The organism is Caulobacter sp. GW821-FHT09H08, from assembly GCF_059415885.1.
Genome location: NZ_JBWKOC010000006.1, coordinates 388,562 through 443,474 on the forward strand (window position 1 = coordinate 388,562; position 54,913 = coordinate 443,474).

The 54,913-nt window shown below is 68.2% G+C and carries 54 protein-coding genes and 3 pseudogenes (2 of these 57 cut by a window edge); 28 read left to right on the plus strand and 29 right to left on the minus strand.

Annotated elements, in window-relative coordinates:
• Window positions 1-520: the 3' portion of a methyltransferase domain-containing protein gene (locus AC07NN_RS21940; protein WP_494645772.1), read on the plus strand. The gene continues 254 nt to the left of window position 1, outside the view; 520 of the gene's 774 nt are visible here — the last part of the coding sequence; its start codon lies off the left edge, out of view; the stop codon is at window positions 518-520.
• Here AC07NN_RS21940 and AC07NN_RS21945 read toward each other — a convergent pair.
• The gene (locus AC07NN_RS21945) at window positions 498-2,273 is read right to left on the minus strand and encodes a patatin-like phospholipase family protein (RefSeq protein WP_494645774.1); all 1,776 of its coding nucleotides are present in this window, start codon (window positions 2,271-2,273) and stop codon (window positions 498-500) included. The genes AC07NN_RS21940 and AC07NN_RS21945 overlap by 23 nt on opposite strands.
• Before the next feature lie 169 nt (window positions 2,274-2,442).
• Between AC07NN_RS21945 and AC07NN_RS21950 the strand changes: the two genes are divergently transcribed.
• From AC07NN_RS21950 to AC07NN_RS21965, 4 genes are read left to right on the plus strand one after another with little or no spacing between them, the layout of a single operon-like run.
• Entirely contained in the window at window positions 2,443-4,035 is a 1,593-nt protein-coding gene (locus AC07NN_RS21950; RefSeq protein WP_494645776.1) for a carboxyl transferase domain-containing protein, read from the plus strand.
• Between the two features lie 29 nt (window positions 4,036-4,064).
• Window positions 4,065-4,904 (plus strand): enoyl-CoA hydratase-related protein, encoded by an 840-nt coding sequence (locus AC07NN_RS21955; RefSeq protein WP_494645778.1) that lies wholly within the window; start codon window positions 4,065-4,067, stop codon window positions 4,902-4,904.
• Window positions 4,905-4,934: 30 nt separating this feature from the next.
• On the plus strand, window positions 4,935-6,248 hold the full coding sequence (locus AC07NN_RS21960) for a DUF3667 domain-containing protein (protein ID WP_494645780.1): 1,314 nt from the start codon (window positions 4,935-4,937) through the stop codon (window positions 6,246-6,248).
• A 7-nt stretch (window positions 6,249-6,255) separates the two neighbouring features.
• The gene (locus tag AC07NN_RS21965) at window positions 6,256-8,223 is read left to right on the plus strand and encodes an acetyl/propionyl/methylcrotonyl-CoA carboxylase subunit alpha (RefSeq protein ID WP_494645782.1); all 1,968 of its coding nucleotides are present in this window, start codon (window positions 6,256-6,258) and stop codon (window positions 8,221-8,223) included.
• A gap of 168 nt (window positions 8,224-8,391) precedes the next feature.
• Here the strand turns inward: AC07NN_RS21965 and AC07NN_RS21970 are convergent.
• A pseudogene (locus AC07NN_RS21970) lies at window positions 8,392-8,656 on the minus strand (hypothetical protein).
• 786 nt (window positions 8,657-9,442) lie between these two features.
• Between AC07NN_RS21970 and AC07NN_RS21975 the strand changes: the two are divergent.
• Together AC07NN_RS21975 and AC07NN_RS21980 are read left to right on the plus strand one after the other, a co-directional pair.
• Window positions 9,443-10,591 carry an acyltransferase family protein gene (locus tag AC07NN_RS21975; protein WP_494645784.1) on the plus strand — a complete coding sequence of 383 codons (1,149 nt, stop codon included), beginning with the start codon at window positions 9,443-9,445 and terminating at the stop codon, window positions 10,589-10,591.
• Between the two features lie 196 nt (window positions 10,592-10,787).
• Window positions 10,788-11,189 (plus strand): DUF1489 family protein, encoded by a 402-nt coding sequence (locus AC07NN_RS21980; RefSeq protein WP_494645786.1) that lies wholly within the window; start codon window positions 10,788-10,790, stop codon window positions 11,187-11,189.
• 172 nt (window positions 11,190-11,361) lie between these two features.
• Here the strand turns inward: AC07NN_RS21980 and panC are convergent, their stop codons facing one another.
• Window positions 11,362-12,219, minus strand: a complete 858-nt coding sequence (gene panC, locus AC07NN_RS21985) for a pantoate--beta-alanine ligase (protein WP_494645788.1) — start codon at window positions 12,217-12,219, stop codon at window positions 11,362-11,364.
• Window positions 12,220-12,430: 211 nt separating this feature from the next.
• Between panC and mipZ the strand changes: the two genes are divergently transcribed.
• The 5 genes and pseudogenes from mipZ to AC07NN_RS22010 form a co-directional block, all read left to right on the plus strand.
• Window positions 12,431-13,267: a division plane-positioning ATPase MipZ gene (gene mipZ / locus AC07NN_RS21990; RefSeq protein ID WP_494645790.1), complete on the plus strand. Its 837-nt coding sequence runs from the start codon at window positions 12,431-12,433 to the stop codon at window positions 13,265-13,267.
• 70 nt (window positions 13,268-13,337) lie between these two features.
• The gene (locus AC07NN_RS21995) at window positions 13,338-13,772 is read left to right on the plus strand and encodes a J domain-containing protein (RefSeq protein ID WP_494645792.1); all 435 of its coding nucleotides are present in this window, start codon (window positions 13,338-13,340) and stop codon (window positions 13,770-13,772) included.
• Between the two features lie 14 nt (window positions 13,773-13,786).
• The gene (locus AC07NN_RS22000) at window positions 13,787-13,846 is read left to right on the plus strand and encodes a hypothetical protein (RefSeq protein ID WP_024265769.1); all 60 of its coding nucleotides are present in this window, start codon (window positions 13,787-13,789) and stop codon (window positions 13,844-13,846) included.
• Window positions 13,847-13,879: 33 nt separating this feature from the next.
• A complete protein-coding gene (locus AC07NN_RS22005) occupies window positions 13,880-15,172 on the plus strand; it encodes an aminotransferase-like domain-containing protein (RefSeq protein ID WP_494645794.1) in 1,293 nt (430 codons plus the stop codon).
• A 34-nt stretch (window positions 15,173-15,206) separates the two neighbouring features.
• Window positions 15,207-15,344 (plus strand): annotated as a pseudogene (locus tag AC07NN_RS22010) (hypothetical protein); the annotation flags it as partial.
• 127 nt (window positions 15,345-15,471) lie between these two features.
• Here the strand turns inward: AC07NN_RS22010 and AC07NN_RS22015 are convergent.
• Window positions 15,472-16,785, minus strand: a complete 1,314-nt coding sequence (locus AC07NN_RS22015; RefSeq protein WP_494645796.1) for a D-alanyl-D-alanine carboxypeptidase — start codon at window positions 16,783-16,785, stop codon at window positions 15,472-15,474.
• A 308-nt stretch (window positions 16,786-17,093) separates the two neighbouring features.
• Here AC07NN_RS22015 and AC07NN_RS22020 point away from each other — a divergent pair, with 308 nt between their 5' ends.
• The 4 genes from AC07NN_RS22020 to AC07NN_RS22035 all read left to right on the plus strand — a co-directional run bounded on the left by AC07NN_RS22020 (window position 17,094) and on the right by AC07NN_RS22035 (window position 20,065).
• Window positions 17,094-17,528: a phasin family protein gene (locus AC07NN_RS22020; protein ID WP_494645798.1), complete on the plus strand. Its 435-nt coding sequence runs from the start codon at window positions 17,094-17,096 to the stop codon at window positions 17,526-17,528.
• 145 nt (window positions 17,529-17,673) lie between these two features.
• Window positions 17,674-18,135 (plus strand): RidA family protein, encoded by a 462-nt coding sequence (locus tag AC07NN_RS22025; protein ID WP_494645800.1) that lies wholly within the window; start codon window positions 17,674-17,676, stop codon window positions 18,133-18,135.
• Window positions 18,135-18,908, plus strand: coding sequence for a glycerophosphodiester phosphodiesterase (locus AC07NN_RS22030; protein ID WP_494645801.1), 774 nt, complete (start codon window positions 18,135-18,137; stop codon window positions 18,906-18,908). The genes AC07NN_RS22025 and AC07NN_RS22030 overlap by 1 nt, the downstream gene beginning before the upstream one ends.
• Window positions 18,872-20,065 carry a GNAT family N-acetyltransferase gene (locus AC07NN_RS22035; RefSeq protein ID WP_494645803.1) on the plus strand — a complete coding sequence of 398 codons (1,194 nt, stop codon included), beginning with the start codon at window positions 18,872-18,874 and terminating at the stop codon, window positions 20,063-20,065. The genes AC07NN_RS22030 and AC07NN_RS22035 overlap by 37 nt, the downstream gene beginning before the upstream one ends.
• A gap of 140 nt (window positions 20,066-20,205) precedes the next feature.
• Here the strand turns inward: AC07NN_RS22035 and AC07NN_RS22040 are convergent, their stop codons facing one another.
• From AC07NN_RS22040 to AC07NN_RS22050, 3 genes are read right to left on the minus strand one after another with little or no spacing between them, the layout of a single operon-like run.
• Window positions 20,206-20,694, minus strand: a complete 489-nt coding sequence (locus AC07NN_RS22040; RefSeq protein WP_494645805.1) for a pyridoxamine 5'-phosphate oxidase family protein — start codon at window positions 20,692-20,694, stop codon at window positions 20,206-20,208.
• Between the two features lie 60 nt (window positions 20,695-20,754).
• Window positions 20,755-21,327 (minus strand): DUF4287 domain-containing protein, encoded by a 573-nt coding sequence (locus AC07NN_RS22045; RefSeq protein WP_494645807.1) that lies wholly within the window; start codon window positions 21,325-21,327, stop codon window positions 20,755-20,757.
• Window positions 21,324-22,403: an alpha/beta fold hydrolase gene (locus AC07NN_RS22050; RefSeq protein WP_494645809.1), complete on the minus strand. Its 1,080-nt coding sequence runs from the start codon at window positions 22,401-22,403 to the stop codon at window positions 21,324-21,326. The genes AC07NN_RS22045 and AC07NN_RS22050 overlap by 4 nt, the downstream gene beginning before the upstream one ends.
• Window positions 22,404-22,454: 51 nt before the next feature.
• On the opposite strand from AC07NN_RS22050, the gene AC07NN_RS22055 reads away from it, so the two are divergent.
• The 3 genes from AC07NN_RS22055 to AC07NN_RS22065 all read left to right on the plus strand — a co-directional run bounded on the left by AC07NN_RS22055 (window position 22,455) and on the right by AC07NN_RS22065 (window position 23,584).
• Window positions 22,455-22,886, plus strand: coding sequence for an HIT family protein (locus AC07NN_RS22055; protein ID WP_494645811.1), 432 nt, complete (start codon window positions 22,455-22,457; stop codon window positions 22,884-22,886).
• Window positions 22,887-22,951: 65 nt separating this feature from the next.
• Entirely contained in the window at window positions 22,952-23,239 is a 288-nt protein-coding gene (locus AC07NN_RS22060) for a hypothetical protein (RefSeq protein ID WP_494645813.1), read from the plus strand.
• 3 nt (window positions 23,240-23,242) lie between these two features.
• The gene (locus AC07NN_RS22065) at window positions 23,243-23,584 is read left to right on the plus strand and encodes a hypothetical protein (RefSeq protein WP_494645815.1); all 342 of its coding nucleotides are present in this window, start codon (window positions 23,243-23,245) and stop codon (window positions 23,582-23,584) included.
• A gap of 116 nt (window positions 23,585-23,700) precedes the next feature.
• Here the strand turns inward: AC07NN_RS22065 and clpA are convergent, their stop codons facing one another.
• The 7 genes from clpA to AC07NN_RS22100 all read right to left on the minus strand — a co-directional run bounded on the left by clpA (window position 23,701) and on the right by AC07NN_RS22100 (window position 30,119).
• Window positions 23,701-26,031 carry an ATP-dependent Clp protease ATP-binding subunit ClpA gene (clpA, locus tag AC07NN_RS22070; RefSeq protein WP_494645817.1) on the minus strand — a complete coding sequence of 777 codons (2,331 nt, stop codon included), beginning with the start codon at window positions 26,029-26,031 and terminating at the stop codon, window positions 23,701-23,703.
• 13 nt (window positions 26,032-26,044) lie between these two features.
• Window positions 26,045-26,374, minus strand: coding sequence for an ATP-dependent Clp protease adapter ClpS (gene clpS / locus AC07NN_RS22075; RefSeq protein WP_099576690.1), 330 nt, complete (start codon window positions 26,372-26,374; stop codon window positions 26,045-26,047).
• Window positions 26,375-26,400: 26 nt separating this feature from the next.
• Window positions 26,401-26,592, minus strand: a complete 192-nt coding sequence (locus tag AC07NN_RS22080) for a hypothetical protein (protein ID WP_494645947.1) — start codon at window positions 26,590-26,592, stop codon at window positions 26,401-26,403.
• Between the two features lie 190 nt (window positions 26,593-26,782).
• On the minus strand, window positions 26,783-27,250 hold the full coding sequence (locus AC07NN_RS22085) for a DUF3224 domain-containing protein (RefSeq protein WP_494645819.1): 468 nt from the start codon (window positions 27,248-27,250) through the stop codon (window positions 26,783-26,785).
• 67 nt (window positions 27,251-27,317) lie between these two features.
• Window positions 27,318-28,574 carry a DNA polymerase IV gene (locus AC07NN_RS22090; RefSeq protein ID WP_494645821.1) on the minus strand — a complete coding sequence of 419 codons (1,257 nt, stop codon included), beginning with the start codon at window positions 28,572-28,574 and terminating at the stop codon, window positions 27,318-27,320.
• Between the two features lie 10 nt (window positions 28,575-28,584).
• Window positions 28,585-29,475 (minus strand): ROK family protein, encoded by an 891-nt coding sequence (locus AC07NN_RS22095; RefSeq protein ID WP_494645823.1) that lies wholly within the window; start codon window positions 29,473-29,475, stop codon window positions 28,585-28,587.
• The gene (locus tag AC07NN_RS22100) at window positions 29,472-30,119 is read right to left on the minus strand and encodes a hypothetical protein (protein ID WP_494645825.1); all 648 of its coding nucleotides are present in this window, start codon (window positions 30,117-30,119) and stop codon (window positions 29,472-29,474) included. Before AC07NN_RS22100 ends, AC07NN_RS22095 begins: the two co-directional genes overlap by 4 nt.
• Before the next feature lie 121 nt (window positions 30,120-30,240).
• Between AC07NN_RS22100 and divK the strand changes: the two genes are divergently transcribed.
• The 3 genes from divK to AC07NN_RS22115 all read left to right on the plus strand — a co-directional run bounded on the left by divK (window position 30,241) and on the right by AC07NN_RS22115 (window position 33,577).
• Window positions 30,241-30,621, plus strand: coding sequence for a cell-cycle response regulator DivK (divK, locus tag AC07NN_RS22105; protein WP_494615784.1), 381 nt, complete (start codon window positions 30,241-30,243; stop codon window positions 30,619-30,621).
• Window positions 30,618-31,982 carry a PleD family two-component system response regulator gene (locus tag AC07NN_RS22110; protein WP_494645827.1) on the plus strand — a complete coding sequence of 455 codons (1,365 nt, stop codon included), beginning with the start codon at window positions 30,618-30,620 and terminating at the stop codon, window positions 31,980-31,982. The genes divK and AC07NN_RS22110 overlap by 4 nt, the downstream gene beginning before the upstream one ends.
• 209 nt (window positions 31,983-32,191) lie before the next feature.
• Window positions 32,192-33,577, plus strand: coding sequence for a glycoside hydrolase family 28 protein (locus AC07NN_RS22115; protein ID WP_494645829.1), 1,386 nt, complete (start codon window positions 32,192-32,194; stop codon window positions 33,575-33,577).
• Between the two features lie 12 nt (window positions 33,578-33,589).
• Here the strand turns inward: AC07NN_RS22115 and AC07NN_RS22120 are convergent.
• Window positions 33,590-33,682: pseudogene (locus tag AC07NN_RS22120) on the minus strand (hypothetical protein); the annotation flags it as partial.
• 130 nt (window positions 33,683-33,812) lie between these two features.
• On the opposite strand from AC07NN_RS22120, the gene phoY reads away from it, so the two are divergent.
• Together phoY and AC07NN_RS22130 are read left to right on the plus strand one after the other, a co-directional pair.
• Complete coding sequence (gene phoY / locus AC07NN_RS22125) at window positions 33,813-35,492, plus strand: alkaline phosphatase PhoY (RefSeq protein WP_494645949.1); 1,680 nt, start codon at window positions 33,813-33,815, stop codon at window positions 35,490-35,492.
• 83 nt (window positions 35,493-35,575) lie between these two features.
• Window positions 35,576-35,806 carry a hypothetical protein gene (locus tag AC07NN_RS22130; protein WP_494645831.1) on the plus strand — a complete coding sequence of 77 codons (231 nt, stop codon included), beginning with the start codon at window positions 35,576-35,578 and terminating at the stop codon, window positions 35,804-35,806.
• A gap of 83 nt (window positions 35,807-35,889) precedes the next feature.
• Here AC07NN_RS22130 and rpmG read toward each other — a convergent pair whose 3' ends face one another.
• From rpmG to AC07NN_RS22145, 3 genes are all read right to left on the minus strand, one after another.
• A complete protein-coding gene (rpmG, locus tag AC07NN_RS22135) occupies window positions 35,890-36,057 on the minus strand; it encodes a 50S ribosomal protein L33 (protein WP_010920317.1) in 168 nt (55 codons plus the stop codon).
• Window positions 36,058-36,151: 94 nt separating this feature from the next.
• Window positions 36,152-36,607, minus strand: coding sequence for a DUF6265 family protein (locus AC07NN_RS22140; protein ID WP_494645833.1), 456 nt, complete (start codon window positions 36,605-36,607; stop codon window positions 36,152-36,154).
• A 113-nt stretch (window positions 36,608-36,720) separates the two neighbouring features.
• Window positions 36,721-37,449, minus strand: a complete 729-nt coding sequence (locus AC07NN_RS22145) for an NUDIX hydrolase (protein ID WP_494645835.1) — start codon at window positions 37,447-37,449, stop codon at window positions 36,721-36,723.
• Window positions 37,450-37,569: 120 nt separating this feature from the next.
• Between AC07NN_RS22145 and AC07NN_RS22150 the strand changes: the two genes are divergently transcribed.
• Window positions 37,570-38,868: an amidohydrolase gene (locus AC07NN_RS22150; RefSeq protein WP_494645837.1), complete on the plus strand. Its 1,299-nt coding sequence runs from the start codon at window positions 37,570-37,572 to the stop codon at window positions 38,866-38,868.
• 84 nt (window positions 38,869-38,952) lie between these two features.
• On the opposite strand, the gene AC07NN_RS22155 is transcribed toward AC07NN_RS22150, so the two are convergent.
• Entirely contained in the window at window positions 38,953-40,119 is a 1,167-nt protein-coding gene (locus tag AC07NN_RS22155) for a pyridoxal phosphate-dependent aminotransferase (RefSeq protein WP_494645839.1), read from the minus strand.
• A 54-nt stretch (window positions 40,120-40,173) separates the two neighbouring features.
• Here AC07NN_RS22155 and AC07NN_RS22160 point away from each other — a divergent pair, with 54 nt between their 5' ends.
• Entirely contained in the window at window positions 40,174-41,202 is a 1,029-nt protein-coding gene (locus AC07NN_RS22160; protein WP_494645841.1) for an SGNH/GDSL hydrolase family protein, read from the plus strand.
• Between the two features lie 151 nt (window positions 41,203-41,353).
• Here the strand turns inward: AC07NN_RS22160 and rnr are convergent, their stop codons facing one another.
• From rnr to topA, 3 genes are all read right to left on the minus strand, one after another.
• Window positions 41,354-43,636 (minus strand): ribonuclease R, encoded by a 2,283-nt coding sequence (gene rnr, locus AC07NN_RS22165; RefSeq protein ID WP_494645843.1) that lies wholly within the window; start codon window positions 43,634-43,636, stop codon window positions 41,354-41,356.
• 201 nt (window positions 43,637-43,837) lie between these two features.
• On the minus strand, window positions 43,838-44,215 hold the full coding sequence (locus AC07NN_RS22170; protein ID WP_494645845.1) for a hypothetical protein: 378 nt from the start codon (window positions 44,213-44,215) through the stop codon (window positions 43,838-43,840).
• A gap of 39 nt (window positions 44,216-44,254) precedes the next feature.
• Complete coding sequence (gene topA, locus AC07NN_RS22175) at window positions 44,255-46,963, minus strand: type I DNA topoisomerase (RefSeq protein ID WP_494645849.1); 2,709 nt, start codon at window positions 46,961-46,963, stop codon at window positions 44,255-44,257.
• A gap of 179 nt (window positions 46,964-47,142) precedes the next feature.
• Between topA and AC07NN_RS22180 the strand changes: the two genes are divergently transcribed.
• On the plus strand, window positions 47,143-47,313 hold the full coding sequence (locus AC07NN_RS22180) for a hypothetical protein (protein WP_494645852.1): 171 nt from the start codon (window positions 47,143-47,145) through the stop codon (window positions 47,311-47,313).
• A gap of 101 nt (window positions 47,314-47,414) precedes the next feature.
• On the plus strand, window positions 47,415-48,200 hold the full coding sequence (locus tag AC07NN_RS22185; RefSeq protein WP_494645855.1) for a hypothetical protein: 786 nt from the start codon (window positions 47,415-47,417) through the stop codon (window positions 48,198-48,200).
• Here AC07NN_RS22185 and AC07NN_RS22190 read toward each other — a convergent pair.
• From AC07NN_RS22190 to ruvX, 7 genes are all read right to left on the minus strand, one after another.
• Window positions 48,197-49,390 (minus strand): class I SAM-dependent DNA methyltransferase, encoded by a 1,194-nt coding sequence (locus AC07NN_RS22190; RefSeq protein ID WP_494645858.1) that lies wholly within the window; start codon window positions 49,388-49,390, stop codon window positions 48,197-48,199. The genes AC07NN_RS22185 and AC07NN_RS22190 overlap by 4 nt on opposite strands.
• A gap of 90 nt (window positions 49,391-49,480) precedes the next feature.
• A complete protein-coding gene (locus tag AC07NN_RS22195) occupies window positions 49,481-50,113 on the minus strand; it encodes a hypothetical protein (RefSeq protein WP_494645862.1) in 633 nt (210 codons plus the stop codon).
• Window positions 50,114-51,211 (minus strand): DNA-processing protein DprA, encoded by a 1,098-nt coding sequence (dprA, locus tag AC07NN_RS22200; RefSeq protein WP_494645864.1) that lies wholly within the window; start codon window positions 51,209-51,211, stop codon window positions 50,114-50,116.
• Window positions 51,208-51,864 (minus strand): glycerol-3-phosphate 1-O-acyltransferase PlsY, encoded by a 657-nt coding sequence (plsY, locus tag AC07NN_RS22205; RefSeq protein ID WP_494645868.1) that lies wholly within the window; start codon window positions 51,862-51,864, stop codon window positions 51,208-51,210. Before plsY ends, dprA begins: the two co-directional genes overlap by 4 nt.
• 233 nt (window positions 51,865-52,097) lie before the next feature.
• Entirely contained in the window at window positions 52,098-53,399 is a 1,302-nt protein-coding gene (gene pyrC, locus AC07NN_RS22210) for a dihydroorotase (protein WP_494645870.1), read from the minus strand.
• Window positions 53,396-54,394 (minus strand): aspartate carbamoyltransferase catalytic subunit, encoded by a 999-nt coding sequence (locus AC07NN_RS22215; protein WP_494645873.1) that lies wholly within the window; start codon window positions 54,392-54,394, stop codon window positions 53,396-53,398. The genes pyrC and AC07NN_RS22215 overlap by 4 nt, the downstream gene beginning before the upstream one ends.
• A gap of 104 nt (window positions 54,395-54,498) precedes the next feature.
• A protein-coding gene (gene ruvX, locus AC07NN_RS22220; RefSeq protein WP_494645875.1) for a Holliday junction resolvase RuvX crosses the window boundary here: on the minus strand, window positions 54,499-54,913 show its 3' portion. It continues 56 nt past the right edge of the window; 415 of the gene's 471 nt are visible here — the last part of the coding sequence; the start codon falls outside the window, past its right edge; the stop codon is at window positions 54,499-54,501.

The following is a 54,913-nucleotide window of genomic DNA, read 5'->3' on the forward strand; positions in this document are numbered from 1 at the left end:
CCTGGGGAGCTTCACACCCGACGTCCCGGCGGACCTGATCTTCACCAACGCCGCCCTGCAATGGGTCGATGATCACGCCAGCCTGATCCCGCGTCTGGCCGAAAACCTCGCGCCCGGCGGCGTGCTGGCCGCGCAGATGCCGGTGGTCGAGGGCTTGGGCTGGCGCGCCACACTGGCGGCGATCGCCGCGGACGGCCCCTGGGCGTCGCGCTTCAGCGGCGTCGAGGGCGTGCGCCATGCCAACGACGCGAGCGACTACTACGCCTGGCTGGCGCCGTTCTGCCCCGAGATCGACATCTGGACCACGACCTACCTGCACGCCCTGCACGGCCAGGACCCGATCGTCGACTGGACCATGGGAACCACCTTGCGGCCCTATCTCGACGCCCTGCCGAACGACGAGAAAAAGCCGTTCCTGGACGCCTGGCGCGCCCGGCTGGCGCAGGACTATCCGCGCCGCGAGGACGGCGTGACGCTGTTCCCGTTCAAGCGGCTGTTTATCGTCGCCCGAAAGGCGTGAGCCCGGCCCGCTTTTCCGCCAGGCTCGGGCGCCGCCTCAGTTCGGTGACCGGAAGGTGCAGTCCCTCCAGGGCGAAGGTCGCTGCCAAGTAGCCGGCCTTCACCGCCGGGTCGAAGGCCCGCCAGTCGCGGATGTCGATGCCTTCCAGCTTCGGCGTGATCAGGACGTCGGTGGCCTCGCGGGCGGCGGCCAGGTCGCGCCCCGTCGTCACGGTCGCGGCGCGCATCAGCAAGGCCACGATGGGCGGACCCTTGCGCCACTCACCCGAGAAGATCCAGCTCCACAGCGACGGCGGGCGCTCGACATCGTCTGCCGTGATGCTGCGGCCGCGGGTGACGTCGACGCCGACGATCGGGCCCAGTTGGAACGACCGCATCACATCGGCGGGGAAGTTCTTCATCACCGCCCCGTCGACCAGCACCGCACCGTTCTCGGTGGCGGGCGGCAGCACGCCCGGCAGCGAGATCGAGGCCCGCAGGGCGTTCTGCAGGTCGCCGGTGCGATGCAGCTGGTAGGCGCCCGAGGTCAGGTTCGACGAGACGCAGAAGAATGGCAGCCACAGGTCGGCGATGTCGACCGTGCCGAAGTGCTCGTCCAGCCGCGCCTTGACCTTCTCGCCCCGGGTCATGGCGATCAGGGGGAAGGCGATGTCGTCCAGCGGGCTGGTGTCGACGAAGGCCTTCTTGATGCGGGCCTCCAACTCGCCATCGTCCCAGCCCATGGCGATGCCGGCCGCGACGATCGCGCCCATCGAGGCGCCGCCGACGAAGTCGATGGGAATGCCGCGTTCGCGCATGGCCTGGATCGCGCCGATATGGGCGTAGGCCCGCGCCCCGCCGCCGGAGAGCACCAGGCCCACCGACTGCCCGGTCAGCACCCGCGCCAGCCGCTGCATGTCGGCCAGGCCGTTCTCGCGCAGATGGAACAGGCGCGCGGCCTGGGTGGCCTCCAGCCAGGCGACCGAGCCGCTCGGGCGGTCCAGATTGGCCGATTGCAGCAGGATCAGGTCGACCAGGCGCTGGGTCTGCAGCGGGCCCGAGGCGTAGCTGGGAATGCTTGCCGGCGGCGTCCGTTCGCCGCGTCCGACGCGGAACAGGCGGTCCACCTGGCGACCGACGACGTGCTTCCAGGCGGTCTCGTCGGCCTCGGCGACATAGAGGACGAAGTCGTGCTCGCGCTCGACGTTGCTGAACCACTCGGTGGGGGCCAGCAGGGACTCGCCGCCCTCGACCGTGACCGAGTAGCCGAGGTTCTCGATGCAGCGGGCCAGCCGCTCGATGATCGGCCGGATCGCCGCGCCCGGCTCGACGGCGATGAAGCCGAACACCGATGGGTCGCCGATCGCCGCATGGGTCTGGGCCTGGCGGGCGCGACGGATCATCAGCCGCGACAGCTCCAGCATCACGGTCGGATCGCCCTCGGCCGCCTCGAAGAAATCCTCGCGGGGCAGGGACAGCACCTCGCTGTCGCGCAACGCAACCATGTTGGCGGAGTGGGCGGTGCCGCCGACCAGGGCCATCTCGCCGGCGGGTTCGCCAGGGCGGATCACGCCCAGGAACTGCGGCTCCTGGCCCTCTTCCCGACGGAAGGCGCCGAGGCGGCCGGTCTTCAGGAAATAGAGGTTGTCGGCTTCCTCGCCGGGCTCGAACAGGGTCGCGCCGCCGGGGAGGGAAAACCACGCCGCCGCGCCGGATCGCCGCTCGCGGGCGAACAGGCGGGCCAGGGCCGAGTCATCGGGCAGGGGCGTTTCCACGCCCGAACGCTAGCGCTTTCGGGCAGGCTTGACCACAAGGCCACCTTCGGGCGCAACTGTTGATCGCGAAAGCAAAATGGTCGAGAACGGTTTTGGCTCGGAATCTTTCTGTTCGGGGTCCAAAAAACTACGACTTCCGGGATAGGGTGGAAGAGGCTAAGCGTCGGTCATGCCGAAGTTGAACTCCGTTATCGACGCGTCCGGTGACGCTTTCGCCCGTAACGCGGCCCATAACCGCGCCCTGGCCGACGAACTGCGCGCAAGAGTCGCGGAAGCGGCGCTGGGCGGTCCGGAGAGCTCGCGCGAGCGCCACGCTTCGCGCGGCAAGCTCTTGCCCCGCCAGCGCGTCGAGCGCCTGCTGGATCCCGGCTCGCCCTTCCTGGAGATCGGCCAGCTGGCCGCCTGCGACCTGTACGATGGCGAGGCCCCTGGCGCCGGCATGATCTGCGGCATTGGCCGGGTGTCGGGCCGCGAAGTGATGATCGTGGCCAACGACGCCACGGTGAAGGGCGGCGCCTACTTCCCGATGACGGTGAAGAAGCACCTGCGCGCCCAGGAGATCGCCGCGCAGAACCGCCTGCCGTGCGTCTATCTGGTCGACAGCGGCGGCGCGAACCTGCCGCACCAGGCCGAGGTCTTCCCCGACCGCGAGCACTTCGGCCGCATCTTCTTCAACCAGGCGCGGATGAGCGCGGCGAGCATCCCGCAGATCGCCTGCGTCATGGGCTCGTGCACCGCCGGCGGCGCCTATGTCCCGGCGATGAGCGACGAGACGGTCATCGTCCGCAACCAGGGCACCATCTTCCTGGCCGGCCCGCCGCTGGTGAAGGCCGCCACGGGCGAGGTCATCTCGGCCGAGGAACTGGGCGGGGCCGAGACCCACGGCCGCCGCTCCGGCGTCGTCGACCACGTGGCCGAGAACGACGAGCACGCGCTGGAGATCGTGCGCTCGATCGTCGCCAACCTGAACACCACCAAGCCCGACCAGCTGGTCCTCACCGATCCCGAGCCGCCACTGTACGATCCGGAAGAGATCTACGGCATCGTCCCGACCGACGTCCGTGCCCCCTACGATGTCCGCGAGGTCATCGCCCGCATCGTCGACGGCAGCCAATTCGACGAGTTCAAGGCGCTGTACGGCACGACCCTGGTCTGCGGCTTCGCCCGCATCTGGGGGCAGCCGGTGGCGATCCTGGCCAATAACGGTGTACTGTTCAGCGAGAGCGCCCTGAAGGGCGCGCACTTCATCGAGCTGGCCTGCAAGCGCAAGATTCCGCTGATTTTCCTGCAGAACATCTCGGGCTTCATGGTCGGCGGCAAGTACGAGGCCGGCGGCATCGCCAAGGACGGCGCCAAGCTGGTCACGGCGGTCGCCTCGGCCGAGGTGCCCAAGTTCACCGTCCTGATCGGCGGCAGCTTCGGGGCCGGCAACTACGGCATGTGCGGCCGCGCCTATTCCCCGCGCTTCCTCTTCACCTGGCCCAATTCGCGGATTTCGGTGATGGGCGGCGAGCAGGCCGCCAGCGTGCTGGCCACCGTCCACCGCGACGCCGCCAAATGGTCGCCCGAGGAGGCCGAGGCCTTCAAGGCGCCGATCCGCCAGCGCTACGAGGACGAGGGCAATCCGTACCACGCGACGGCGCGGCTCTGGGACGACGGGATCATTGATCCGGCTCAAACTCGCGACGTGCTGGGCCTTGCAATCTCGGCGTCGCTGAATGCGCCGATCCCGGAGACCACCTTCGGCGTTTTCCGAATGTAGCGCTCCAAGAAAAAGGGAACGAGCTCGCCATGACCAATCCGATCGCCGACCCCATCGTCGAAGTCCCCGACACCGACGCGATGAGCCCGCTCGTTCACATGGATTCGACGCCCGAGGGCGCGGTCACCGTGTGGATCAACCGCCCGGACAAGAAAAACGCCTTCGACGCCGAAACCATCGCAGCCCTGCGCCAGACCTTCGAGACCCTGCACGGGGCCGAGGGCGTACGGATCGTGTTCCTGCGCGGGGTGGGCGGGGCGTTCAGCGCCGGCGCCGACCTGACCTGGATGGGCGCGGCCGTCGACTGGGACGAGGACGACAATCGCAAGGACGCTCTCGAGCTGGCGCACATGCTCAAGGCCCTGCATGACATCCCGGCCCTGACGGTGGCGCTGGTCGAAGGCCCGGCCTTCGGCGGCGGCGCCGGCCTGGTGGCCGCCTGCGACCATGCCCTAGCCCTGGTCGACGCCAAGTTCGCCTTCTCCGAAGTGAAGCTGGGCCTGACCCCGGCGACCATCAGCCCCTACGTGATCCAGGCCCTGGGGCCGCGCACCGCCAAGCTGCTGTTCGCGACTGGCCGGGTCTTCGACGCGGATGACGCCTGGGGCTTTGGCCTGGTCGACGAGGTGTTCGAGGACGTCGCCAGCCTGGAAGTCGCTCGCGACGCCATGATCGAGGAGATGGCCCCCTGCGCCCCCGGCGCGATCGGCGACGCCAAGGCCCTGGTCAACGACTTTGCTGGCCAGAAAATCGACAAGGGCCTGATCGAAGAGAGCGCCAAGCGCATTGCGCGTCGTCGTGTCTCCGAAGAGGGCCAAGAAGGGGTGCGCGCCTTCCTCGCCCGTCGTAAACCGTCCTGGGCTGAATAGACTCAACTTCAGGAATATGGGGCGTAGGGCGTGATCACGGGCGCGGAACTGGAAGCGGCGGCGGCGGACTCGGCATCGAGCTACGCGCGGCCCAAGAAAAAGCCGTTCAACCACAAGGGCGAACCCTGCAAGAACTGCGGCACGCCGCTGGAGGGCTGGTTCTGCCATACGTGCGGCCAGAGCGCCGACACGCATCACCGCTCGATCCTGCACCTGATCTGGGAAGCCATCGAGGGGATGTTCCACCTCGATGGTCGCCTGGCCAACACCCTGCCGCTGCTGTTCTTCCGGCCGGGCAAGCTGGCCAAGGACTACATGGAAGGCCGGATCGTGCGGCACGTGCCGCCCTTCCGCACCTTCCTGGTCGCGCTGCTGCTGTTCATCTTCGCGGCCGAACACGCCATCCACGGCATCCGCCACAAGCAGGAGCTCAAGGACGAGGCGGAAGCGCACGCGCTGATGACGCCCGAGGGCCGCAAGGCCAAGGCCGACGAGATCCGCAAGGACGCAACCGCGGATCGCAAGGAACGGCTGGACGGCGCCATCGCCGAGCGCGACGGGGACCTGAAGGGCGAGAATCCCGACAAGGCCGCGATCGCGGCGGAGTATGCCGACGACGTCAAGAAGGCCGAGGACCGCTACGCCCGCAAGATGGCCCAGGCCCAGGCGCTGCAGGACAATCCCAACGCTGGCGCCGAGGCCCTGGCCAAGATCAAGAACAAGGGCATGCAGGCGGCCGAACAGATCCGTGGCCTGGACTTCCAGGACCCGACCAAGCTCGAAGCCGGCGCCAACAAGATCGCCGAGGCCCAGGTCGGCGGCCAGCACTACAACGTCGTCGTGCCGGACGCGAAAGCTCAGGCCGAGGCGAAGGCCAAGGCCGACAGGAACGGGACGACGGCCAAGGACGGGGTCAAGAACTGGTTTAAGGAAGGCCTGGCCAAGGCCGTCGCCAACCCGGACTACTATCTGCTGGTGATGTTCGGCTGGGCGCACCGCCTGGCGGTGCTGCTGCTGCCGATTATCGGCCTTAGCCTGGCGGTGGTCTATGTGAACCGTCGCCAGTACTTCATCTACGACCACCTGCTGGTGGCCACGAACCTGCTGTCGTTCTCGTTCCTGACCAACGCGCTGGGCATGGTGCTGCCCGCGCCGCTGATCGGGCCGTGGTTTGCGATCCTGTCGATCTGGACGCCGATCAACCTCTTCCAGACCCTGCGCGGCGGCTACGGTTCGACCATCATCGGCGCGCTCTTCAAAACGACCATCGTCTGGTTCAGCAGCGTGATCTCCTTCGCCCTGCTGCTCTCCGGGCTCATGCTCTTCACCCTAGCCCAGATGTAGGCCGCCCTTGATCTCCTCCGTCCTGATCGCCAACCGAGGCGAGATCGCCCGTCGCATCATCCGCACCGCCCGTGAGCTGGGCGTGCGGACGATCGCCGTCTATTCCGAAGCGGACGCCAACGCGCCCTTCGTGATGGAGGCCGACGCCGCGATCCTGATCGGCCCGGCGCCGGCCAAGGAGAGCTATCTGGATCCGCGCAAGATCCTGGCGGCGGCCAAGCAGATGGGGGCCGAGGCCATCCACCCCGGCTACGGCTTTCTCTCGGAGAACGCCGACTTCGCCCAATCGGTGACCGACGCAGGCCTGGTCTGGATCGGTCCGCCGCCCTCGGCGATCCGGGCGATGGGCCTGAAGGACGCGGCGAAAAAGGTGATGATCGACGCCGGCGTGCCGACCACGCCGGGCTATCTGGGCGAGGACCAGTCGGTCGAGCGCCTGACGACGGAAGCCGGCAAGATCGGCTTCCCGGTGCTGATCAAGGCCGTGGCCGGCGGCGGCGGCAAGGGCATGCGCAAGGTCGACCGCGCGGAGGACTTCGAGGCCGCCCTGGGCTCGTGCCGTCGCGAGGCCGCCGCCAGCTTCGGCGACGACCGGGTGCTGCTGGAAAAGTACGTCACCCGTCCGCGCCACATCGAAGTGCAGGTGTTCGGCGACAGCCACGGCAATGTCGTCCACCTGTTCGAGCGCGACTGCTCTCTGCAACGCCGCCACCAGAAGGTCATCGAGGAGGCTCCGGCCCCCGGCATGGACGAGGCCACCCGTGAGGCGGTCTGCGCCGCCGCGGTCAAGGCCGCCCAGGCGGTGGGCTATGTCGGGGCCGGCACGGTCGAGTTCATCGCCGACGCTTCGGAAGGCCTGCGCGCCGACCGCATCTGGTTCATGGAGATGAACACCCGTCTCCAGGTCGAGCACCCGGTCACCGAGATGGTCACCGGCCAGGACCTGGTCGAGTGGCAACTGCTGGTCGCCTCGGGCGAACCGCTGCCGCTGGAGCAGGACGAGATCACCCTGGACGGCTGGGCCATGGAGGCGCGCCTCTATGCCGAGAACCCGGCGACCGGCTTCCTGCCCTCGACCGGCAAGCTGAAGCATTTCCGCCTGCCGGAAGGCGACGTCCGTGTCGACAGCGCGGTGGAGGAGGGCGGCGAGGTCACGCCCTTCTACGACCCGATGATCGCCAAGCTGATCGCCCACGGCGCCGACCGCGAGGACGCCGCCGCCCGCTTGGCCGAGGCCTGCGCCCTGGTCGAGGTCTGGCCGGTCAAGACCAACGCCGCCTTCCTGGCCAAGTGCGCCAGCCATCCGGACTTCGTCGACGGCGCCGTCGACACCGGCTTCATCGAGGCGCGGCTGGACGAGCTGGTCGAGCGCAGCTTCAGCGACGAGCCGGCCATGGCCGCGATCGGCTGGCGGCTCGACAGCTTCCTGGAAGCCGAGGCCCTCCGCGATCCGTGGGAGAGTGCGCCGTCCAAGCTGCTGGGCTTCCGCATGAACGCCGCCCGCGCCCCGATGCGCCTGCCGATGTCGGCCGACGGCAAGGCCATGCCGCTGCGTGTCGCCCTGATCGGCGGCGGTTCCGAGGACTGGTCCTGGGATATCCGCCACGAGAGCGGCGAAACCTTCGACGAGGTCACCCGCCTGCCGACCACCCATGGCAAGGGTCCGATCCAGGTGTTCGAGGGCGGCGACGTCGTGGAATTCGACTTCGCCGCCAAGGTCGGCGGAGCGGGCGAGGGCGCGGCTTCCGACGGCGCGATCCTGTCGCCGATGCCGGGCAAGATCGTCTCCGTCGCCGTGGCCGCCGGCCAGACCGTCACCAAGGGCCAGACCCTGCTGACCCTGGAAGCCATGAAGATGGAACACGCCCTGGCCGCGCCGTTCGACGGCGTGGTGGCCGAGCTCTCGGCCGTCGCCGGCGGTCAGGTCAGTGAAGGCGTGGTTCTGGCGAAGCTGGAAGCCAAGGCTGCCGCCTAGGCGGACACGCGGTCTCGGCTTCACGCGGCCAGCCGCTGAAGTCGTGGAAAGGGTCGCGGAGCGCCGGACGACGTCCGGAGGTTGTTAGAGAAATACCGTTTCGACGAAGCCAGATGCTCCGCGCGACCGTTATCCGCCAGCGTCCCGTCGGGTGGCCCTGTTAAGGCCTTACCGGGACCCGGGCCCTTCCGTTTCCGGAAGTTCCCAGCGGTCGAAGAGGGCGGGCCACTCCAGGCCAGGACATACCCTTTTGCCTTCAACCACGCCGACGGCGGGCGGGCCTGGCCAGCAACCAGGTCCCCGGACCGTCCGAGTATCCCCCTCGGACCCAGTCCCGCTCGATCACCCCCCGCCGCCGCAACGGTCGCTGGCCATGCGCCCTTTCCTCGCGACGAGGTGGGAGAACTGTACGGGAAGTTTTGGAGCCGGGGATAAGTTGGCGCGAACGCTCATCCAATCCCCGTAGCGTCACGCTGGCGAGCGGGGTCGGCTTTCGACCCATGGCGGACTCCGGCCTCTCAGTAGCTCTCAGCGCGCAGCGGCTCGTTCGAAGTCGCGCAGCGCGAACTGAGGTCTGGCGCAGGAGCTTGTGGACAGCTCGCTGCCCTGCGTGCGGGCAAGTACGAGAATGTCGCGTGATTGAACGAAGTCTATACCGCAGGTCGCCCACCAAGCACCGGGCGCGTGCGCGATCCGCCGAACAGCGCCGTGCCCCCCCTTCAGTGTGCGGGAGACAATGAACTCAGTTACCACGTATCCTTCGCGCCCCTTTGCCGAGTCAGGCACGGTCGATACCGCGCGTCCAACGAACGCGACATCTGCAAAGCCGAGTTGGTCCGAGGCACTTCTCCAAGTTGGACAGGAGCATGCCCACGCCACTCCGGCGATTAGCCCCCAGGCGGTTACACAGATCAGCGTGGCAATGATGCGCATGACGGTACGTTAGCAAGGGGGCATCGTTTACCAAAGTCTGCTAACCACCCGGAGGAGATGCTAGGCCGTTCTGCTCCCCCGCTGGGGGAGCTGTCGCGGAGCGACTGAGGGGGCTAGCTGGATCGAGGCCGAGTTGCCCCCTCCGGCCCTCCGGGCCTCCTCCCCCAGCGGGGGAGGAGATGTCTGCCCATCACTCGTTCCCGCCTTGGCAGACAAACCCGCTTGCGATCCGGCCCCAAACCCCACAACCCTGCGGCGCGCCCGGAATCGGCGCCATGGGGGGAAGATGACGACGCCAGCAGCCGCCACCGCGACCGACGCCACCGCGCCGGCGAAGAGCCATTACGTTGTCCTCGACGGGCTGCGGGGCGTCGCCGCCCTGATGGTGGTGCTGTTCCACCTGTTCGAGGCCTGGGCTGGCGGCGATCCGCAGAAGCAGATCGTCAATCACGGCTATCTGGCGGTGGATTTCTTCTTCCTGCTGTCGGGTTTCGTGGTCGCCTACGCCTATGACGACCGCTGGGGCGGCATGAGCCAGTGGGACTTCTACAAGCGTCGCCTGGTGCGCCTGCAGCCGATGATCATCGTCGGCGGCCTGATCGGCGCGGCCCTGCTGGGCCTGCAGCACTCCTCGCTGTTTCCCAAGCTGGAGAGCGTCACGGCCCTGCAGGTCGCGGGCGTGCTGCTGATGAGCTTCGTGATGATCCCGCTGCGGCCGTCGGCCGAGATCCGGGGCTGGGGCGAGATCTATCCGTTGAACGGTCCGCAGTGGTCGTTGTTCTACGAGTACATCGCCAACATCCTCTACGCCGTCGGCCTGCGGAAGCTGTCGAACCGCTGGCTGGGCGTGCTGGTCGGCGTGGCGGCCCTGGCGCTGGTCGGGCTGCTGGTCCTGGGGCCGCGCGGCGACGTCATCGGCGGCTGGGCGCTGGACGCCAATGGCGTGCAGATCGGCCTGACCCGGGTGATGTTCCCGTTCTTCGCCGGCGTGCTGCTGATGCGGCTGGGCAAGCGGATCAAGGTTCGCAACGGCTTCATGGTGTGCAGCCTGCTGCTGGTCGTGGCCATGTCCCTGCCGCGCTTCGGCGTCGGCGAGCAGCGCTGGATCAACGGCCTCTATGAGGCGGCCTGCGTGATCCTGCTGTTCCCGCTGATCGTGGCCATTGGCGCGGGCGAGAAGGACGTCGACGGACCGTCCGTGCGGGTAGCCCGCTTCTTCGGCGACCTGTCGTACCCGCTGTACATCACCCACTATCCGCTGATCTACGCCTACACGGCCTGGGTCATCGACAAGAAACCCTCGGTGGCGCAGGGCGCGCTGGTCGGGGCGGGAGTGCTCGTGACGGCGCTTGCGATCGCCTATGCCTGCCTCAAGCTCTACGACCTGCCGGTCCGGCGCTGGCTGGCGGGGAAGCTGCTGGTCCGGAAGGCCTAGCCGCAAACGAAAACCGCCGCTGCGGACGGCCCCCCACAAGGCGTCCGGAACGGCGGTGTGGGGCCTCTCGGGCCCGGATCGAGCCCGAGAGCGCGATGGGGCCACTCGATAACGTTGTCATGCGGACGTCGACGGCTTTCTCCCGCAGGGCGAGCGGAAATGTTGCCTTGCTCCGAAGTGGCGCTATCTAGCGCTCATGGCGTTGCACATCATCAAGCTGGTCGTCGGTTGCGAGACCATCGACGATCTCCTGGCCTGGCATCAGGACAAGTCCCAGCCGTGGGTCATGCACACCCGCATGACGCCCAAGCGGATCGACGAGGTGCTGGACGGCGGCTCGCTGTACCGGGTGTTCAAGGGCCAGATCCTGTGTCGCCAGAAGATCCTGGCCATCGACACGGTGGGGGAGGGGGCGGCCTCGCGCTGCGAGGTCACGGTCGATCCGCCGATCATCCGCGTCGCGCCCCAGCCGCGCCGGGCGTTCCAGGGCTGGCGCTATCTCAAGCCCGAGGATGCGCCGCCGGACCTGACCGAGGCCGAAGCCGCCGACATGCCGGCCGATCTCGCTCGGCAGTTGCGCGAACTGGGCGCTTGGTGATCCTTTTCCGCGACCTGTTAGGCAAATAGCAACCGAGGCGGGTGTCACTTCGTCGCAGGGATAGCGAGGGAGCGACGACGATGAGGGCCGCCTATGCCGCGATTGGGGTCGGGGTGCTGTTCGTGGGCCTGATCGTGGGGCTGTTCTTCGCCCTCAAGCCCATCGGCTAGGCTCAGCCTACCGCCATGTTGTCGATCAGGCGCGTCTTGCCCAGCCAGGCGGCGACCAGGATGCGACCTTGCGCGTCGCCGATAGAGCCGGGACCCAGGCGCGAGAGATCGCTGGCCTCGCGCACCTCCACATAGTCCACCTGACCGAAGCCGGCCGCCTTCAGGGCGGCCGTCGCGGCTTGCTCGGCCTCGTCGATACGCCCGCCGGCCGCCACGGCCGTGGCGGCGGCCTTCATGGCCGTGGGCAGGGCGACGGCGGCCGCGCGCTCTTCCGCCGACAGGTAGGCATTGCGCGAGGAGAGGGCCAGGCCGTCCTCGGCGCGGGCGGTCGGGGCGCCGATGATCTTGATCGGGATATCCAGGTCGCGGGCCATGCGCTTGATGACCTGCAGCTGCTGGTAGTCCTTCTCGCCGAACACGGCGACGTCGGCCTGGCTCTGGATAAAGAGCTTGGAGACCACCGTGGCGACGCCGGCGAAGAACTGCGGCCGGGCCGCGCCTTCCAGCGGTTCGGAGACGCCCGACACCGACACCGTGGTCGAGAAGCCCGGCGCGTACATCTCGGCCGCGTTGGGCGCGAACATCAGGTCGCAGCCGACCGAGGCCAGTTTCTCGGCGTCGATCGCCTCGCCGCGCGGATAGGCGTCGAAGTCCTCGTGCGGGGCGAACTGCTTGGGATTGACGAAGACGGTGGCGATCACGCGGTCGGCGTGCGCTTGCGCGATCTTGATCAAGGACAGGTGGCCCTCGTGCAGGGCCCCCATGGTCGGGACCAGGGCCACGCGCTGGCCGGCGGCCTTCCAGGCGCGCACGTGCTCGCGCATCTCGGCGACGGTGCGGACGATGGTCGGGCTGGTCATATGAGGGCCTCTAAGCGGACAGGCCGCGCTTATGACCTCCTAGATAGGGAAGGTCCACCGCGACGCACGGGAAGCCTGCCGGACGGGCAACTTCCGGGTGCGACAATTAAGCCTGTGGATTGAGCCGGTTGACCCGCTGGGGTGTCGGTAACATCGTGTTAACCTTCAGTCCAAGGTCGCGCGAGTCGCGACGCATCGAGGATCGAGATCCATGGCCGAAACGCGCGTCATCGTCGTCGGCAACGAAAAGGGTGGAGCGGGCAAGTCCACAATCGCCGTGCACCTGGCGACCGCGCTGCTGTACGGCGGCGCCAAGGTGGCGGTGCTGGACCTTGACCTGCGCCAGCGCACCTCGGGCCGGTTCTTCGAGAATCGCACGGCCTGGACGGCCAGCAAGAAGCTGGACCTGCCCATGCCGCTGTCCCTGACCCTCAGCGACAACGACATCGCCCTGGCCGAGAAGTCGGAAGAAGAGCAGGTCGCGGGCTTCGAGGCGGCGTTCGCGCGCGCCTTGGCCGAATGCGACTTCGTGCTGATCGACACCCCCGGCGGCGACAGCGCCATCACCCGCATGGCCCACGGCCGCGCGGACCTCGTGGTCACGCCGATGAACGATAGCTTCGTCGACTTCGACATGCTGGGCACCGTCGATCCGGTGACCATGGAGCTGACCAAGCCGAGCCTCTATTCGCTGACCGTCTGGGAAGGCCGCAAGCAGCGCGCCCTGTCGGGCCAGCGCCAGGCCATGGACTGGGTGGTGCTGCGCAACCGCCTGGCCACCACCGAGGCTCGTAACCGCAAGCGTCTGGAGGACCGCCTGACGGCCCTGGCCAAGCGGGTCGGCTTCCGCATCGGCCCCGGCCTGCGCGACCGCGTCATCTATCGCGAGCTGTTCCCGTTCGGCCTGACCATCGCCGACCTGTCGCCGCAGGTGCGTCCGGTGCCGGTGTCGCTGCAGCACCTGGCCGCGCGCCAGGAACTGCGGGCTCTGATGCACAGCCTGGGCCTGGCCGCCTATTCGGGCGAGACCCTGCTGGCGGCGCAATAGACGCTCGACTAAGTTCAAGGAGCGGGCGGCTGGGGCGACCCTGCCGCCCGTTTTCGTATCCGGAGTCCTGATGCTCTACCTGCTGCTCGGCGCGGCCATCCTGGTGTTTCTGCTCTGGCCGAAGGGGCGGAGGTTCCTGAACGGCGATGGCTGGCGGGTCGGGGCGGGGGCGGCCTCGATCGCCGCCTTCGCGGCGGCCGCCTACGCCACGATCCGAGGCTCCTGGGGCACGGGGATCGTCCTGGGCGTCATCGGCCTGTGGAGCGTCACGGAGGCTCGCCGCAGGCCTGTCATCCGCCGCGAGATGGTCCATCCGCCGAAGCCGGAACTGAGCCTGTCCGAGGCCCGCTCGATCCTGGGCGTGAGCTCCGAAGCGACCCTGGCCGAGGTCAAGGCGGCCTATACCCGCCTGATCCAGATGGCCCACCCGGATAAGGGCGGCACCGAGGGGCTGGCGGCCCAGCTCAACGCCGCCCGAGACCGTTTGATCAAGCGGCGCAGCTGAGTTAGGACAGGGACATGATCAATCGCGAACGCTTCTGGCGCCGCCGCTCGTCGGGCCAAACCTGCTCGGTATGACGCTCTGAACCCTGTTCAGACGAGCCATGGCTCATGGCTCCAGATGTCATTCTTCAAGTTTCGGACTTTGATCACCCCATGACGACCCAGACCTCGAACGGCGCCCAAGACTGGGCCGCGCGTTACAGCGACCGTATGAGCCGCGTCCGCGCCAGCGAGATCCGCGAGCTCCTCAAGCTGCTGGACCAGCCCGACATCCTGTCGTTCGCCGGCGGCATTCCCGACCCGGGCCTGTTCCCAGCCGAGAATATCCAGGCCGGCTACGACGCCATCCTGGCCGACCCGGTGCTGTCGCGTCAGGCGCTGCAGTATTCGGTCAGCGAGGGCTATCTGCCGCTGCGCCAGTGGATCGCCGAGCGCATGACCCGCGACGGCATGCCGTGCGAGCCCAGCAACATCATGCTGACCGCCGGCTCGCAGCAGGCGCTGGACCTGATCGGCAAGCTGTTCCTGACCAAGGGCGACACGGTGATGGTGGCCCGCCCGACCTATCTGGGCGCGCTGCAGGCCTTCAACGGCTACGAGCCGGCCTATCTCGACCTGCCGGAGACGGCGCTGAGCCAGGGCGTCGACGAGGAGGCCCTGATGTCCGGCCGCGCGCCGCGTCCGCTGGGCTATTTCGTGCCCGACTTCGCCAACCCGACCGGCGTCAGCCTGACCCTGGCCGAGCGCGAGGCGCTGCTGGGCCTGGCCGATCGCCTGGACATGACCCTGGTCGAGGATGCGGCCTATCGCGAGCTGCGCTTCGACGGCGAGTCGACGCCGACTTTGCTGGGCCTGGACATCGCCCGCTCGGGCGGCATCGACAACGCCCGGACCATGTTCCTGGGCACGCTGTCCAAGACCCTGTCGCCGGCCCTGCGCATCGGCTGGGTCTGCGGGCCCAAGCCGGTGATCGAGAAGCTCGTCCTGCTCAAGCAGGGCGCCGACCTGCACGTCTCGACGATCAACCAGATGGTCGCCCACCGCGCCGTCTCGGAAGGCTACGACCAGCACCTGCACCGCCTGCGCGGCGCCTATGGCGGCAAGGGGCGGGTGATGCTGGCGGCGCTGGAGCGGACCATGCCGAAGGGCGTGACGTGGCACGTTCCGCAGGGCGGCATGTTCGTCTGGATCGACCTGCCGGAAGGTGTCGACGGCGCGGCGCTGCTGGCGCGGGCCATCGAGGAGGAGCGCGTGGCCTTTGTGCCCGGCGCGCCGTTCTTCGCCGAGGTTCCGAGGGCGAATGCGATCCGGCTGAGCTACTCGCTGCCGACCGATGAGCAGATCGAGGAGGGCGTTGGGCGGATCGCCCGGCTGATCACGAAGGTGATGGCCGAAGCCTAATCCAACTGACGAGCGGTCTTACCGGCCAAAGCACATAACCACCGTCATTCCGCCCTTGTGGCGGGAACCCCTCTGTCGGCCACAGGTGCGGTAGGGGTGGATCGCTGGTGATCCGCTTGGTTCTCAGGTGTCAGCTGAACCAGGGGTTCCCGCCACAAGGGCGGGAATGACGGTGGAGTTTGAAATGATCGATTGAACGTCGATCGTCAGCCGTGAATGCGAAAGGGCGCCGAACTTAGCCGTTCGGCGCCCTTGGTTCGTCTGAGCCCCGGCATTGGCCGGGGAGATCGGAAGGTGGGTTACGGCTGCAGCACCATGCAGGGCACGCGCTTGGCCTTCAGGGCCGAGCAGGCGTTGCGGGCGGCGTCCGAGGTCAGGCCTTGGAACTGGGCGCGGAACGTACCGCCGGCGCCTTCAACAGCGGCTTCGGCGTCGGCGACGACCTTGGCGAAGCGGCCGCGCACCAGCTTCAGCTGATCATTGGCCAGCGACTTGGACTTGAAGGCGCCGACCTGCACGCCCCATTCCCCTTTGGCCTTCTTGGCGACCGGCTTGGTCGGCGCGGCGGCCTGGGCGGCCTTGAGGGTGGGAGAGACCTTCACCGGGCCGGGATTGCGCGGGTTCTCGGTCAGGACGATGCGGAGACCGGCCTGGTCGCCGTCGCCTTGTTCGACCGACGGACGCTCGACCGGGCCCGAGGGCTCTTCTTCGTAGATGTTGGCGGCGATGGTGGTGCGCTCGCCGCGCGAGCGGCGCTTCATCACGTCGAAGCCGGTCAGCAGCAGGTCTTCCATGTTGTTGTCGCGCCAGGCGGTCGAGGGGCCGCCCAGGACCACGGCGATCAGGCGGCGACCGTCGCGCACGGCCGAGCCGGCGAGGTTGAAGCCCGAGGCATTGGTGTAGCCGGTCTTCAGGCCGTCGAACCCTTCCATGCTGTCCAGCAGGCGGTTGTGGCCCTTCACGTAATTGCCCCGGAAGTAGAAGCCCTTCACCGAGAAGTAGCTGTAGTACTGCGGGAAGTCGCGCATCGTGGCGCGCGAGAGAATGGCGAGGTCGCGGGCCGTCGAGATCTGACGGCTGTCGGGCAGGCCCGAGGCGTTCACGAAGCGGCTGTTGCGCATGCCCAGTTCCTGGCCGCGCAGGGTCATCAGGGCGGCGAAGCGCGACTCGCTGCCGGCCAGGCGCTCGGCCATGGCCACGGCGACGTCGTTGGCCGACTTGACGGTCATGGCCTTGATGGCCTCGTCGACGGTCATGCTGTCGCCCGGCGAGATGCCGATCTTGGTCGGGGCCTGGGCCGCGGCGCGGGGCGACATCACGACTCGGTCGGTCAGCTTCAGGCGGCCTTCGCTCAGCGCCTCGAAGGTCAGGTACAGGGTCATGACCTTGGTGACCGAGGCCGGATAGCGCGGGCTGTCGGCGCGCTTGTCGTAGAGGACCTCGCCCGAATTGGCGTCGATGACGATGGCCGCGTACTTCGGCTCCTGAGCGTTCAGCTGCAGATAGGGTATGGCCGCCGAAGCGGCCGTCGGCGCGGCGGCGGCGAACAGGCACGAGAGTGCGAGGCCGGCGGCGGCGAGCAGGGAACGGGCGGAGGTAAGCTTGGCGAACATCGAGCAGCGTCCGTCATTTGAACTGGGAGGCGGTTTCGCACCGCCAAACGCGTGAGGCTTACCATGATGGAGTCGCCCTTTCGCTAAAGTAAACAACTGGTGAGCGATCTTGCCGCAGTCGCGAAAAAGGCGGGCACGTGGTTCCAATGCTGCAGCTTGAGAGGGGCTGACCCTAGGTTATGGTGCGCTGCACAATTTTGTTGACTGCTGCACTGCAACATGGCAAACCCATGTTGTTCCAAGCGCAGACGGACGAGTTGCAGCTCGACCGTTCGCCCCGCCCTCCGACCCTCCCCAGGAGAATTCCCATGGCTGCCGCCGAAACCGTCAAGAACACCGTCGAACAATTCAGCACCGCCTCGAACGCCGCGTTCAAGGACGGCGTCGAGAAGTCGCTGGCCGCCCTGGCCGAGGCCAACACCCACTCGAAGAAGAACCTGGAAGCCGTCGTCGCTTCGGTGACCGCCGCCACCAAGGGCGCTGAAGCCCTGGGCGCCCAGACCTTCGCCTACTCGAAGAAGGCCGCGGAAGACCAAGTCGCCGCCGCCAAGTCGCTGGCCGCCGCCAAGAGCGTGCAGGAAGCCGTCGAGCTGCAAACCGCTTGGGCCAAGTCGGCCCTCGAAGCCTACATCGCCCAGGTCAGCAAGGCCTCGGAGATCGTCTCGGCCTCGATCAAGGACTCGGTGAAGCCGCTGAACGAACGCGTCAGCGCCGCCGTCGAAAAGTTCCAAGCCGCTCGCTAAGAGCAGCTTCTGGTTGGAGCGCCCCGCCGGCGCTCTCGCCAACCTGACTTGGAAGAGGTCCGGACCGAAAGGTCCGGGCCTTTTTCTTTTTGTGCCCTCGTCTGGGCCGCGTTAAGCATGACCCCACAGTCAGTGGAGCGCGTGCATGTCGAAGGTCGAGGAACGTCTGAAGGCGATTGGGATCGAGCTGCCCCAGCCGGTGGCGCCGGTGGCCAACTACGTGCCCTTCGCCAAGGCCGGCAACCTCGTCCACATCTCGGGCCAGATCTCGATCGCGGCCGACGGCGGCATCAAGGGCACGGTGGGCGTCGACGTCGACACCGAGACCGCCCAGAAGGCCGCCCGCATCTGCGGGATCAACCTGCTGGCCCAGATCAAGGCCGCCTGCGACGGCGACCTCGATCGCGTCGTCCGGGTCGTGAAGCTGGGCGGTTTCGTCCAGGCCGGGCCCGACTTCATCGACATCCCCAAGGTCATCAACGGCTGCTCGGACCTGATGGTCGAGGCCTTCGGTGACGCCGGTCGCCACGCCCGCTCGGCGGTGGGCGTCTACAAGCTGCCCCTCGGCTTCGCGGTGGAAGTCGACGCGGTGGTGGAGATCGCCTGATGCGCTCGCGCGAACGCCCCTCGACCGATGTCTTCGGCGAGGCGTGGGAGCGCCTGTTCGACCCGCCGGTGGCCCATCGAGGCCTCTGGACCCCCGATGGCGCGCCGGAGAACTCCCGCGCCGCCTTCCAGGCCGCCTGCGCCGGCGGTTACGGCATCGAGCTGGACGTCCAGCTGACGGCCGATGGCGAGGCCGTGGTCTTCCATGACGACCGCCTGGAGCGGATGACGGGGCAGGAGGGGCGCCTGCGCGACCACACCGCCGCCGACCTCGGGACCATGACCCTGAAGGGCACGGACGAGACCATCCCGACCCTGGCCGACGTGCTGACCCTGATCGGCCACCGCGCCATGGTGTTCATCGAGCTGAAGACCCCGTTCGGCGAGGTCGGACCGCTGGAGAAGCGGGTCACCGACGTCCTGATCGACCACAACGGCCCGACCGCCGTGATCGGCTTCAACCCGTACTCGCACGCCTGGTTCGCCGACCATCACCCGCAGATCCTGCGCGGCCTGGACAGCTACAGCTGGAACGACGAGGGCGCGCGCAAGCTGGCCCCCGAGATGCGCAAGTCGCTGGCCGCCCTGGAGCAGGTCGAGATCGCGCGGCCCGATTTCCTGGCGCTCGGCCTGGACATGTTGCCCAGCGCCCGCGCCGACCTATATCGCGCCAAGGGCATGCCGATCATCGCTTGGACGGTCCGCAGTCCCGACCAGTGGGAAGGCGTGCGCGACCATTGCGACAACCTGATCTTCGAGGGCTTCACGGCGTGAGTTCAGTCCAGTCGGCGGTTCGCGTCCATCGCGACATCGCCGAGATCGGCAAGGACGCCTGGGACGCCTGCGCCGCCCACACAGGCGATCCCTTCGTCAGCTACGACTTCCTGTCGATCCTCGAGGAAAGCGGCTGCGTCGCCCGCCGCACCGGCTGGATGCCGCAACATCTGTCAGTCGAGGACGAGGCCGGCGTCGTGGCCGGCGTCATGCCGCTCTATCTGAAGTCCCACAGCCAGGGCGAATACGTCTTCGACCATGCCTGGGCCGACGCCTACGAGCGGGCCGGCGGACGGTACTATCCCAAGCTCCAGTGCTCCTCGCCGTTCTCGCCGGTGACCGGCTCGCGGCTGATCGTGCGGCCGGATGTGGATGTGTACGAGGGGCGTGCTGCGCTGCTGGGCGGGGCCCTGACCCTGTGCCAGCGCCTGGAGGCCTCGTCGCTGCACGTGACCTTCCCAGTCGAGGACGAGTGGCGCTGGATGGGCGAGGGCGGGATGCTGCTGCGCCAGGATCAGCAGTATCACTGGGAGAATCGGGGCTACGCGACCTTCGACGACTTCCTGGCGGCCCTGTCGGCCAATCGCCGCAAGACCATCAGGCGCGAGCGCCGCGACGCTCAGGACGGCCTGGAGATCGTCGCCCTGACCGGGGACGAGCTGACCGAAGCACACTGGGACGCCTTCTTCGGCTTCTACATGGACACCGGGTCTCGCAAGTGGGGGCGGCCCTATCTGAACCGTCGCTTCTTCTCGCTGCTGCACGAGCGGATGGCCGACAAGGTGCTGCTGATCCTGGCTCGGCGGCCTGGCGGGGAATGGATCGCCGGGGCGCTGAATCTGCTGGGCCGCGACTGCCTCTATGGCCGCCACTGGGGCTGCACCGAGGATGTGCCGTTCCTGCATTTCGAGCTTTGCTACTACCAGGCCATCGAGCACGCGATCCGGCTGGGCCTGCCGCGCGTCGAGGCCGGGGCGCAGGGGCAGCACAAGATCGCGCGCGGCTATCTGCCCAGCCCCGTGTACTCCGCCCACTGGATCGCCGACCCGGCCCTGCGCGAGCCGGTGGCCCGCTACCTCGAACGCGAGCGCGAGGCGGTGGAGAGCGACATGGCCGTGCTGACGGAAGAATATTCGCCGTTCCGGGAGGAGCAGTAGCCTTCAATATAATTTGTCATCCCGGCCGCAGCGAAGCGGAGAGCCGGGACCCAAGGGCCACCGCACGGGGCTTGGCCCCTGGGTCCCGAACAGCCTCTGCGAGGCTTCCGGGATGACACGAGATTTGGAGTAGCGGCCGCTTACTGCAGCCGCACCTCGCCGACCTTGTCCTTGTAGGCCTGCTTCGGATCGGCCCCGAGCAGCATCTTCACGCCGGCGAACAGGTTGTTCTCGTTCAACCAGATCTGGGCGTCGGCCGGTTCGAAGCGCAGCAGGCGCAGCTTGGGATCGTCCTTGCCCTCGAACCAGGCGGCGATGAAGGGGTTCCAGAGGCGGTCGATGGTCTCGTAGTCGGTGTCGATCCTCAGGCGACCATCCACCGCCGCGAACAGGTGGTGACCCTTGTCCTGGAAGTGGATGAAGGCGTCGCGGCCTTCGCGGTCCAGCGAGTGGACGAGGTCGGTCTCCGACGAGGTGAAGATCCAGATCGGACCGGAATGGTCGCCCTCGATCAGGGCGGTCATCGGCTGGGCGCGGCCGCTGTCGACGTCGGGCAGGCCCAGCATCACGGTGCGGTCGGACTTCAGGGCTTTCCAGAACTTGGCGGCCAGATCGGCTTCTTTCGACATGGGGGTCTCCTTTGCGTGGGAGACCAACGACGGCCGGGCAGCGCCGTTCCCAGGGTGAAGCTACGACCGCTCCCAGGCCGCCTTCAGCAGCGCCTTGAGGTCGTCGTCCACGTCGGCCGGCGAGGCCAGGGCGACCTTGGCCTTCAGCCGCTCGGACCAGCTTTCGTTCTTGGGCTCGGCCAGGCGCGGCGAGGCGTCGGGCGTCAGGGCCAGGCCCAGCAAAGCCGTGCCCCCCTTCACCGGCTTGATCGAGGCGAACTGGGCCTTGCGGGAAAAGGCCGTGAAGGCCTTGCGCTGGCCGACGACCAGGCCGGGGAAGTCGGCGACGGCGGCTTCGACGGCTTCCAGGATCGCGGTCGAGGCAGGGTCGGTCCACAATGCCGCGCGCAGGGCGTCGGCGTCTTCCCAGCCGGTCTCCGGATAGGCGGCGGCGAAGATCGTGGCGGCGCGGTTGACGCCGATGCCATAGGCCGCCTTCAGCCAGTCGGCGCGGGCCTTGGGCTTGGTCTCCTTGCACTCGGCGCGGACGATCTCGACCCATTGCTCCAGGGTCTTGCCGGTCTCGCGCTCCAGGTTGGCGCGGACCGAGGCGAACCACTTCTGCTGCTGCTCGGTGAGGCCTTGGCTGCTCATGCGGGAAGTCCTTGGAAGAAGGTGGTCAGTTCGGCCAACAGGCGGTCGCGGCCGCGCTCGGGCCGGTCCAGGTGGACGAAGTGGGTGGCGTCGGGGATTTCGACGGCGGTGACTTTCGGGCTGCGCTCGGCGTCGGCGACGAAGGCCTCGACATCGGCGCGACGGCTCCAGAAGTCGGCGCTCGAGCGGACAAGCAGCACCGGCGCGGTGATCGAGCCGGCGTCGTAGAGCTTGCGCCCGCAGGCCTGGTGGAAGCTGTCCTCCAGCGCCCCCAGCGGCGCGCGGAAGCGGGGCGGGGCCTGAGCGGCGGATTTCGGATCGCTGGCCAGGGCGGCTTCGGCCAGGGCCTGGGCCACCGCGGGATCGCGCCAGGCGTCCTTGTCGGCCAGCGGGATATTGCTGTTCCAGCGGTCCAGCAGCGAGGTTCCGGGATAGAGCGCGTAGCCCCCCGTCGCCGGATCGAAGCGCCGCGGCTGGCCGGGCTGGGCGAAGCCGGAGCCGGGGCCCAGCATCGGATGGACGTCCGAGCCGCCATAGAGGGCGTTCAGGGTGACGAGGCCGGCGACGCTTTCGGGCCTCAGGGCCGCGTACCAGCCGGCCCACAGGCCGCCGGTGGCCCAGCCGACCAGTCCGACCTTGGAGCCGCCGTTGCGCCGGGCCACGAGCTTGGCGGCCGCGTCCAGGTCGCGGACCACTTCGTGGGCGCGGGAGAGGGGGCGGCTCTGCTCCGGTGGCTGGTCCATGGCGGCGGGCCGTGTGGAGCCGCCGTAGCCGCGGGCGTCCATCAGGTAGATGCGGCGGTTCAGCCGCGTGGCCAGGTCGGCGGCCAGGCTGCCGCCGGGAACGGTCAGATCGAACGAGGCCACGCCCGGCGCGCGGGCGCCGTGGACCAGAATCAGCGGGACGCCGCGCGGCGTGGGCGGGCTGACCTCGCGGACGCGGATGCGGAGACCATCGTCCGTCATGGCGAACAGTTCGATGCGCGCGACCCCATCGGCGCGGGCGGCGGTCGCCGCCAACACGGCCGGCGCTGCAGCCAGAACGGCGCGGCGGGACCAATCCCGTCTCGTCGACATTTGCGCAAGTCTCCCCGTTTGCTACGACCGTCCTGTTACAGGGAGACGGTCATGAGCCTCGACGGACGCTACGACGCGGACAACATCTTCGCCAAGATCATCCGGGGCGAGATCCCCAGCGTGAAGGTGTTCGAGGACGACAAGGTCCTGGCCTTCATGGACGTCTTCCCGCAAGCGCGCGGCCACGCCCTGGTGATCTCCAAGGTCAGCCAGGCCCGCAACCTGCTCGAGGTCGAGCCCGAGGTGCTGGCCGACCTGGCCGCCGCGACCCAGAAGCTGACCCGCGCGGTGGTTGCCGCCTTGAAGCCCGACGGCGTGGTCGTCACTCAGTTCAACGGCGCGCCGGCCGGCCAGACGATCTTCCACCTGCACTTCCACGTCATTCCGCGTTTCGAAGGCGAGGGTCTCGGCCGTCATGGCGAGGGCATGGCCGATGTCGAGGAACTGAAGGTCCTGGCGGCGAAGATCTCGGCGGCGCTCTGACGATCAGGTTTCGATTGCGAGGCGCAGGCAGGCGACGTTAGGTTGTGGGTGTCGAGGGGCCGGCTTTGCGTCTTCATCCCGTTACCCAACTGATGTTGCTGGCCGCGATAATGATCTTCGCGGGCGAGGCGCTGTGGCTGTACGGCCTGGGCCGGTTCGCCCTGACCGCCGACGCCGGCGTGCTGCAACTGCCGATGCTCGACCGCCTGGCGATCTTCGCTGGCGGCGAGGGGGCGGCCGTCAAGCGGTTGGCCTACGGCGTCGGCGCGCTGGTCTCGGCCTTCTGGATCGAGGCGCTGGCGCGCGTCCTGGCACATCTGCGGCAACGGAATCACGCAAGGGCAGGGGCCTAAGACATGTCCGATCCCAGTCTATCGGCCGGCGATCAGGTCGCGGAAGTCTCGCGCCGCTCCTGGACGCGATTGAAGGGGCTGCATCCGGTGACGCGCCTGGCGATCGCCGCGGGGCTGATCCACCTGGTCGGCGAGCTGCTGTCGGCGATCTCGGTCGTCCAGCGCAACGTCAGCGCCGGCTATTCGTGGGACGGCATCCCGCTGGAGAGCCTGGCGGGGGTGCTGACCTCGCTGGGCTACTCGCTCAGCTTCTTCGCCACGGCGGCGACGGTGGAGTTCCTGTTCCGCATCTGGGGCGAGGTCGTCCTGATCCGCCAGGCGCGCGAGGCCCAAAAGCCCGGCTAAGGCGCCAACTTGATCGAGGCGGTGGAGATGGTCATCAACACGGCCATCCCGCCCATGATCGCCCAAACGAAAAGGGCCCGGATCGCTCCGGACCCTTCGCTGGTCTTCTGGAAGCCTTACTCGGCCAGGGCCGGTTCGGCTTCGTCGGTCTTGCTGGCCTTCGGATCGGGCGTGCTTTCGATCGAGAACTCGATCTTTCCGTTCTCCAGCACGACCTTGACGTGGCCACCGCGGACCAGGCGTCCGAACAGGATGTCGTCGGCCAGGGGCTTCTTGATGTGCTCCTGGATGACGCGAGCCAGGGGGCGCGCGCCATAGAGCTCGTCGAAGCCGTTCTTGGCCAGCCAGTCGGCGGCGTCGTCGGAGAGCTCGATCGTGATGTTGCGGTCGGCCAGTTGGGCCTCCAGCTGCATGACGAACTTCTGCACGACCTGACGGATGATCTCCGGCGTCAGCGGCTTGAAGGCCACGACGGCGTCCAGGCGGTTGCGGAACTCCGGCGTGAACAGGCGCTTGAGGGCGGCCTCTTCCTCGCCGTCGACCTTCGAGCGGCCGAAGCCGATCGAGTTGCGCTGGGCGTCGGACGCGCCCGCATTGGTGGTCATGATCAGGACCACGTTGCGGAAGTCGACCTTCTTGCCGTTGCTGTCGGTCAGGGTGCCGTTGTCCATCACCTGCAGCAGGATGTTGTAGACATCCCCGTGCGCCTTCTCGATTTCGTCGAGCAGGACGACGGCGTGCGGGTGCTGGTCGACCGCGTCGGTCAGCTGACCGCCCTGGTCGAAGCCGACATAGCCGGGAGGAGCGCCGATCAGGCGGCTCACGGTATGGCGCTCCATGTATTCCGACATGTCGAAGCGCAGCATCTCGATGCCCAGAGTCTGGGCCAGCTGCTTGGCGGCCTCGGTCTTGCCGACGCCGGTCGGGCCGCTGAACAGGTACGAGCCGATCGGCTTGTTCGGTTCACGCAAGCCCGCGCGGGCCAGCTTCATGGCCGACGACAGCTGGGTCAGGGCCTCTTCCTGGCCGAACACCGCGCGCTTCAGATCGGTCTCGAGTTCCTTGAGGGCCTCGGTGTCCGACTTGCTGACCGACTTCGGCGGGATACGGGCGATCTTGGCGACGACCGTCTCGATCTCCTTGACGCCGATGGTCTTCTTGCGGCGGCTCTCCGGCAGCAGCATCTGGCTGGCGCCCGCCTCGTCGATCACGTCGATCGCCTTGTCGGGCAGCTTGCGGTCGGTGATGTACTTGGCCGACAGCTCCACCGCGACCTTCAGGGCCTCGGCGGTATATTTCAGCTTGTGGAAGTCCTCGTAGTAGGTCTTCAGGCCCTTGAGGATCTTGATCGTGTCCTCGACCGTCGGCTCGTTCACGTCGATCTTCTGGAAGCGACGGACCAGGGCCCGATCCTTCTCGAAGTGCTGACGGAACTCCTTGTAGGTCGTCGAGCCCATGCAGCGCAGGGTGCCCGAGGCCAAGGCCGGCTTCAGCAGGTTGGAGGCGTCCATCGCCCCGCCGCTGGTCGCGCCGGCGCCGATGACGGTGTGGATCTCGTCGATGAACAGCACCGCGTTGGGGTGGCTCTCGAGTTCCTTGACCACCTGCTTGACGCGTTCCTCGAAGTCGCCGCGATAGCGGGTGCCGGCCAGCAGCGAGCCCATGTCGAGCGAATAGATGGTGGCGCCTTCCAGGACCTCGGGGACCTGGTGGGTGACGATCTTGCGGGCCAGGCCCTCGGCGATGGCGGTCTTGCCGACGCCGGGATCACCCACGAGCAGCGGGTTGTTCTTGGTGCGACGGCACAGGATCTGGATCGCGCGTTCGACTTCGTTCGCGCGGCCGATCAGCGGGTCGACCTTGCCCTGGCGGGCCTTTTCGTTGAGGTCGACGCAATAGGCTTCCAGAGCCTCGCCGCCCGTCTTGGTGTTGGGCTTCTCGCCGTCTTCCTCGGTCTGGTTCGAGCCGGCGCTAGCGCCCTTGACGCTCTTGGCTTCCGAGGCGCCGGCCTTCTTGGCGATGCCGTGGGCGATGAAGTTCACCGCGTCGTACCGCGTCATGTCCTGCTCCTGCAGGAAGTAGGCGGCATGGCTCTCGCGTTCGGAGAAAATGGCGACGAGCACGTTGGCGCCGGTCACTTCCTCGCGACCGGACGACTGGACGTGGATCACCGCGCGCTGGATCACGCGCTGGAAGCCGGCTGTCGGCTTGGCGTCCTCGTCGTCGTCCACGACCAGCGAGGACAGTTCGACGTCGAGATAGTTCGAGAGGCTCTTCTTCAGCGCGGCGAGGTCCACGTCGCACGCCCGCATAACGCCGGCGGCGTCCTCGTCATCGGTGAGGGAAAGCAGAAGGTGCTCAAGCGTCGCGTACTCGTGCTTTCGCTGGTTGGCGTAGGCGACGGCGCGATGCAGGGACTCTTCCAGGGGGCGCGAAAAAGAGGGCAACGGGGGAGGCTCCTCAGTCCTTTTCCATGGTGCACTGCAGGGGGTGCTGATGGCGTCGCGCCGAGTCTATGACCTGGGCGACCTTGGTTTCTGCGACTTCGTAAGTGTACACGCCGCACACGCCCACACCGTTCTGGTGGACATGCAACATAATGCGCGTCGCATCTTCGCGCGACTTGTTGAAGAACCGTTCGAGAACATAGACGACGAATTCCATCGGAGTGTAGTCGTCGTTAAGAATCAGAACTCGATAAAGCGAGGGCTTTTGTGTCTTCGGCTTCACTTCCGTGACGACCGACGACCCAGCACCGTTGCCTTGTCCGCCTTGCTTCCGCTCGGCCATCGACTTGTTCTCTCCTGGCGAGCAAATCACCCGCCTGCCTGAATTAGATATGGGAACGCGGCGGCATTGGAAGAGGCCGATGCGCCGCTGCGCCGCTTTAGCACAGGGGCGCCTCGGAAATCGGCTTCACATTTGGGAGAGCGAAGACCGCGCGCGAACGGTTCCGTGGGCGAGAGGCCCAAATGGTTAGCGACAAGCGGTCGCGCAAGAGGGGGAATAGGTCCGGATCGGGACCATTTCGGCGAATCGCGGGGGCTGACTGAGTCGGAGCGCGTGTTTCTCCCTCCCCTTGTGGAGAGGGTGGCCCGCCTAGCGGGTCGGGTGGGGCTTGATGAGTCAGCTGACCCCACCCACCAGCTTCGCTGATCCCCCTCCCCACGAGGGGGGGAATGGCGTCGGCGCCTTGCCTCACTCCGGCAGCGCGTATTCCAGCTCGTACATGTGCTTGCCCTCGACCACCGTGATGATCAGGCGGCCGGTGATGCCCTTCAGCGCGCCCGAGCCGGAGTCCGGCACGATGTCGATGACCATGCTGACGTCCTTGCCGCGCATCGATCCGCGATGGACCAGGGCGAAGCTTCCGGTCTTGCCGTTCAGCGCGCCGACCACCCGTTCGGTGGCGACATAGGCGGCCGAGCCGGGGACTTCCGTGCCGACGGTCAGCATCTCACCCTTGCCGGTGGCGTCCAGGGCGCCGTGATAGACCTTGTCCAGCGAGAACCGGCCCAGGGTCGAGCCTTCGCCCTTGTGCTGCTCGACCGGCTTGGTGCTGACGTCGAAGGGGCCCTTGGCGCTGTGCATGACGGTCTCCGCGAGGGCGGGGGAGGCGATCAGGGCCGCGACGACGGCGGGCATGATGATGCGCAACGCGGACATGGCGACAATCTCCCTCGAATGCCGAGATGAGAACATAACGAGAACTTTTCGTCAACGATCCTGAGGATCAGCGACTTTTCAGCGCCCGTCCGCTGACCACGGCCGCCGCGCCGAACTTGCCGCGCAGGGCGTCGATGGCGGTCTCGTTCTTGAGGGTGCGGCGTTCCTCGTCGGCGAACATGTCGGCGCCGGCCGTTTCGGCGTCGACGAACTCGGTCAGGCCCGCGCCGATCAGGCGGTAGGCGAGACCCTTCGGCTCGGCGGCCAGAAGCTCGCGCGCCACCTGGAACAGGGTGCGGGCCGTCTGGGTCGGCACGGCAAGGGTGCGGCGGCGGGTGTGGATCTTGAAGTCGGGCGTGCGCAGCTTCAGCGTCGCCACGCGGCCGGCGACGCCGTCCTTGCGGGCCTGCTTGGCGACCTTCTCGCAGAGCGGCCAGAGCTCGTCCTCCAGGTCCTCGCGCTTGTGCAGGTCGTCGTTGAAGGTGGTCTCGGACGAGATCGTCTTGCGCGACTGGTCGGGGTCGACCATGCGGCTGTCCTGGCCGTGGGCCAGGCGGTGCAGGCGCATGCCGCCCGCGCCCAGGCGGTTGGCCAGCAGCTTCAGGTCCGAGGCGGCGATGTCGCCGACGGTCTTCAGGCCGATCTCGGCCAGGGACGAGACCGTGGCCGGTCCCACGCCGGGCAGAATGCTGACCGGCTTGCTGGCCAGGAAGGTCTGGGCCTCCGCCGCGCCGATGGCTGAGAAGCCGCGCGGCTTGTCCAGCTCCGAGGCGATCTTGGCCAGGAACTTGTTGGGGGCCAGGCCGATGGAGACGGTCAGGCCGATGTCTTGCTCGATCTCGGCCTGCAGGCGGGCCAGCATCGCCGCCGGCGTCGCGCCATGCAGCCGTTCGGTGCCGGTCAGGTCGATCCAGGCCTCGTCCAGCGACAGCGGCTGGATCAGTGGCGTCAGCTTGTCGAGCTTCTCGTGGATGCGCCGGCTGGCTTCCTTGTACTTGGTGAAGTCGGGCTTGATGACCACGGCGTGCGGGCACAGCTTCAGCGCCTTGTACATCGGCATGGCCGAGCGGGCGCCGCTCATGCGGGCGATGTAGCAGGCGGTGGTTACGACCCCGCGCTTGCCGCCGCCGACGATCACGGCCTTGTCGCGCAAGGACGGGTCATCGCGCTTCTCCACCGATGCGTAGAAGGCGTCGCAGTCGAGGTGGGCGATCGAGAGGGTCCCAAGCTCCTCGTGGAACAGGGTGCGCGGCGAGGCGCAGGACGGACAACGCGCGGCCTTGGCCTCGCCCGTCCACCCGCAGTCGCGGCACAGGGACTTCATGGGAGCCTTCTTACGCCTCCGGCGGCCACAGCCAGACGGCGCCGCGCACGCCGGAGCTGTCACCGTGCTTGGCCTTCTTCACCGGCGTCTCGAACACGTCGGAGAAGACGTTCGGCGCGATGGCGGCCGGCAGGCGCTCGTATAGAGCCTCGACATTCGACATGCCGCCGCCCAGCACGATGACGTCCGGATCGATGATGTCGCAGATCGCGGCCAGGCCTCGGCCCAGGCGGTCGACATAGCGGTCCAGCGCCGCGGCGGCCGAGGCGTCGCCGGACTGGATGGCGTCCATGGTCGCCTGGCCGGTGGGGAAGCCCGCGTCGCGCGAGAAGGCCGGGCCCGCGACCCATTTCTCCATGCAGCCGTTGCGGCCGCACCAGCACGCGGGGCCGGGATACTCCTCGGGCTTGGGCCAGGGCAGGGGCATGTGACCCCACTCGCCGCCGAAACCGTTGTGGCCGTCGATGATCCGGCCATCGACCACGACCCCGCCGCCGCAGCCGGTGCCGATGATGACCGCGAATACGACGCGCGCTCCGGCCCCCGCGCCGTCGGCGGCCTCCGACAGGGCCAGGCAGTTGGCGTCGTTGGCCAGGCGCACGGGCCGGGCCAGGCGCTTCTCCAGATCCTCGCCGAACGGCTGGCCGTTCAGATAGACGCTGTTGGCGTTGCGGATCAGGCCGGTGCGCGGCGAGATCGAGCCGGGGATACCCAGGCCGAGCCGGGCGCAGGTGGCGCCCGCCATGCACTCGGCGTCGGCGACCAGTCCGGCCACGACGTCCAGAGCGGCTTGATACTCGCCGGGATTTGGCTTGCGCACGCGGGCCACGAATTCGCCGGCCGCGTTGAGCGCGGCGACCTCGATCTTGGTGCCGCCGAAATCGACGCCGAAACGGATCATAGGGAGAGGCGCTCCTCGATGGCGGTCTTCAGTCGATGCCACTCATCGATACGGACATGGCGGTCCGGGGCCGAGGGCGCGAACGGGCGCAGGCGCTCGTCGCTGACCATCTGGAACCGTCCGACGGTGGGCGCCTTCTCCGCCACCGATTCCAGCTGCGGCAAAAGATCGTCGATGAAAACGGCCGGACCGGAGGTGCGCGCGGCCAGCTCGGCGGCGGGCGGACCCTTGGGGCCGCTGTTGATGATCAGCGGATAGTCGAAGCCGTGGGTCTTCAACCACTTGATGCGCGCCAGGCGGCCGTGCTCGGGCGCATTGGTCAGGATCACGACGCCGGCTCGGGTCGAAAGGTCGGCCAGGGCGTCGGCCGCGCCGATCGAGGGAATCAGGTCGTCGGCCCCGTCGCGGAAGAAATCGTCGAACAGGGCCTTGCCCGCGATCAGATCGAGGTGTTCGGTTTCACCGGGACGATAGATGTTCTGGAACAGGGCGAAACGATCGACCCTCAGCTCGAAGCCATGCCGTTCGAGGAACGTGCCGAAGCCGCGCATGAACTGGGCCAGCACTTCGTCGACATCGACGATGACCAGCGGCGCGGCGGACGAGATGGCGCAGGCCTGGAGGTCGGACAAACGCGGTTCCATGAGCTGGGATCGTTGGGTCTTAACGCGATTAGCGCGGGCTTAAGGATATTCGTGGCATCTGGTTCTGGAAGGCGGCGCGAATCCCTAGGCGTCGCCACATGACCGTCTGGTCGGGGTAAGGATGACGAAGAAGGTCCTCATCGTGGAGGATAACGAGCTGAACATGAAGCTCTTTCATGATCTGCTCGAGGCCCAGGGTTACGAGACCCTGCAGACCCGCGAGGGTCTGTCGGCGCTGTCTATTGCCCGCGACAACAAGCCCGACCTGATTCTGATGGACATCCAGCTGCCCGAGATCTCGGGCCTGGAAGTGACCAAGTGGCTGAAGGAAGACGACGACCTGGCCCACATCCCGGTGGTGGCCGTGACGGCCTTCGCCATGAAGGGCGATGAAGAGCGCATCCGCGAAGGCGGCTGTGAGGCCTACATCTCCAAGCCGATCTCGGTGGTCCACTTCCTCGACACCATCAAGCGTCTCCTGGACAAGGTCCCCGTCGCATGAGCGCCCGGATCCTCGTCGTCGACGACATCGAGGCCAATGTCCGCTTGCTCGAAGCCAAGCTGACGGCCGAGTACTACGAAGTCACCAGCGCCATGGACGGCCCCACCGCGCTTGCGATGGCCGCCCGTGACCTGCCCGACATCATCCTGCTGGACGTGATGATGCCCGGCATGGACGGCTTCACCGTCTGCCGCAAACTCAAGGAAGACCCGACCACCCGCCACATCCCGGTGGTGCTGATCACGGCCCTCGACGGCCGCGCCGATCGCATCCAGGGCCTGGAATCGGGCGCTTCGGACTTTCTGACCAAGCCCATCGACGACGTCATGCTGTTCGCCCGCGTGCGCAGCCTGACCCGCTTCAAGCTCGTGATCGACGAACTGCGCCAGCGCGAGGCCTCGGGCCGCCGTATGGGCGTGATCGCCGGCGCCGCCGCCCGCCTGGACGGCCTGGGTGGCCGGGTGCTGATCGTCGACGACAACGAACGCCAGGCCCAGCGGGTCGCCACCGAACTGGGCGTCGAGCATCGCCCGGTGATCGAAAGCGATCCCGAGAAGGCCAAGATCAGCGCCGGCGGTCCGGTCGACCTGGTCATCGTCAACGCCGCGGCCAAGAATTTCGACGGCCTGCGCTTCACCGCTTCGCTGCGCTCCGAAGAGCGCTCGCGCCAGCTGCCCGTCCTGGCCATGGTCGATCCCGATGATCGGGGCCGCATGGTCAAGGCGTTGGAGATCGGCGTGAACGACATCCTGTCGCGCCCGATCGACCCGCAGGAACTGTCGGCCCGCGTCAAGACTCAGATCCAGCGCAAGCGCTACACCGACTATCTGCGCAATAACCTCGATCACAGCCTGGAACTGGCCGTCACCGACCAGCTGACGGGCCTGCACAATCGCCGCTACATGACCGGCCAGCTGGACTCGCTGGTCAAGCGCGCGACCCTGGGCGGCGACCCGGTCTCGGCCCTGCTGATCGACATCGATTTCTTCAAGAAGATCAACGACACCTTCGGCCACGACATCGGCGACGAGGTGCTGCGCGAGTTCGCCCTGCGCCTGGCCTCCAACGTCCGGGCCATCGACCTGCCTTGCCGCTACGGCGGCGAGGAGTTCGTGGTGATCATGCCCGACACCGCCCTGGGCGACGCGCTGCGCATCGCCGAGCGGATCCGCAACCACGTCTCGGGCTCGCCCTTCAAGGTGGCTCAGGGCAAGGAACTGCTGACGGTGACCATCTCGATCGGCGTCTCCGCGACGATCGGCGAAGGCGACACCCCCGAAGCTCTGCTGAAGCGGGCCGACGAGGGGGTCTACCAGGCCAAGGCCTCCGGCCGGAACGCGGTGGTCGGCAAGGCGGCTTAGGGCTGTTGCTGCGTCCTCGCCCTTCGACAAGCTCAGGGTGAGGACTAATTCCAGGTCGGATCAGTAGGAAACCTCACCCTGAGCCTGTCGAAGGGCGAGGTTGCCGACGGCTCCGTATTTGTGGATTGGCGAACCCGTTCTCGCCATCGCATCCTCCCTTGAAGAAACCGGTGTCATAGCCGGAAGAGTTCTTTGGGGAGCGCCCGTCCATGTCCGCCAATCGCCGCGCCGTCCTGGCTGTCGCCGGCCTTGGAGCGCTCGCCGCCACGGCCAAGGCCAGCGCTGCCCGGCCCAAATCCTCCACGCCGGCCAAGCCCGTCCTGCGCCTCGATCCGCGTGAGTTCGGCGCGGTTGGTGACGGCGTCGCCAAGGACACCCACGCTGTTCAGACGGCCCTCGACCGCTGCGCCGTGTTCGGCGGTGGCGAGGTGGTGCTGGGCGCCGGGACCTGGCTCGTCGGCGCGATCCGGATCGGCTCCAACACCACGCTGCGGCTGGAGGAGGGCGCGACCCTGCAGGGCTCGCCTGACCTCGCCGACTATCCCGTCGTCCAGGTGCGTTGGGAGGGGCGGTGGGTTCCTGGCTATATCGGCCTGGTCTGGAGCCAGGGCGCGAAGAACGTCGCCCTGGCCGGCAAGGGCGCCATCGTCGCGTCCGACACGATCAAGGGGCGGGTCCAGAAGGAGACCGGCCTGCGCCACCCGGCGCTGCTGGAGTTCGTCGACGTCCAGAACCTGTCCGTCACCGATGTCCGCACCCAGCAGAACGACATGTGGTCGATCCATCCGGTCTATTGCGACGACGTCGTCTTCCGGAATGTGGTCGTCAATGGCCGGGCCGACGGCATCGACGTCGATTCCTGCCGTCGGGTGCTGATCGAACACTGCGAGTTCGACACGGTCGACGACTGCATCTCGCTGAAATCCGGGCGGGGGATGGAGGGCAACCTGATCGCCCGCCCGACCGAAGACGTCGTCATCATCGACTGCACCTTCCGGGACCATCGCTGGGCCTGCATCGGCATCGGCAGCGAGACCTCGGCGGGCGTTCGCCGCGTGCGGGTCGAGCGCTGCAAGATGCTCGCGGCCTACACCTTTGCCGTCTACATCAAGAGCCGGCCGGGGCGCGGGGCGTTCATCGAGGACATCGTCATGCGCGACCTCGAGGTCTCGGGCGCCCGCAACGGCTTCCTGCGCCTGAACTTCCTGGACAGCGGCAAGCAGGACCAATTCCCGGTCGCCGGCTTCGACGGCATCCCGACCGTGCGCAACTTCACCTTCGAGCGGATCAAGGTCACCGACGTCCCGGTGCTGGTCGAGGCGGTGAACATCCACCCCGACAAACCGCTGGACGGCTTTGTCTTCAAGGACATCACCGGCACGGCGGGGAAGGGGATCAGCCTCGCCAACATGAGGAACGTGACCCTCAAGAACGTCGATGTCGCGGTGGCCGAGGGGCCGAAGCTGGCGGTGAACAACGTCACCGGGCGTGGGCTGGAGGGCGCTGCGTCGCTGAAGCCGACCGAACGGCCCGCCGACGTCTTGGCGACACAGCCGCCGTACCGGCTGGGCATGACCAGCGGCAAGCCGAACTAGAGCACCGGCTTACATATCCCCGTCATCCCGCGCTTTATGCGCGGGACCCATTTGTCCGCCGCAGGTGAAGCGCGGGCCTGCGCTCTCACGTGGAAGCTGAACCATGGGTCCCGCGCATAAAGCGCGGGATGACGGGAGTGATGGAGAGATGAGCAGGCCCCCCACATTTCACCGCTGAAACCCTTCCGTCCTTGCACGGATGAAGCGTTCGGGCGAAATCGCTCGGATGAAGAAGATGCTTACCCGCGGCGTCCTCGCCGCCGTCGCCCTGTCGTCCGCGTTTGTCGCCCAAGCGTCCACCGTCGCGGCCCAGACCGTCTCGGCCAAGCCGGATCCGAAGCTGGTCGTGGTCATCTCGATCGACCAGTTCAGCGCCAACCTCTACGCCCAGCACCGGAGCGAGTTCGTCGGCGGTCTGGCCACGCTGAGCAGCGGGATCGTCTATCCGAACGGCTACCAGTCGCACGCCTTCACGGAGACGTGCCCGGGCCACTCGACCCTGCTGACGGGCAAGCATCCCAACAAGACCGGCATCAGCGCCAACGACTGGTTCGACAAGGCGACGGGCAAGACCATCTATTGCCTGGCCGACCCCAGCGTGGTCCTGGCCGACGATCCCAAGGGCCGCGCCGTATCGCCCGTCAACATGGTCGCCACCACCTATGGCGACTGGCTGAAGGCCGTCTCGCCTCAGAGCCGGGTCTACGGCGTCTCGGGCAAGGATCGCGGCGCAATCACCATGTCCGGCCACAACGCCGACGGCCAGTTCTGGTACCAGCCGGGCTTTGGCTTCACGACCTTCGTCCGCGCCGGCCAGACCGCCGAGGAGCGCCTGAAGCCGGTGGCCGCGCTCAACGCCAGGCTGGCGGCGGACCTGAAGAAGCATCCGTTCACCTGGAACTACGCCCCGGCCTCGGCCAAGCGCTGCAAGGCGCTGGAAGCCGACTATGAGACCGGCGGTCGCAAGTGGCGCGCGGCCCTGCCGATCGCGCCCGCGACCAGCGAGGCCGATCAGCGCCGCGACCTCTACGCCAGCCCCTATACCGACCAGGCCACCCTGGAGCTCGCCCAGAGCCTGCGCGAGACCTACGGCCTGGGCGACGGCCCGCAGGTCGACGTCCTGACGGTCAGCCTGTCGGCCACCGACTTCATCGGGCACCGCTGGGGCACGCGCGGTCCGGAGATGTGCGACCAGATCGCCCGCCTGGACGAGCGCCTGGGCGTCTTCCTGAAGAGCCTGGACAAGGTGAAGGGCGGCGTCCTGGTGGTCCTGGCCGCCGATCACGGCGGCGCCGACTTCGCCGAGCGCCTGCACGGCGAGGGCTATGGCAGCGAGCGCCTGATCGGCAAGCCGTGGGTGGCCAAGCTGAACGCCCAGGTCCGCGCCGAGCTGGGCCTGTCGTGGAACCCGCTCTATGCGGACGGCGGCATCGACCAGCTCTACGTCATGGGGCCCGACAACAAGACGCCCTCGATCACCGACCGCGCCCGCATCACCGCCGCCGCCCTGGCCATGATCAACCGCGAGCCGGTGGTGGCCGCCGCCTTCGATTCCAACGTCATCCTGACCCTGGAAGCCGCCCCCGCCGACGCCTCGCCCGAGGAGCTGTCGCTGGCCGAGCGCGTGCGTCGCAGCGTCTATCCCGGCCGGGTCGGCGACATCCTGATCGCCTTCCGTCCCGACCGCGTGCCCTCGACGCCCGGTCCGACCTATGTCTCGACCCACGGCAGCCCGTGGGACTACGACCGCCGCGTGCCGATCCTGTTCTGGTGGAAGGGCGCGAGCCCGCACGAGCGGGTCCTGCCGCTGGACACGGTCGACATCGCCCCGACCATCGCCGCCGCCACGGGCGTCAAGCCGCCGGCCGACGTGGACGGCGTGTGCCGGCCGCTGGTCTATGGACAGGCATGCTAACCGGCCAATTAGGCTCATTTCTTAGGCTTCGAACCACCGACCCTGAATAACCTCCCCTGCGGTGCTCCGTGGGGGAGGTGTCGATGCGTGCGAGAACCAGGACCAAGAAGCTTCCGTTTCCGGCCGGCTGGCTGCTGATGGGGCTTTCGACGTGTGGGGTCTTGTTCTGGTGGGGCGCGCAGGCCGGATCGTCGGATCTGGCCGTGGTCGCCGCCTTCGCCGCGGTTTGCGTCGCTCCGGCCCTGCTGACCGTCACGGTCCTCTGGGGAAGCTTTTCGTTCTTCCGTTGGTTCTGGGGCGGGGCGTTCGACTAAGCAGGCCGACACCGCGCCTGGAATCAAAAACGCCCGGCTATCGCTAGCCGGGCGTTTTCATGTCGTAGCGCGTGAAAGCGATCTTACTTGATCTTGCCTTCGCGGAATTCGACGTGCTTGCGGATGACCGGGTCGTACTTCTTCAGCACCATCTTTTCGGTCTTGGTGCGGGCGTTCTTCTTGGTGACGTAGAAGAAGCCGGTGTCCGCCGTCGAGTTCAGGCGGATCTTGATGGAAGCCGGTTTGGCCATGGTCGAATCCCTGCGGTGGTCGCGCAGGTTCCCGCGCGTTGGAAATAAGAGGCGCGGAACATACTCATCGGCAGCTCAAAGTCAATTGCCGGAGTCACATCCCACTGGGGCACCGTTTGTACGGGAAGTCTGCCGACCGCGCCTGACCGTTGATCTGGCCCTCGATCCGGGCCGCCAAGGTGTCCTTGTCGACCAGCTTGTACAGGATCCGCTGCGGGAAATCGTGGTCCGGAGCCTCGAAGGTCACCGAGCCGGCGGTGATCTCCTTCACCGGGAAGGTCGTTTCGGGCTGGCCCGACGGAATCACCACGTAGCGCAGCCTGCCGTCGTCGCCGGGGACGATGCGCATGAACTCGTAGTCGCGCAGCTTCCCGTCGCGCACCGTGCGACTCATGCCGACCATCGCGCCGCCGGAGGGGGCGAACCACTGCTCGTCGACCTTGGAGCCGTTCGGGCGGGTGAAGGTCCAGCAACCGGCCATGAAGGCCAGCTTGTCGATGTCGGCCGCCGGGGTCGTCGCCAGAGACAAGGCGATAAGTGAGGCGATCATACCAATCTCCGCTCATCCCCGCGAAAGCGGGGACCCAAGCTGACTCGAAACCGCACGGCCAAGCAAACCTTCAGGCTCGGCTTGGTCCCCGCTTTCGCGGGGATGAGCGGATTTCAAAGATGCGTCAGGTGACGCTTGCCATTGAGGAAGCGCATGAAGGGCGCCGGGCGTCCAGTTTCGGCCAGGCGCTGGCCGATCTCGTGCAGCACGAAGCGGGTGATGTTGGGCAGGTCCAGGGCCATGGCCTCCTGGAAGTCGACCCAGGCGATCTCGTCCAGCTCGCCGCAGTCTGGGCGGCGCTCCAGCGACAGCAGCGCCTCGGCCGGGGCCATGAAGAAGCGGGCGTCGAAGCGGCGCGGACGATAGGGCGGAGTGATGGCCCGGGCGACGAAGCTGAGCGGCGCCAGGTCGGGCAGGGCGCCCTGGGCCAGGAACGGCCGCCAGGGCCCCGCAGCGGGGCGCTCAGGGGCTTCCTTGGCCAGCAGCAGGCCCGTCTCCTCGAAGGTCTCGCGCACGGCCGCCAGGGCCAGGGCGCGGGCCAGGCGGGCGGGGCGGGGATGCCGAGCCTCCAGGCCGAGACGGGTGGCCACCTCGGGCGACAGCTCGCTGGCGCTGGGAGCGTCATAGTCGGTGCGGTCGACCCGGCCGCCGGGGAACACCCACTTGTCGGGCATGAAGGCGACGCCGCCGTTCCTGCGGCCCATCAGGAGCCGAGGCTGGGCGCCGTCCGAGCGGACGATGATGACGGTGGCCGCATGCTTGGGCTTCAGCGCCGCGCCGGTCTCGCGCACGGCGCCGTCGTTGATCGTGTCGAATTTCGCGTCGATCGGCGGCAGGCTCATGCGCTCAAGGTAGACCCATCCGCGCGTCTGCATAGGCCGACGTAGCGTCAAGCCGGGTTGCGCTTGACCCTCCGCCACGACGCGCCCCAAGCTCGCGCCGCTTTCAGTGAGGGGCTCACCATGATCGGACGGATTTCGACGCTGGCGCTGGTCGCCGGCCTGGCCTTCGGCGCGCCGGCGGTGGCCGCGCCCTCCGCTGCCAAGATCGAGGCGGCGGCCAAGGCGGTCCAGCCCAAGGTCATCGCCTGGCGGCGCGACATCCACGAGCATCCGGAACTGGGCAACCAGGAGGTCCGCACCTCGGCCCTGATCGCCAAGGAGCTGAAGGCTCTGGGCTTCGAGGTGCGCGAGAATGTCGGCAAGACCGGCGTGGTCGGCATCCTCAAGGGCGCCAAGCCCGGCAAGGTGGTGGCCCTGCGCGCCGACATGGACGCCCTGCCGGTCGAAGAGAAGACGGGCCTGCCGTTCGCCTCGAAGGTCAAGGCGACCTGGGAGGGCAAGACCGTCCCCGTCATGCACGCCTGCGGCCACGACACCCACGTGGCCATGCTGCTGGGCACGGCGACGGTGCTGGCGGGCATGAAGGCCGACATCAAGGGCACGGTCGTCCTGATCTTCCAGCCCGCCGAGGAAGGCCCGCAGGCCGGCGAGGAGGGCGGCGCCAAGCTGATGATCCGCGACGGCGCGCTGGACCAGCCGAAGGTCGACGCGATCTTCGGCGTCCATATCGGCCCGGCCGACGCTCACCTGCTGAACTACCGCCCCGAGGGCTTCTATGCCGGCTCGGACCGCCTGATGATCACCGTGAAGGGCAAGCAGACCCACGGCGCCCGTCCCTGGGCCGGGATCGACATGGCCAGCGTCGCCGCCGACATCGTCCAGGCCGTGAACCAGATCGCGGCCCGCCAGGTCGATGTCGGGGCCCAGCCCTCGGTCGTGACCATCGCCATGATCAACATGGGCATGCGTCAGAACATCATCCCCGAGGACCTGGTCATGCAGGGGACGATGCGGACCTACTCGCCCGAGCGGAAGGCGCTGCTGATCGACAAGCTCACCAAGTCCGTGACGGCCATCGGCGACCGCTACGGCGCCAAGGCCGAGGTGGCGTTCACCCAGCCCTATCCGGTGACCTACAACAATCCGGACCTGTCGAAGTGGGTGAAGGCGTCCCTGCTCAAGGCCTCGCCGGGCAAGGTCGACGACAATGCGCCGCTGGTGACCGGGGCCGAGGACTTCTCGATGTACGCCCAGAAGGTGCCGGGCGTGTTCGTCCAACTGGGCGGGCGCAAGGCGGATGTCCCGGCCGAGGGCGCGCCGGCCAATCACTCGCCCTATTTCGACGTCGACGAGGCGGTGTTTGAGACGGGCGTGAAGGCCGAGGTGTTCATGGCGCTGGACTTCCTGGAGCGGAAGTAGGGCGCGCCCGGTTCTCCTCCCCCTCCGGGGGAGGTGGCCCAGAGGGCCGGAGGGGGCAGCTCGACCTAGGCCGCACTAGCCCCCTCAGTCGCTCCGCGACAGCTCCCCCAGCGGGGGAGCAGAGAGGTTAGCGAACCACGGCGTGATCCGCCGCAGCGCCTCCTCGACCTCCGCCGTCGAGACAGCGAAGCTGAAGCGGATGAAGTGCTTGCCCTCGACCGGGTCGAAATCGACGCCGGGCGCGGTGGCGACGCCGGTGTCCTTCAGCAGCTGCTCGCAAAAGCCCAGCGAGTCATCCGTCAGGTGGCCGATGTCGGCCCAGATGTAGAAGGCGCCGTCCGGCGGGGCGATCTTGCGCAGGCCCAGCGCCGGTAGGGCGTCCAGCATCAGCTGCCGGTTGGCGCGGTAGACGTCGATATGGGCTTCCAGCTCGTCGATGCAGTCCATGGCCGCCAGGCCGGCGTGCTGGGACAGCGACGGCGCGGTGAGGAACAGGTTGCCGACATAGGCCCGCGCCCGCTCCAGGTCCTCGCCCTTGGGCGCGAGCAGCCAGCCCAGCCGCCAGCCGGCCATGCTGAAGTACTTGCTGAAGCTGTTGACGATCAGGGCGTTGGGCGCGAACTCCAGCATCGAGGGCGTGCGGCCGGTGTAGCTGAGGCCGTGATAGATCTCGTCGCTGATGATGCGGATGTTCCGCTCGGCGCAGACCTTGGCGATGGCTTCCAGCTCCTCGGGCGCGATGATCGTGCCGGTCGGATTGGCCGGGCTGGCGACGATGACGCCGGCGGGGGCAGGGTCGAGGTCCGCGAGATGCTTGGCCGTCAGCTGGAAGCGATCCTCCGGGCCGGCCGCGATCTCGACGGGCTCAAGGTGCAGGGCCTTGAGGCTATTGCGATAGGCGACATAGCCGGGGCGGGCCAGGGCGATGCGGTCGCCGGGCGTGAACACGCTGGACAGCGCCAGCACCAGGGCCGGCGACGCCCCGCAGGTCAGGACGATCCGCTCGGGCTCGACATGGACGCCGTAGAGCGTCTGGTAGCGCTCGGCGATACGGGCGCGCAGGGCGGGGCTCTCCCAGTAGCCCATGGCCTCGGCGTCGAGGATTTCGTGGGCCTTGGCGATGGCCTTGCTGGGCGCGCCGGTCGAGGGCTGGCCGAACTCCATGTGGATGATCGAGGCGCCTTCGCCCTTCAACTGGTGAGCCAGGCGGCTGATGGCGATGGCGTGGAAGGGTTCGATCTCGGCGCGCATGGTCGTTGCTTAGCGGGGTTTGACGCGGCGCGCATCCCGCTTGAGAAGAGGGCCATGCGCTTGCTGACTCTCGCCGCCATCCTGGGCCTCGCCACCCCCGCCTTCGCCCAGACCGCGCTGCCGCTGAACATCGGCGGCCGTGTCGCGCCGGCGCCAAATGGACCCGAAGCCGGGGCCTATGACTTCGGCTGGCCGGGAGTCTATTTCGAGGGGCGCTTCACCGGGCCGTCCGTCGAGGTGGTGGTCGACACCGGTGCCGAACACCTGGCCGTCAGCATTGATGGCGTGCGCAAGGCCGAACTGACCAAGGCGGGCGAACTCCACCTGCTGTTCGACCGGCTGGGTCCTGGCGAGCATGTCGTGCGTCTCGACAAGCTGACGGAAAGCCAGACGGGCTCGGCGCGGTTCGAAGGCTTCTTCGTCGGGCCGAAGGAGGCGGCGCTGTCGGCGCCGTCGCGTCCGCGCCGGATCGAGTTCATCGGCGACTCCCACACGGTCGGCTACGGCGTGCGCTCGGCCAGTCGTGACTGCACCGAGCAGCAGGTGCACGACCTGACCGATACCAGCCTGGCCTTCGGGCCGATTCTGGCGAGGCGGCTGGACGCGGACTATCGGATCGAAGCCTTTTCGGGGCGGGGCGTGGTCAGGAACTACAACGGCGTCGCGGCAGGGCAGCCGTTGCCGGCGCTGTTTCCGCGCCTGATCCCGGGGCAGGGCGAGCCGCGCGTGGCGGCGGACGATCTGTGGAAGCCGGACGTGGTGGTGATCGGCCTGGGCACGAACGACTTCTCGACGCCGCTGAATCCTGGCGAGGCCTGGGCCGATGAAGCAGCGCTGCGGAAGGACTATCGGGACAGCTATGTGGCCTTCGTCGAGGGACTGAAGGTCAGTCGTCCGGGCGCGCGGGTGTTCCTGATCGCGGGAGATACGTTCGACGTGGATGTGGGGGAGGTCGCCAGCCGAACGGGCGCGACAGCGGTGCGGATCACCGGCATGGAGCGTGGGGCTTGCCACTGGCACCCGTCCGTGGCGGATCAGAAGATGATGGCCGACAAGCTCGAGGCTGCGATCTCGGCGAAGTAGGTGGGGCCGAAACCTCGTCCTTCGACAAGCTCAGGATGAGGTTTCTACTCGGTCGCCGAGCCGATCATGATCCTCACCCTGAGCTTGTCCCACGGGCCCGACCGCAGGTCGGCCCGAGGGTAAACTCCGCGCGAGGATCACGCACTGACCCCTACCGCCGCTTCCCGCGCCGCACGCCCTTCGGCAGCCCGCCACGCGGCTTCACCGCCGCTTGCCGCCGCGCCCCCAACCGCGGGCGCGGCATCTTCGGATCGGCAGGCATCGGGTCGCTGAGCATCTCGAACAACAGGCCGCCGGTGACCGGCGTGGCCTCGACCAGCTTGACCTCGACGTTCATGCCCAAGGTCCAGCGCTGGCCAGTCCGGTCGCCGACCAGGGCGTGCAGCTTCTCGTCGTGGACGAAGAACTCCTGCCCCAGGGTCGAGACCGGCACCAGGCCGTCCGCGCCGGTGTCGGCCAGCTTCACGAACAGGCCAAAGCGGGTGACGCCGGTGACCCGGCCCTCGAACGTCGCGCCCACCCGGTCGGCCAGGAAGGCGGCGATGTAGCGGTCGGTGGCGTCGCGCTCTGCGGCCATGGCCCGGCGTTCGGCGTGGGTGATGACCTCGGCCGTGTCCTTGATCTGGGCGATATCCTGGTCGGTCAGGCCGTCGTCGCCCAGGCCCAGGGCCCGGATCAGGCCCCGGTGCACGATCAGGTCGGCATAGCGCCGGATCGGGCTGGTGAAGTGGGCGTACTTGGCCAGGTTCAGGCCGAAGTGGCCGATGTTCTCGCTGTTGTAGTGGGCCTGCATCTGGGTGCGCAGGACCACCTCGTTGATGATCGCCGCATTGGCGCCCTCGCGCGTCTCGTCCAGCAGCTTGTTGAACCGCGAGGTCTGCGGGGCCTGGCCTTTGTCCCAGCGGATCTCCAGCGTCTGCAGGAAGTCGGCGAGGTTCTGCATCTTCTCCAGGCTGGGCGTGTCGTGCACCCGGTAGATCAGGGGCGAGCGCTTGGCCTCCAGACTCTCGGCGGCGCAGACATTGGCCTGCACCATCATCTCCTCGATCAGCTTGTGGGCTTCCAGGCTGGCGCGCTTGGTGATCGAGAGGATCTCGCCTTCGCGGATGATGATCCGGCGCTCGTCGCTTTCGATCGCCAGGGGCGAGCGGGCGTCGCGCCCGATCTTCATCGTCCGATAGGCTTCCCACAGCGGTTGCAGGATCGGCTCCAGCAGCGGGCCGCTCTTGTCGTCCGGTTGGCCGTCGATCGCCGACTGGGCCTGCTCGTAGCTGAGCTTGGCGGCCGAGCGCATCAGGCCGCGCACGAACTTGTGGCCCTTCTTGCGGCCCGACTTGTCGAACACCATCCGCACGGCCAGGGTCGCGCGGTTCTCGCTTTCCCGTAGCGAGCACAGGCCGTTCGACAGGGTCTCGGGCAGCATCGGCTCGACCCGATCGGGGAAGTAGACGCTGTTGCCCTTCTCGCGGGCGTCGCGGTCCAGGGCCGAGCCGGGCCGAACGTAAGCCGCGACGTCGGCGATGGCCACCCAGACCACCCAGCCGCCGGCATTGGTCGCGTCCTCGTCGAGGTGGGCGAAGACGGCGTCGTCGTGGTCGCGGGCGTCGACCGGGTCGATGGTCACGAACGGCAGATGCCGCAGGTCTTCGCGGCCCGCCAGGGTCGGTTCGACGGCGGCCTTGGCCTCGCGCTCGGCTTCCTCGGAGAAGCCGGTCGGGATGCCGTGGCTATGGATGGCGATCAGCGAGGCCGCGCGCGGATCGTTCTCGGTCCCGACCACCTCTAGTACCTTGCCGGGCTTGGGACCGTAGCGGCCGCCATGTGTGCCGACCTGGGCGATGACGAGGTCGCCGTCCTTCAGGTCGTGGGCGACGCTGGGATCGAGGAGCAGGACGTCCTTGGACTTGCGATCGACCGGCTCGACGCGGATTTCCTTGCGCAGCTTGCGGATGACGCCCAGCACCTTGTGAGCGCTCTGGCCCAGCTTCTTGATCAGCTTGGCCTCGAACTCGCCGGTTTCCAGGCGCTCGAAGCGGACCAGCAGGCGGTCGCCCAGGCCCGGGGCGCCGGCGGCGGCCTCGCCCTTGGTCGGGGCCAGGCGGACATTGGGGACGTCGTCGTCGGACTTGGTCAGCTTCACATAGAGCTCGCCGTCGGCGTCGCGGTCGACGACATCGGCCACGCCGACGGGGGGCAGGGAGCCGGCCTCGGCGAAGCCCTTGCGGCCGCGTTTGGCCAGCGCGCCTTGGGCTTCCAGCTCGCGGATCATCTCGCGCAGGGCCCGGCGGTCCCCGCCCTTCAGGCCGAAGTGGCGGGCGATGTCGGCCTTGCCGGTCTCGCCGGCGTCACGCAGGAACGCCAGCAGCGTCTCGCGGTCGGGCAGACCGGCGGCGGGCTTGGGCTTGAAGTTTTTGGGCGGGCGAATTTTGGCCATGCCTTGCCTTACCTCGGTTCGGGAGCTCAGGGAAACGCGGGCGCAGGCATGTACTCAGAATCCGATCTCGCCGGCGAATGCCGGGGCCCGGACTCAGCCTGAGCGGTTCGGGATGATCCGAAATGCGCCCGTCAGCTTGTCAGGCGCTTGGGGGTTCGATCTGGGCCCCGGCATTCGCCGGGGAGATCGGAGAAAATGACCCTAGTACAGGTCCTCGATCGACCGAGGCGGTGGCGGCTCGACCGGCTTGGGCGCGGCGGGCGCTGCCGCTGGCGGCGCAACGGCGGCCGGAGCCTGGACGACCGGCGCGACCGGCGGCGGGGCTTCCTGCTCGACGGTCTCGACCTCGACGGCCTTGGGCTTGGGGGCCTCGACCGGCGGTGGTTCGTAGGCGAGGGCGGGGGCGGCGTCCTTGACGGGCACGCCCGAGACCTCGGCTAGCGGAGCCTTGGAGGTCTCCAGCCCGCCGCGATCCAGCTTCATGGCGTTGGTCAGGCCCATGGCGAACCCACCCACGCAGCACAGGATCAGCGCGGACACCACGACATGCAGCGGCAGAGGACGTTCCAGCGTCGTCATGAGCAAAGTCTACTCTCCTCCCGAGACGCTGGATAGGCGCTAGGCTTCGTCGTCCCAGGGCGCGGCGCCGTCGTCCGACGAGGCCTCGACCCCCACCTTGGCTTTAGGGGACTTGGCCGGAGCCTTCTTCGGCGCGGCTTTCTTGGCGGGGGCCTTCTTCGCGGCCGTCTTCTTGGCCGGCGCGTCGCCCTCGGCTTTGGCGGCCTTCTTCGGCGCAGCCGCCTTCTTCGCTGGTTTCTTGCCACCGCCCTTGGCCGCGCGTTCGGCGATCAGGGCCACGGCCTCTTCCATGGTGATGGAGGCCGGGTCCTTGCCCTTGGGCACATTGGCGTTGGTGTCGCCGTGCTTGATGTAGGGGCCGAAGCGTCCCGACAGCACGCGCACCGGCTTGCCGTCTTCCGGGTGATTGCCCAGTTCCGCGAGAGCCGCCGCGGCCGCCCGCTGCGGACGTCCGCCGCCGGCGCGCTTGTCGGCCAGGATGGCGACGGCGCGGTTCAGGCCGACGTCGAACACCTCGTCGGCGTTCTCCAGGTTGGCGTAGGTGCCGTCGTGCAGCACGAACGGCCCGAAGCGTCCCAGGCCGGCGGTGATGACCTTGCCGTCGTCCGGGTGCTTGCCCACCTCGCGCGGCAGCGAGAGCAGGCGCAGGGCCTTCTCCAGGTCCATGGCCGAGGCGATCCAGCCCTTGGGCAGCGACGAGCGCTTGGGCTTCTCGCCGCTGTCGGCGGCCGCCAGTTCCTCGACATAGGGACCAAAGCGGCCGTTCTTCAGCCACACGGCCAGGCCGGTCGCCGGATTGAGGCCCAGTTCCTTGTCGGCGCTCTCGGCGTCGCCGTCGCCCTCCGACACGCCCAGTTGGCGGGTGTAACGGCACTCCGGATAGTTCGAGCAGCCGATGAAGGCCCCGAACTTGCCGGTCTTCAGCGACAGTTGGCCGCTGTTGCAGGTCGGGCAGAGGCGCGGATCGGAGCCGTCGGCCTTGGCCGGGAAGATGTGCGGGCCCAGGGCGTCGTTCAGCGCGTCGAGCACATTGGTCGTGCGCAGCTCGGCGATCTCGCCGACGGCGGCGTGGAAGTCCTTCCAGAAGTCGCGGAGGAACTGTTTCCAGTCCAGCTTGCCGTCCGAAACGAGGTCGAGCTGCTCTTCCAGAGCGGCCGTGAAGTCGTACTCGACGTAGCGCTTGAAGAACTGCTCCAGGAACGCCGTGACCAGGCGGCCCTTGTCCTCGGGGACGAAGCGCTGCTTCTCCATCTTCACGTATTCGCGGTCGCGCAGCACGGTCAGGACCGAGGCGTAGGTCGACGGACGGCCGATCCCCAGCTCTTCCATCTTCTTGACCAGGCTGGCTTCCGAATAGCGCGGCGGCGGTTCGGTGAAGTGCTGATCGGCGCGGGCCTCGATGACCTTGGCGCTGGCGCCTTCCTCGATCATCGGCAGGCGGGCGCTGTCCTCGTCGCCCTCGTCGTCGCGGCCTTCTTCATAGACGGCCAGGTAGCCGGGGAAGAGCACGACCTGACCCGTGGCGCGCAGGCCGGTCTGGCCATCGGCGCTTTCCAGGTCGACCGTGGTGCGCTCGATGCGGGCGCTTTCCATCTGGGAGGCGATCATCCGCTTCCAAATCAGCTCGTAGAGACGGCCCAGGTCCGACTCCAGGCGCAGCGAACCAGGGTTGCGCTTCAGGCTGGTCGGGCGGATGGCTTCGTGGGCCTCCTGGGCGTTCTTGGCCTTGGCCTTGTAGTAACGCGGCGTCTCGGGGACGTAGGTGTCGCCATAGACGTTGCCGATCACGCTGCGGGCCTCGGCGATGCCTTCCGGCTCGACCGACACGCCGTCCGTACGCATGTAGGTGATCAGACCGACGGTCTCGCCGCCGATGTCGATGCCTTCGTACAGCTTCTGGGCGGCCTGCATGGTGCGCTGGGCGCTGAAGCCCAGCTTGCGGGCGGCTTCCTGCTGCAGGGTCGAGGTGGTGAAGGGCGGGGCGGGCGAGCGCTTGCCCGGCTTCTTCTCGACGGCGGCGACCTTGAAGACGGCGTTGGTCACGGCGGCCTTGGCGGCCAGGGCCGAGGTCTCGTTGCCCAGGTCGAACTTGGTGAGCTTCTTGCCTTCGTGCTTGACCAGGCGGGCCGTGAACGGATCGGCGCCGGCCGAGACGTCGGCGTCGACGCTCCAGTATTCCTGGGTCTTGAAGCGCTCGATCTCCATCTCGCGCTCGACGATCAGGCGCAGGCAGACCGATTGGACGCGACCGGCCGAGCGGCTGCCCGGCAGCTTGCGCCACAGCACCGGCGAGAGGGTGAAACCGACCAGGTAGTCGAGGGCGCGGCGGGCCAGATAGGCCTCGACCAGCTCCATGTCGACGTCGCGCGGATTGGCCATGGCCTCCAGCACGGACGTCTTGGTGATGGCGTTGAAGGTGACGCGCTGGATGGACTTGTCCTTCAGCGCCTTCTTCTTGTTCAGCACCTCCAGCACGTGCCAGCTGATCGCTTCCCCTTCGCGATCCGGGTCGGTGGCCAGAATCAGGCGGTCGGCCTTCTTCAGGGCGTCGACGATGTCGCTGACGCGCTTGGAAGCCTTGGCGTCGACTTCCCAGCTCATGGCGAAGTCGTTGTCCGGCTCGACCGAGCCGTCCTTCGACGGCAGGTCGCGGATATGGCCGTAGGAAGCGAGAACCGTGTAGTCGGACCCGAGGTACTTGTTGATGGTCTTGGCCTTAGCCGGGCTCTCGACGACGACGACGTTCATTCTGACTCTTGTTCAGGAAATTGGGATCGCCCGGAAGGCGAGCGCCGGGAAAGTGGGGGCTTCACCCGGGGTCTGTCAACGTAAGGTCGGACAAACAGTCTGGCTTTGGGTGTCTGGTAGGCGGTTGTTAAGACCGTTGCGCGACACTGCGATGGCTAGTTTTGCGACTGCATGAGCCGATGGACCTCACCGTCAACCGGATCGCCACCGAGGCTTACGTCTCGCCGGTCCAACCGATCAAGGCTGTGACTTCGAATGCCGAGCGCGCGGAAATCGCCGATCGGCTGAAGGAAGCCGTGCGCGCCGCCCCGGCCGCCGGCACGGGCCTGCTGGTCGACCTGTCGGTCTGAGCCTATTTCCCCAAGCTAGACCAATCGCCACGTTCCTGACGCGGGCGGATGGCTTATGTGAGTCCCTGGGCCGACGCTTCGGTCCGTAGTCTGGCGAACTGATGGCGCATTGGAGACGACGCGGCGGGAAGGGCGCGGCCCTGGTCGTGAGCATCGGCGCTCACGTGGCGGCCGTGGCGGTCCTGTTCGCCGCCCATGTGACGCCAGCGCCCCCCGAGCCTCGTTCGATCATGGTGTCGCTGGTGGATCCGCCGCCCCCGCCACCTCCGCCGCCGCCCCCTCCGCCGCCCGAGCCGCACGATGCGCCCAAGTCGCCGGTGAAGGCGCCGACCAAGCCGCCATCCCCCGAAAAGCCCAAGGCGGCGGCCAGGGCGGCGCCGCGCTCGCCGCTGCGCGTGACCAGGGCGCCGCCGCCAAAGGACGTCATCCCGTTGCCGGCCAGCCGCAACCCCGGCCCCAGTCCCGTGCTGGGCCTGGGCGAATCCGAGCTGATCGGCGCGGCGACCGCCGGCTCGGGTCGCGGCGGCGGCGGCGGTGGCGGGGACGGTTGCGACATGGTCCGGCTGCTGCAGGAAGCCCTGCGCAAGAACCCCCGCGCTCGCGCCTCGCTGATGCGGGCCCACGGCGCCACGGTCGGGGCCGGGCGGGCGCCGCTGGTCTGGAACGGCGACTGGCAGCGGGTCAGCGGCGAGGAGGGCGATGGCCTGGCCGGCCTGCGAGAGATGATCATGATGGAGGTCGCCTTCGCCCCCGCGGCGTGTCGCGCCGAGCCCGTGCGGGGGCTGGTGCTGATCTCGCTGAACGACGGCGCCCGCTTCGCCCTGGGTGGCGGTCACTGGCGGTGGTCGGACCTGCTGTTCGCCAAGGGCGCGCGGCGGGGCGGTTAGGACCGTTTCAGCACGTAGAGACAGCCGGCGGTGACGCCGGTGGTCTCGCGGCGCAGCGGGATCTCCTCTCGTCCGACGACTTCGAACCAAGGTGCGGCCGTTTCGCGGACATAGTCGTCGCCGTGGGCGTAGCGCGCCGAGGGCAGCAGTCGCCAGCCTTGCTCCCCCAGTTCGGTGCTGAAGGCCAGAAGGCCGCCGGGCGGCAGCGTCGCGGCGGCGCTCGCGAACAAGGCCGCCAGGTCGCCGAAATAGATCAGGACGTCGGCGGCCAGGATCAGGTCGAAGCTGTCGGGGTGTTTCGCGAGGAAATCGACGGCCTCGCCCCGGATCAGATCGGCGTAGTCGCCGCGTTCGGCGGCCTTGGCCAGCATGGCGGCCGAGAGATCGACCCCGGTCAGCCGCCCGCCGAAACGGCGTAGGTGCGGCGCGGCCAGGCCTGTACCGCAGCCCAGATCGAGAATCCGCTCGAAGTGGCCGCGCTGACGCGTCACGAGGTTGGCCAGCAACCTGGGCGCCTCGTAGCCCAGCATGTCGACCAGCTGGCGGTCGAACCGCTCGGCGAAGTCGTCGAACAGCGCCTCGACATAGGCCGGCGGGGCGCGATCGATGCTCGGATCGACCAGTACCCGAAGCTCGTGGGCCCGGATGACGTCGGCCGGGTTCCGCGCGTCCAGCCAGGCGCCCAGGGCGCGGGCCGCGTCGAGGCGCTGGAAGGCCACCAGGATGCCGAAGCCCTCGCGCGCCACGGTCTCCACGTCTTCGGCCACCGGGCCGGCGACGCGGGCGTAGAGCTCCAGGGCCGCCTGGGGCGAAGAATGGTCCAGGGCCGCGTAGGCGGCGGCGCGGGCCCAGGTCATGCGCGCGCCCTCCGGCAGGGGCTCGACCGTGTCGGCGGCCGCGAAGGTCTCGGCGGCGCGGGCGAAGGCGCCGGTCAGGAACAGGACGTGGGCCAGGCATTGCCGGCGCACCGGCTCGGCGCCGGGCGCCTCGGCGGCCCGAGCCAGCGGCTCGACAGCCTCGGCGAAACGCCTGGCGATCATCAGGTTCAGGCCCAGGCCGAACAGGGCCTCGTCGTGGCCCGGGCTCATGACCAGGACGGCGCGGAAAGCCGCCTCGGCGTCATCCAGCCGACCTTCGCCGCCAGCCGTCACGGCGACAGCCAGCATGTCTTCAATGGCCTGGACGTCCATCGGCGCTCCTCTGGGTCGGCGACTCGGCGAACCGCGTGACGACCAGGGAATGTTACACGCCAGCGACCGGCCCGCCGTCCAGAGGTTCGACTAGACTTCGGCCGGTTTTTCGCTGGTCGAGGCCACGAGGCTGAGCGCGAAGAAGGTGGCGAAGGCGAGGTTGAAGGCGCCGCCCAGCAATGGCGCGCCGAGTGGGGCGGGGAGCCAGCGTGCGCCCTGCAGGACGAGATAGAGGATGCCGGGGTTGGCCAGGATCATCCATCTCGGCCAGGTCGTACGTCCCCGAGTGCAAGCGGCGAGAAGGCTGAGCGCTGCTGGGACGGCGAGGATCGTCGACACCAGGAAGCTGAGGTCCAGGTATCGTCCGACCAGGGCGGAGAGCGCACGCGATCCTGTCGCCAGGGTCACGGCGAACGCGCCCCAGATCGCGTGGGTCGCGATCGCCGAGACGAACAGCCCCAGCATCGGCAGCGTCACGGCGATGCGCCAGCCGGGACTGATCCGGCCATGGACGTGCGCCGCGCCGGCGAGGAAACCGAACCCTGCGGGAATCGCCAGGAGGCCGCCCAGCATTAGCTGCTCGGGAGGTCGCGTCGTCACGCGGTCAAGAACGGTCGCCAGCAGGTCGGCCCCGGAGCCCCAGCCGCCATAGAACAGCATGTCTCCAGCGAACATCGTCAGGGCGCCGAAGAGGCCGGCCAGGGCGAGCAGGCGTGTGGTCATCTAGAGGCCAGCCGCTAGCCCGCCGTCCAGCAGCTCCGCGCGGCCGGCCAGGCTGAGTTCGACCAAGGCCGCCATGACGGCCGAAGCCGGGGCTCCCGCGGCGCGGACCAGATCGTTGCGTGAGACGGGCGTGGGCGAGAGCAGGGCGGCGACCCGCTCGCGCAGGGCGTCGTGGTCGATATCCGCCGGTGGGTCGGCCAAGTAGGGCCGGTCCCGCTCGCGCAGATGCATCTGGCCCGACAGCGAGCGCAGCACGTCCTCGGCCCCCTCGCACAGGATCGCGCCCTGGCGGATCAGGTCGTTCGTGCCCTTCGAGCGCGGATCCAGCGGCGAGCCGGGCACGGCGAAGACATCGCGGCCTTGCTCGGCGGCCAGGCGGGCAGTGATCAGCGAGCCGGATTTCAGCTCGGCCTCGACCACCACGACGCCCAGGGACAGGCCCGAGATGATGCGATTGCGGCGCGGGAAGTCCTTGGCCTGGGCGCGGCGGTCGGGGGCGCTCTCGGAGACGACGCAGCCCTCGGCCGCGAGGCGCGCGTGCAGCTTGTCATGCTCGGGCGGATAGACGTCGCCGACCCCGCCGCCCAGCACGGCCACGGCGCCGGTCGACAGCGAGCCCTCATGCGCCGCGCCGTCGATGCCGCGCGCCATGCCCGAGACCACGACATAGCCGGCGGCCCCCAGGTCGATGGCCAGCTGGCGGGCGAAGCGCTGGCCGGCGGCGGAGGCGATGCGGGCGCCGACGACGCCCAGGCTGGGCTCCGACAGCAGCTCGGCGCGACCGAGGACCCAGAGCACGGGCGGCGGCGGATCGAGGGCCGCCAGGCGCGGCGGGAAGTCGGGCTCGCAACCGCACAGCAGGCGCGCGCCCAGCTTGTCGCCGGCTTCCAGCTCCCGCTCGATCGCCTCGCGGGGCGACAGGGACAGCGGGACGGCGCGGCCGCCCTTGCGGGACAGGTCGGGCAAGGCGGAAAGCGCTCGCTCGGGCGTGCCGTAGCGGGCCAGAAGATGTTCGAAGGCGACGGGGCCGACCGTCTCGGTGCGCGCCAGGCGCAGCCAGGCGAAACGCTGGATGTCCGAGAGGCGGCTGTGGATCACGGCGCTTCGGGCGCGGGCGGAGCTTCGTCCGCCGGCTTCTTCTTGCCGATCTTCGGCTCCTGGCCCTTGAGCAGGCGCGCGATGTTCTCGCGGTGGCGGATGAAGATCAGGACGGCCATGAACAGGCACAGCGCCATGATCGGGTAGGGCTGGTCGAAGGCCAGGGCGAACGGCGCGGCCAGGGCGGCGGCGACCAGGGCGGCCAGCGAGCTGATGCGCAGCAGGAAGGCCACGGCCAGCCAGGTGGCGCCGGCGGCGATCCCCACCGGCCAGGCGGCCGACAGCAGCACGCCGTAGAAGGTGGCCACGCCCTTGCCGCCCTTGAACTTCAGCCAGACCGGAAACAGATGGCCCAGGAAGGCCGAGCCGCCGGCCAGGGCGATCACCGCCGGATTGCCGTGGGTCAGGTAGCGGGCCAGCAGCACCGCCAACACGCCCTTGCCGGCGTCGCCCAGCAGGGTGATGGCCGCCAGGTCCTTGCGTCCTGAACGCAGCACGTTGGTCGCGCCGATATTGCCCGAGCCGATCTGGCGGATGTCGCCGGCCCCGCCCAGCCGCGTGGCGATCAGCCCGAACGGGATCGACCCGAGCAGGTAGCCGCCGACAATGGTGATGGCGAGCGTCAGGTAAGTGGCGGCGGCGAGATCTTGCACGGTTCGACCCTAAGGCGAGTTGCGCGCGAATTCAACCGCTGCGCAAGCGAGAGTTGTGGATTAGGTGTAGTGCAGAGTCGGGGGCAGGGCGAGTTTCCTTCTCCCCTTGCGGGAGAAGGTGGCGGCGCAGCCGACGGATGAGGGGTTGAAAGGCCTGTCCGGATAGCGGAGCGCGACCCCTCACCCGACCCACTTCGTGGGCCACCCTCTCCCGCAAGGGGAGAGGGTAACCACTACCCCTCCGCCCGGTGCACCACGCGGCCATCCACCACCGTCATCAGCACCTGGCCCTGCAGCCTGCGCCCATCGAACGGCGAGTTCTTGGACTTCGACAGCAACCTCGCGGCGTCCACGATGATCGGGGCGTCAATGTCGCAGAGCACCAGATCCGCCGGCGCGCCGGGCGCGATGCGGCCGCCGCGCAGGCCCAGCAGCTCGGCGGGCGCCAGGGTGACGGCGCGGATCAGGTCGACGAGGGCGATGCGCTCGTCGTGGTACAGCGACAGCAGGGCCGGCAGCAGGGTCTCCAGGCCGACGGCGCCGGGGACGGCCTCGTCGAACGGCAGGCGCTTGTCCTCGGCCGGGGCGGGGCTGTGCGAGGAGACGACGATGTCGATCAGGCCCGAGGCCAGGGCTTCGATAAGGGCCTGACGGTCGTCCTCGCCGCGCAGGGGCGGGTTCAGCTTGGCGAAGGTGCGGTAGTCGCCGATGTCCAGCTCGTTGAAGGACAGGTGGTTGATCGACACCGAGGCGCTGATCCGCAGGCCTTTTTTCTTTGCGCGCTGAAGCGTCTCCAACGCCTGGGCCGAGGTGATCTGGTCGACCAGGAGCTTGCCGCCGGTGGCTTCCAGCAGGGCGACATCGCGCTCCAGCATGATCCGCTCGGCCATCGGCGAGATCGAGGGCAGACCCATACGGCCGGCGAACTCGCCGCCGGTCGCGGCCCCGCCCTTGGCCAGCCACGGGTCCATGGGGCGGTGGGCCAAGAGGGCGTCGAAGCCCTTCGCATAGGTCAGGACGCGCTGCATGACCTTGCTGTCGACGATCGGCTTCCCCGCGTCGGTGATGTAGACGCAGCCGGCCTCGCGCATGAGGCCGATCTCGGCCATCTGTTCGCCGGCCAGGCCCTTGGTCGCCGCGCCGGCCACCAGGATGCGGGCGCTGTCGATGTCGCGAGCCCGGCGCAGGATGAAGTCGACGACGCTGGGGTCGTCGATGGCCGGATTGGTGTCGGGCTGGACCACCATCGAGGTGACGCCGCCGGCCGCCGCGGCCTTGGCCGCCGAAGCCAGGGTTTCCTTGGTTTCCGAGCCGGGCTCGCCGGTGCGGACGCGCAGGTCGATCAGGCCGGGCGCCAGGAGGGCGCCACCGCAGTCGACGACCCGCACGGCCTTGGAAAGCTTGCCGAACTCGCGGCCCTTGGCGACGTCGGAGATGACGCCTTCCGAGACGATGACGCCACCGGGGCCGTCATAGCCGCTTTCCGGATCGACCAGGCGGGCGTTGACGAGGGCGAGGGGCTGGGCAGCGGTCATTGTCCGGCCTTTTCGATACGGGCCGCGAGGCTGGTCAGCACCGCCATTCGGGCGGCGACGCCCATCTCGACCTGGTCCTGGATCAGGCTGACGGCCGGATCGTCGGCGACGTCCGAGTCGATCTCGACGCCCCGGTTCATTGGGCCCGGGTGCATGACCTTGGCCCCTGGTGCGGCGCGGGCCAGCTTTTCGCGGTCCAGGCCGTAGAAGCGGAAATATTCGCGGGTCGAGGGCACGAAAGCGCCCTGCATCCGCTCCAGCTGCAGGCGCAGCATCATGACGACGTCGGCGCCGGCCAGGCCCGACTTCATGTCGTGGTGGACGGTGACGCCCCAGCGCTCGGCCTGGGCCGGCATCAGGGTGGGCGGACCGACCAAGCGCACGCTGGCGCCCAGGGTGTGCAGCAAGGCGACGTTCGAACGCGCCACGCGGCTGTGCAGCACGTCACCGCAGATCGCCACGGTCAGGCCCGAGACGCGACCGAAGGCGCGACGGATCGACAGCGCGTCCAGCAGGGCCTGGGTCGGATGCTCGTGCTGGCCGTCGCCGGCGTTGACGACGTGACCGCTGACCTTCTGCGAGAGGAGCGAGGCCGCGCCCGACGAGGCGTGACGCACGACCAGCAGGTCGGGCCGCATGGCGTTCAGCGTGACCGCCGTGTCGATCAGGGTCTCGCCCTTGGCGACCGACGAGGTCTTGGGGTTCATGTTGACGACATCGGCGCCTAGCCGCTTGCCCGCCAGCTCGAACGAGCTCTGGGTGCGGGTGCTGTTCTCGAAGAACAGATTCATCAGCGTCCGCCCGTGCAGCAGGTCCAGGCTCTTGGACGTCTGCCGGTTGAAGGCGACGAACGCGTCGGCCAGGTCCAGCAGGTCGATGGCCTGAAGCGCGTTCAGATCGCCGGCGGACAGGAAGTGGCGTTTGGGGAATTCGAAGACGCGGGCGCGGATCGCATCGATGGCCGCGCGGGCGGGGTCATGGGCTGAAGCCGTCATGAGCCCGCGTCATAGGCGGCTTTGAGGGGGAAGGGAAGCGCGGGGACGTTTGCTCCACAGCAACATCTCTTCTCTCTCTTTGTGGAAGGAGAGGGGCGCCGGGCCTAAAGCCCCCGCAGCCGTTCCAGCGCGCCTTGCAGGATCCAGCCTGCCGCCATCTTGTCGACGACCTCGTCGCGGCGTTTGCGGGAGATGTCGTGCTCGTCGATCAGCACGCGGGTCACGGCGGCCGTCGACAGACGCTCGTCCCAGAAGGTGATCGGCAGGTCGGGCTTGAGGCGCAGCAGATTGCGGGCCAGAGCCCGGTTGGACTGGCAGCGGACGCCCTCGGTGCCGTCCATGTTCATCGGCAGACCGACGACGATGCCGATGGCGCCGCGGCTGTCCATCAGCTTGAACAGCGCCTCGGCGTCTTGCGTGAACTTGGTCTTTTCGATCAGCGCCAGGGGGCTGGCGACCGTGCGGGTGACGTCCGAGACGGCCACGCCGATGGTCTTCTCGCCGGGGTCCAGGCCGACG

Excerpts from the sequence above, each read along its gene's own strand:
- mipZ (WP_494645790.1), top strand. The coding sequence starts at position 12,431 with ATGGCCGAAACGCGCGTCATCGTCGTCGGCAACGAAAAGGGTGGAGCG.
- phoY (WP_494645949.1), top strand. The coding sequence starts at position 33,813 with ATGCTTACCCGCGGCGTCCTCGCCGCCGTCGCCCTGTCGTCCGCGTTT.
- AC07NN_RS22130 (WP_494645831.1), top strand. The coding sequence starts at position 35,576 with ATGCGTGCGAGAACCAGGACCAAGAAGCTTCCGTTTCCGGCCGGCTGG.
- AC07NN_RS22185 (WP_494645855.1), top strand. The coding sequence starts at position 47,415 with ATGGCGCATTGGAGACGACGCGGCGGGAAGGGCGCGGCCCTGGTCGTG.
- AC07NN_RS22040 (WP_494645805.1), bottom strand. The coding sequence starts at position 20,694 with ATGTCGAAAGAAGCCGATCTGGCCGCCAAGTTCTGGAAAGCCCTGAAG.
- AC07NN_RS22145 (WP_494645835.1), bottom strand. The coding sequence starts at position 37,449 with ATGAGCCTGCCGCCGATCGACGCGAAATTCGACACGATCAACGACGGC.
- AC07NN_RS22025 (WP_494645800.1), top strand. The coding sequence starts at position 17,674 with ATGTCGAAGGTCGAGGAACGTCTGAAGGCGATTGGGATCGAGCTGCCC.
- AC07NN_RS22030 (WP_494645801.1), top strand. The coding sequence starts at position 18,135 with ATGCGCTCGCGCGAACGCCCCTCGACCGATGTCTTCGGCGAGGCGTGG.
- AC07NN_RS22140 (WP_494645833.1), bottom strand. The coding sequence starts at position 36,607 with ATGATCGCCTCACTTATCGCCTTGTCTCTGGCGACGACCCCGGCGGCC.
- AC07NN_RS22110 (WP_494645827.1), top strand. The coding sequence starts at position 30,618 with ATGAGCGCCCGGATCCTCGTCGTCGACGACATCGAGGCCAATGTCCGC.
- AC07NN_RS22115 (WP_494645829.1), top strand. The coding sequence starts at position 32,192 with ATGTCCGCCAATCGCCGCGCCGTCCTGGCTGTCGCCGGCCTTGGAGCG.
- AC07NN_RS22065 (WP_494645815.1), top strand. The coding sequence starts at position 23,243 with ATGTCCGATCCCAGTCTATCGGCCGGCGATCAGGTCGCGGAAGTCTCG.
- AC07NN_RS21980 (WP_494645786.1), top strand. The coding sequence starts at position 10,788 with ATGGCGTTGCACATCATCAAGCTGGTCGTCGGTTGCGAGACCATCGAC.
- rnr (WP_494645843.1), bottom strand. The coding sequence starts at position 43,636 with ATGGCCAAAATTCGCCCGCCCAAAAACTTCAAGCCCAAGCCCGCCGCC.
- divK (WP_494615784.1), top strand. The coding sequence starts at position 30,241 with ATGACGAAGAAGGTCCTCATCGTGGAGGATAACGAGCTGAACATGAAG.
- clpS (WP_099576690.1), bottom strand. The coding sequence starts at position 26,374 with ATGGCCGAGCGGAAGCAAGGCGGACAAGGCAACGGTGCTGGGTCGTCG.
- AC07NN_RS22100 (WP_494645825.1), bottom strand. The coding sequence starts at position 30,119 with ATGGAACCGCGTTTGTCCGACCTCCAGGCCTGCGCCATCTCGTCCGCC.
- AC07NN_RS22055 (WP_494645811.1), top strand. The coding sequence starts at position 22,455 with ATGAGCCTCGACGGACGCTACGACGCGGACAACATCTTCGCCAAGATC.
- AC07NN_RS22150 (WP_494645837.1), top strand. The coding sequence starts at position 37,570 with ATGATCGGACGGATTTCGACGCTGGCGCTGGTCGCCGGCCTGGCCTTC.
- pyrC (WP_494645870.1), bottom strand. The coding sequence starts at position 53,399 with ATGACCGCTGCCCAGCCCCTCGCCCTCGTCAACGCCCGCCTGGTCGAT.
- AC07NN_RS22215 (WP_494645873.1), bottom strand. The coding sequence starts at position 54,394 with ATGACGGCTTCAGCCCATGACCCCGCCCGCGCGGCCATCGATGCGATC.
- AC07NN_RS22005 (WP_494645794.1), top strand. The coding sequence starts at position 13,880 with ATGGCTCCAGATGTCATTCTTCAAGTTTCGGACTTTGATCACCCCATG.
- AC07NN_RS22155 (WP_494645839.1), bottom strand. The coding sequence starts at position 40,119 with ATGCGCGCCGAGATCGAACCCTTCCACGCCATCGCCATCAGCCGCCTG.
- AC07NN_RS22095 (WP_494645823.1), bottom strand. The coding sequence starts at position 29,475 with ATGATCCGTTTCGGCGTCGATTTCGGCGGCACCAAGATCGAGGTCGCC.
- AC07NN_RS22050 (WP_494645809.1), bottom strand. The coding sequence starts at position 22,403 with ATGTCGACGAGACGGGATTGGTCCCGCCGCGCCGTTCTGGCTGCAGCG.
- AC07NN_RS22045 (WP_494645807.1), bottom strand. The coding sequence starts at position 21,327 with ATGAGCAGCCAAGGCCTCACCGAGCAGCAGCAGAAGTGGTTCGCCTCG.
- panC (WP_494645788.1), bottom strand. The coding sequence starts at position 12,219 with ATGACCAGCCCGACCATCGTCCGCACCGTCGCCGAGATGCGCGAGCAC.
- AC07NN_RS22020 (WP_494645798.1), top strand. The coding sequence starts at position 17,094 with ATGGCTGCCGCCGAAACCGTCAAGAACACCGTCGAACAATTCAGCACC.
- AC07NN_RS21995 (WP_494645792.1), top strand. The coding sequence starts at position 13,338 with ATGCTCTACCTGCTGCTCGGCGCGGCCATCCTGGTGTTTCTGCTCTGG.
- AC07NN_RS22160 (WP_494645841.1), top strand. The coding sequence starts at position 40,174 with ATGCGCTTGCTGACTCTCGCCGCCATCCTGGGCCTCGCCACCCCCGCC.
- topA (WP_494645849.1), bottom strand. The coding sequence starts at position 46,963 with ATGAACGTCGTCGTCGTCGAGAGCCCGGCTAAGGCCAAGACCATCAAC.
- AC07NN_RS21955 (WP_494645778.1), top strand. The coding sequence starts at position 4,065 with ATGACCAATCCGATCGCCGACCCCATCGTCGAAGTCCCCGACACCGAC.
- AC07NN_RS22170 (WP_494645845.1), bottom strand. The coding sequence starts at position 44,215 with ATGACGACGCTGGAACGTCCTCTGCCGCTGCATGTCGTGGTGTCCGCG.
- AC07NN_RS22190 (WP_494645858.1), bottom strand. The coding sequence starts at position 49,390 with ATGGACGTCCAGGCCATTGAAGACATGCTGGCTGTCGCCGTGACGGCT.
- AC07NN_RS21975 (WP_494645784.1), top strand. The coding sequence starts at position 9,443 with ATGACGACGCCAGCAGCCGCCACCGCGACCGACGCCACCGCGCCGGCG.
- AC07NN_RS21950 (WP_494645776.1), top strand. The coding sequence starts at position 2,443 with ATGCCGAAGTTGAACTCCGTTATCGACGCGTCCGGTGACGCTTTCGCC.
- AC07NN_RS22180 (WP_494645852.1), top strand. The coding sequence starts at position 47,143 with ATGGACCTCACCGTCAACCGGATCGCCACCGAGGCTTACGTCTCGCCG.
- AC07NN_RS22015 (WP_494645796.1), bottom strand. The coding sequence starts at position 16,785 with ATGTTCGCCAAGCTTACCTCCGCCCGTTCCCTGCTCGCCGCCGCCGGC.
- AC07NN_RS22195 (WP_494645862.1), bottom strand. The coding sequence starts at position 50,113 with ATGACCACACGCCTGCTCGCCCTGGCCGGCCTCTTCGGCGCCCTGACG.
- AC07NN_RS22090 (WP_494645821.1), bottom strand. The coding sequence starts at position 28,574 with ATGAAGTCCCTGTGCCGCGACTGCGGGTGGACGGGCGAGGCCAAGGCC.
- AC07NN_RS22085 (WP_494645819.1), bottom strand. The coding sequence starts at position 27,250 with ATGTCCGCGTTGCGCATCATCATGCCCGCCGTCGTCGCGGCCCTGATC.
- rpmG (WP_010920317.1), bottom strand. The coding sequence starts at position 36,057 with ATGGCCAAACCGGCTTCCATCAAGATCCGCCTGAACTCGACGGCGGAC.